The sequence below is a fragment of the Terracoccus sp. 273MFTsu3.1 genome (assembly GCF_000383675.1).
In the GTDB taxonomy this organism is placed as follows: Bacteria; Actinomycetota; Actinomycetes; order Actinomycetales; family Dermatophilaceae; genus Terrabacter.
On record NZ_KB911826.1, the window covers coordinates 169645 to 227315 of the forward strand.

51 protein-coding genes (1 of these 51 running past the window's edge) are annotated in these 57671 nt (G+C 72.3%); 29 read left to right on the top strand and 22 right to left on the bottom strand.

Features of this window, described 5'->3' with window-relative positions; translation table 11 throughout:
• The first annotated feature begins 140 nt into the window (after positions 1–140).
• Entirely contained in the window at positions 141–671 is a 531-nt protein-coding gene (locus tag H283_RS0119265; RefSeq protein WP_020145163.1) for a gluconokinase, read from the top strand.
• Positions 668–2065 carry a GntP family permease gene (locus H283_RS0119270; protein ID WP_020145164.1) on the top strand — a complete coding sequence of 466 codons (1398 nt, stop codon included), beginning with the start codon at positions 668–670 and terminating at the stop codon, positions 2063–2065. Before H283_RS0119265 ends, H283_RS0119270 begins: the two co-directional genes overlap by 4 nt.
• A gap of 102 nt (positions 2066–2167) precedes the next feature.
• On the opposite strand, the gene H283_RS25770 is transcribed toward H283_RS0119270, so the two are convergent.
• The 5 genes from H283_RS25770 to topA all read right to left on the bottom strand — a co-directional run bounded on the left by H283_RS25770 (position 2168) and on the right by topA (position 8169).
• Complete coding sequence (locus H283_RS25770) at positions 2168–3328, bottom strand: acyl-CoA dehydrogenase family protein (RefSeq protein ID WP_020145165.1); 1161 nt, start codon at positions 3326–3328, stop codon at positions 2168–2170.
• Between the two features lie 61 nt (positions 3329–3389).
• Positions 3390–3857, bottom strand: a complete 468-nt coding sequence (locus tag H283_RS0119280) for an SCP2 sterol-binding domain-containing protein (protein WP_020145166.1) — start codon at positions 3855–3857, stop codon at positions 3390–3392.
• 54 nt (positions 3858–3911) lie between these two features.
• The gene (locus H283_RS0119285; protein WP_020145167.1) at positions 3912–4703 is read right to left on the bottom strand and encodes a PIG-L deacetylase family protein; all 792 of its coding nucleotides are present in this window, start codon (positions 4701–4703) and stop codon (positions 3912–3914) included.
• A 12-nt stretch (positions 4704–4715) separates the two neighbouring features.
• The gene (locus H283_RS0119290; protein ID WP_020145168.1) at positions 4716–5189 is read right to left on the bottom strand and encodes a GNAT family N-acetyltransferase; all 474 of its coding nucleotides are present in this window, start codon (positions 5187–5189) and stop codon (positions 4716–4718) included.
• A 205-nt stretch (positions 5190–5394) separates the two neighbouring features.
• Positions 5395–8169, bottom strand: a complete 2775-nt coding sequence (gene topA / locus H283_RS0119295; protein ID WP_020145169.1) for a type I DNA topoisomerase — start codon at positions 8167–8169, stop codon at positions 5395–5397.
• A 292-nt stretch (positions 8170–8461) separates the two neighbouring features.
• Here topA and H283_RS0119300 point away from each other — a divergent pair, with 292 nt between their 5' ends.
• The 14 genes from H283_RS0119300 (at position 8462) to H283_RS25785 (ending at position 24713) form a co-directional block, all read left to right on the top strand.
• Positions 8462–9241: a dioxygenase gene (locus H283_RS0119300; RefSeq protein WP_020145170.1), complete on the top strand. Its 780-nt coding sequence runs from the start codon at positions 8462–8464 to the stop codon at positions 9239–9241.
• Positions 9242–9563: 322 nt separating this feature from the next.
• Entirely contained in the window at positions 9564–10823 is a 1260-nt protein-coding gene (locus H283_RS0119305; RefSeq protein ID WP_043650217.1) for a toxic anion resistance protein, read from the top strand.
• Positions 10824–11026: 203 nt separating this feature from the next.
• Positions 11027–11611, top strand: a complete 585-nt coding sequence (locus H283_RS25775) for a hypothetical protein (RefSeq protein ID WP_020145172.1) — start codon at positions 11027–11029, stop codon at positions 11609–11611.
• Between the two features lie 65 nt (positions 11612–11676).
• Positions 11677–13389, top strand: coding sequence for an AAA family ATPase (locus H283_RS0119315; RefSeq protein ID WP_043650220.1), 1713 nt, complete (start codon positions 11677–11679; stop codon positions 13387–13389).
• Positions 13386–14723, top strand: a complete 1338-nt coding sequence (locus H283_RS0119320; RefSeq protein ID WP_020145174.1) for a hypothetical protein — start codon at positions 13386–13388, stop codon at positions 14721–14723. The genes H283_RS0119315 and H283_RS0119320 overlap by 4 nt, the downstream gene beginning before the upstream one ends.
• Positions 14720–15706 carry a glutamate ABC transporter substrate-binding protein gene (locus tag H283_RS0119325; RefSeq protein ID WP_020145175.1) on the top strand — a complete coding sequence of 329 codons (987 nt, stop codon included), beginning with the start codon at positions 14720–14722 and terminating at the stop codon, positions 15704–15706. Before H283_RS0119320 ends, H283_RS0119325 begins: the two co-directional genes overlap by 4 nt.
• A gap of 5 nt (positions 15707–15711) precedes the next feature.
• On the top strand, positions 15712–16941 hold the full coding sequence (locus H283_RS25780) for a hypothetical protein (protein ID WP_020145176.1): 1230 nt from the start codon (positions 15712–15714) through the stop codon (positions 16939–16941).
• A complete protein-coding gene (locus H283_RS0119335; protein WP_020145177.1) occupies positions 16938–19346 on the top strand; it encodes a serine/threonine-protein kinase in 2409 nt (802 codons plus the stop codon). The genes H283_RS25780 and H283_RS0119335 overlap by 4 nt, the downstream gene beginning before the upstream one ends.
• Positions 19343–20659 (top strand): protein phosphatase 2C domain-containing protein, encoded by a 1317-nt coding sequence (locus H283_RS0119340; protein ID WP_020145178.1) that lies wholly within the window; start codon positions 19343–19345, stop codon positions 20657–20659. Before H283_RS0119335 ends, H283_RS0119340 begins: the two co-directional genes overlap by 4 nt.
• Positions 20652–21950: a VWA domain-containing protein gene (locus H283_RS0119345; protein WP_020145179.1), complete on the top strand. Its 1299-nt coding sequence runs from the start codon at positions 20652–20654 to the stop codon at positions 21948–21950. Before H283_RS0119340 ends, H283_RS0119345 begins: the two co-directional genes overlap by 8 nt.
• Positions 21947–22849 (top strand): FHA domain-containing protein, encoded by a 903-nt coding sequence (locus H283_RS0119350; protein WP_020145180.1) that lies wholly within the window; start codon positions 21947–21949, stop codon positions 22847–22849. The genes H283_RS0119345 and H283_RS0119350 overlap by 4 nt, the downstream gene beginning before the upstream one ends.
• A gap of 72 nt (positions 22850–22921) precedes the next feature.
• Entirely contained in the window at positions 22922–23485 is a 564-nt protein-coding gene (locus H283_RS0119355) for an AAA family ATPase (protein WP_020145181.1), read from the top strand.
• Positions 23486–23917, top strand: coding sequence for a redox-sensitive transcriptional activator SoxR (soxR, locus tag H283_RS0119360; RefSeq protein WP_020145182.1), 432 nt, complete (start codon positions 23486–23488; stop codon positions 23915–23917).
• Between the two features lie 133 nt (positions 23918–24050).
• Entirely contained in the window at positions 24051–24713 is a 663-nt protein-coding gene (locus tag H283_RS25785; RefSeq protein WP_020145183.1) for an N-acetylmuramoyl-L-alanine amidase, read from the top strand.
• A gap of 119 nt (positions 24714–24832) precedes the next feature.
• Here H283_RS25785 and H283_RS0119370 read toward each other — a convergent pair whose 3' ends face one another.
• A complete protein-coding gene (locus H283_RS0119370; RefSeq protein ID WP_020145184.1) occupies positions 24833–25369 on the bottom strand; it encodes a C40 family peptidase in 537 nt (178 codons plus the stop codon).
• 262 nt (positions 25370–25631) lie between these two features.
• On the opposite strand from H283_RS0119370, the gene H283_RS0119375 reads away from it, so the two are divergent.
• Positions 25632–28844 (top strand): BTAD domain-containing putative transcriptional regulator, encoded by a 3213-nt coding sequence (locus H283_RS0119375; protein WP_020145185.1) that lies wholly within the window; start codon positions 25632–25634, stop codon positions 28842–28844.
• Positions 28845–28926: 82 nt separating this feature from the next.
• Complete coding sequence (locus tag H283_RS27875; protein ID WP_020145186.1) at positions 28927–29085, top strand: hypothetical protein; 159 nt, start codon at positions 28927–28929, stop codon at positions 29083–29085.
• Positions 29086–29239: 154 nt separating this feature from the next.
• On the opposite strand, the gene H283_RS0119385 is transcribed toward H283_RS27875, so the two are convergent.
• The 4 genes from H283_RS0119385 to H283_RS0119400 all read right to left on the bottom strand — a co-directional run bounded on the left by H283_RS0119385 (position 29240) and on the right by H283_RS0119400 (position 34661).
• Entirely contained in the window at positions 29240–29728 is a 489-nt protein-coding gene (locus tag H283_RS0119385; RefSeq protein ID WP_020145187.1) for a CHAP domain-containing protein, read from the bottom strand.
• Between the two features lie 250 nt (positions 29729–29978).
• The gene (locus H283_RS0119390) at positions 29979–32102 is read right to left on the bottom strand and encodes an ABC transporter ATP-binding protein (RefSeq protein WP_020145188.1); all 2124 of its coding nucleotides are present in this window, start codon (positions 32100–32102) and stop codon (positions 29979–29981) included.
• Positions 32102–33832, bottom strand: a complete 1731-nt coding sequence (locus tag H283_RS0119395; RefSeq protein ID WP_020145189.1) for an ABC transporter ATP-binding protein — start codon at positions 33830–33832, stop codon at positions 32102–32104. Before H283_RS0119395 ends, H283_RS0119390 begins: the two co-directional genes overlap by 1 nt.
• A gap of 85 nt (positions 33833–33917) precedes the next feature.
• Positions 33918–34661 carry a TetR/AcrR family transcriptional regulator gene (locus tag H283_RS0119400; protein WP_231372327.1) on the bottom strand — a complete coding sequence of 248 codons (744 nt, stop codon included), beginning with the start codon at positions 34659–34661 and terminating at the stop codon, positions 33918–33920.
• Between the two features lie 167 nt (positions 34662–34828).
• Between H283_RS0119400 and H283_RS0119405 the strand changes: the two genes are divergently transcribed.
• Positions 34829–36394, top strand: coding sequence for an OFA family MFS transporter (locus tag H283_RS0119405; protein WP_020145191.1), 1566 nt, complete (start codon positions 34829–34831; stop codon positions 36392–36394).
• A gap of 51 nt (positions 36395–36445) precedes the next feature.
• Here H283_RS0119405 and H283_RS0119410 read toward each other — a convergent pair whose 3' ends face one another.
• Entirely contained in the window at positions 36446–37855 is a 1410-nt protein-coding gene (locus tag H283_RS0119410) for a methyltransferase (RefSeq protein WP_020145192.1), read from the bottom strand.
• Positions 37856–38028: 173 nt separating this feature from the next.
• Positions 38029–38400, bottom strand: a complete 372-nt coding sequence (locus H283_RS0119415; protein ID WP_020145193.1) for an anti-sigma factor antagonist — start codon at positions 38398–38400, stop codon at positions 38029–38031.
• Between the two features lie 175 nt (positions 38401–38575).
• On the opposite strand from H283_RS0119415, the gene H283_RS0119420 reads away from it, so the two are divergent.
• From H283_RS0119420 to H283_RS0119450, 7 genes are all read left to right on the top strand, one after another.
• Positions 38576–40903 carry a DEAD/DEAH box helicase gene (locus H283_RS0119420; RefSeq protein ID WP_051103689.1) on the top strand — a complete coding sequence of 776 codons (2328 nt, stop codon included), beginning with the start codon at positions 38576–38578 and terminating at the stop codon, positions 40901–40903.
• Between the two features lie 209 nt (positions 40904–41112).
• Positions 41113–41331, top strand: a complete 219-nt coding sequence (locus H283_RS0119425; RefSeq protein WP_020145195.1) for a DUF5818 domain-containing protein — start codon at positions 41113–41115, stop codon at positions 41329–41331.
• 280 nt (positions 41332–41611) lie between these two features.
• Positions 41612–42649 (top strand): sulfate ABC transporter substrate-binding protein, encoded by a 1038-nt coding sequence (locus H283_RS0119430; protein ID WP_020145196.1) that lies wholly within the window; start codon positions 41612–41614, stop codon positions 42647–42649.
• Positions 42646–43617 carry a sulfate ABC transporter permease subunit CysT gene (gene cysT, locus H283_RS0119435; protein WP_020145197.1) on the top strand — a complete coding sequence of 324 codons (972 nt, stop codon included), beginning with the start codon at positions 42646–42648 and terminating at the stop codon, positions 43615–43617. The genes H283_RS0119430 and cysT overlap by 4 nt, the downstream gene beginning before the upstream one ends.
• Positions 43614–44420, top strand: coding sequence for a sulfate ABC transporter permease subunit CysW (cysW, locus tag H283_RS0119440; RefSeq protein ID WP_020145198.1), 807 nt, complete (start codon positions 43614–43616; stop codon positions 44418–44420). The genes cysT and cysW overlap by 4 nt, the downstream gene beginning before the upstream one ends.
• Positions 44417–45427: a sulfate/molybdate ABC transporter ATP-binding protein gene (locus H283_RS0119445; protein WP_020145199.1), complete on the top strand. Its 1011-nt coding sequence runs from the start codon at positions 44417–44419 to the stop codon at positions 45425–45427. Before cysW ends, H283_RS0119445 begins: the two co-directional genes overlap by 4 nt.
• A 412-nt stretch (positions 45428–45839) precedes the next feature.
• Positions 45840–46304, top strand: a complete 465-nt coding sequence (locus tag H283_RS0119450) for an Rrf2 family transcriptional regulator (RefSeq protein ID WP_028785748.1) — start codon at positions 45840–45842, stop codon at positions 46302–46304.
• Positions 46305–46426: 122 nt separating this feature from the next.
• Here H283_RS0119450 and H283_RS0119455 read toward each other — a convergent pair whose 3' ends face one another.
• The 8 genes from H283_RS0119455 to H283_RS0119490 form a co-directional block, all read right to left on the bottom strand.
• A complete protein-coding gene (locus H283_RS0119455) occupies positions 46427–46921 on the bottom strand; it encodes an Rv3654c family TadE-like protein (RefSeq protein WP_020145201.1) in 495 nt (164 codons plus the stop codon).
• Entirely contained in the window at positions 46918–47241 is a 324-nt protein-coding gene (locus H283_RS0119460; protein ID WP_020145202.1) for a TadE family type IV pilus minor pilin, read from the bottom strand. The genes H283_RS0119455 and H283_RS0119460 overlap by 4 nt, the downstream gene beginning before the upstream one ends.
• Positions 47242–47282: 41 nt before the next feature.
• Complete coding sequence (locus H283_RS0119465; protein ID WP_020145203.1) at positions 47283–47486, bottom strand: DUF4244 domain-containing protein; 204 nt, start codon at positions 47484–47486, stop codon at positions 47283–47285.
• 74 nt (positions 47487–47560) lie between these two features.
• Entirely contained in the window at positions 47561–48268 is a 708-nt protein-coding gene (locus H283_RS26890; RefSeq protein WP_156023317.1) for a type II secretion system F family protein, read from the bottom strand.
• Complete coding sequence (locus H283_RS27880) at positions 48265–49269, bottom strand: type II secretion system F family protein (protein WP_020145205.1); 1005 nt, start codon at positions 49267–49269, stop codon at positions 48265–48267. The genes H283_RS26890 and H283_RS27880 overlap by 4 nt, the downstream gene beginning before the upstream one ends.
• Entirely contained in the window at positions 49266–50684 is a 1419-nt protein-coding gene (locus tag H283_RS0119480) for a TadA family conjugal transfer-associated ATPase (RefSeq protein WP_020145206.1), read from the bottom strand. Before H283_RS0119480 ends, H283_RS27880 begins: the two co-directional genes overlap by 4 nt.
• Complete coding sequence (locus H283_RS26900) at positions 50681–51469, bottom strand: hypothetical protein (RefSeq protein ID WP_020145207.1); 789 nt, start codon at positions 51467–51469, stop codon at positions 50681–50683. Before H283_RS26900 ends, H283_RS0119480 begins: the two co-directional genes overlap by 4 nt.
• Before the next feature lie 700 nt (positions 51470–52169).
• The gene (locus H283_RS0119490; protein WP_020145208.1) at positions 52170–53168 is read right to left on the bottom strand and encodes a Fic family protein; all 999 of its coding nucleotides are present in this window, start codon (positions 53166–53168) and stop codon (positions 52170–52172) included.
• A 53-nt stretch (positions 53169–53221) separates the two neighbouring features.
• Here H283_RS0119490 and H283_RS0119495 point away from each other — a divergent pair, with 53 nt between their 5' ends.
• The 3 genes from H283_RS0119495 (at position 53222) to H283_RS25805 (ending at position 56077) form a co-directional block, all read left to right on the top strand.
• Positions 53222–54151 carry a hypothetical protein gene (locus H283_RS0119495; protein WP_020145209.1) on the top strand — a complete coding sequence of 310 codons (930 nt, stop codon included), beginning with the start codon at positions 53222–53224 and terminating at the stop codon, positions 54149–54151.
• Between the two features lie 161 nt (positions 54152–54312).
• Complete coding sequence (gene trpS / locus H283_RS0119500; protein ID WP_020145210.1) at positions 54313–55479, top strand: tryptophan--tRNA ligase; 1167 nt, start codon at positions 54313–54315, stop codon at positions 55477–55479.
• A gap of 52 nt (positions 55480–55531) precedes the next feature.
• Positions 55532–56077, top strand: coding sequence for a nucleotidyltransferase domain-containing protein (locus H283_RS25805; protein WP_020145211.1), 546 nt, complete (start codon positions 55532–55534; stop codon positions 56075–56077).
• Here the strand turns inward: H283_RS25805 and H283_RS25810 are convergent.
• Together H283_RS25810 and H283_RS0119515 are read right to left on the bottom strand one after the other, a co-directional pair.
• A complete protein-coding gene (locus H283_RS25810; protein ID WP_020145212.1) occupies positions 56038–56904 on the bottom strand; it encodes a 1-acyl-sn-glycerol-3-phosphate acyltransferase in 867 nt (288 codons plus the stop codon). The two genes, H283_RS25805 and H283_RS25810, sit on opposite strands and share 40 nt — an antisense overlap.
• A 145-nt stretch (positions 56905–57049) precedes the next feature.
• Positions 57050–57671: the end of an alkaline phosphatase gene (locus H283_RS0119515; RefSeq protein ID WP_020145213.1), read on the bottom strand. It continues 1043 nt past the right edge of the window; the window shows 622 of its 1665 coding nt (coding positions 1044–1665); the start codon falls outside the window, past its right edge; its stop codon occupies positions 57050–57052.

The following is a 57671-nucleotide window of genomic DNA, read 5'->3' on the forward strand; positions in this document are numbered from 1 at the left end:
GGCAGTCGTCATCGAGCCGACCCACACTTAAAACAGTTTTATTAACGGTCAGGTCTTGATAAGACGTTCTTGTTGTTGCACCCTAGTGCGAGCGACTCGACGAAGACGTCGTTCGAGCCGGACGAAGGAGTCACGGAGACATGCAGCACAACCCACCTCCCCTGGTCGTCGTCATGGGGGTGTCCGGCTCGGGCAAGACCACCGTCGGCGCGGCCCTCGCACAGCGCCTGCGCGTCCCCTTCGCGGACGCCGACGACTTCCACCCCCAGGCCAACATCGACAAGATGTCGGCCGGCATGCCGCTGACGGACGACGACCGCGGCCCGTGGCTCGCCACCATCGCCGTCTGGCTCGGCGAGCACGCGCAGAGCGGTGGGGTGGCCAGCTGCTCGGCCCTGAAGCGCGCCTACCGCGACGTCCTCGCGGCCGCGGCGCCCCACGTCGTCTTCGTCCACCTGCACGGGGACCCCGACGTCATCGCCGCCCGCGTCGCCGGCCGGCCCGGACACTTCATGCCCACGGCGCTCGTCGAGTCGCAGTTCGCGACCCTCGAGCCGCTCGAGCCGGGCGAGCGCGGAGCCGTCCTCGACGTCGACCAGCCGGTCGACGACCTCGTCACCCAGTCCCTCACCCTCATCGACTCTCGCGACCCGGAAGCGACCCGCCCATGACCGCCGACCTGCTCTCCCTGCTCCCCCTCTCGGCCCTGACCGCCGACACGCCGCCGCCCGACATCCCGGCCGGACGCCTCGTGCCCGCCGCGCTGCTCGGCATCGCCGTGCTCGTCGTCCTCATCGTGCGCTTCAAGCTGCACCCCTTCCTCTCGCTGACCCTGGGAGCGCTCACCGTCGGCGCCGTCGCCGGCGTCCCGATGGCGGACGTGGTCGACAGCTACTCGAAGGGCTTCGGCAGCACGGCTGCCGGCGTGGGCATCCTCATCGCGCTCGGCGCGATGTTCGGCAAGCTGCTCGCCGACTCGGGTGGCGCCGACGAGATCGTCGACACGATCATCGGCCGCAGCGGCACACGGTCGCTGCCCTGGGCGATGGCCGCGGTCGGCGCCATCATCGGCCTGCCGATGTTCTTCGAGATCGGCCTCGTCCTGCTGATGCCGGTCATCTTCCTCGTCGCACGCCGCTCCCAGCAGTCCGTGGTCCGCGTCGGCATCCCCGCCCTCGCCGGCCTCTCGGCCATGCACGGACTCGTGCCGCCCCACCCCGGCCCGCTGGTGGCCATCGACGCCCTCAAGGCCAACCTCGGCGTGACGCTCGGCTTCGGCATCCTCGTCGCCATCCCGACCATCGCGATCGCCGGCCCGTGGTTCGCGCGTCTCGCAGGTCGTTGGGTCGACGTCCCCGCGCCGGACCTGTTCGAGGCGCGGGAGTCGGACAACGGCCCTCGCCCGTCGTTCGGCATCACGATGCTCACCGTCCTGACGCCCGTCGTCCTCATGATGGGCAAGGCCCTGGCCGACATCCTCGCCGACAAGGGCACCGCCGCCCGCACCGTCCTCGACTTCCTCGGAACGCCGCTCGTCGCGCTGCTCATCGCCGTCATCCTCGCGATGTTCACCCTGGGCCGCGGCGCCGGGATGGGCGTCAAGCAGGTCAGCTCCTCCCTCGAGTCCTCGCTCGGCCCGATCGCCGGCATCATCCTCATCGTGGCGGCCGGTGGCGGGTTCAAGCAGACCCTCGTCGACACCGGCATCGGCCAGCTCGTCGCCGACTGGATCGCGGGCAGCGGCCTGTCGGTGCTCCTGCTCGCCTGGCTCGTCGCGGTGCTCATCCGTCTGGCCACCGGCTCGGCCACGGTGGCCACGGTCACCGCCTCGGGAATCCTCGCGCCGCTCGCAGCGGGCATGTCCACCAACGGGGTCTCGCTCATGGTCCTCGCCATCGGCGCCGGCTCGGTGTTCTTCTCTCACGTCAACGACGCCGGCTTCTGGCTCGTCAAGGAGTACTTCGGCCTCAAGGTCGGCCAGACCATCAAGACCTGGTCGGTGATGGAGACGATCCTGTCGGTGACCGGGCTCGTCCTCGTGCTCCTGCTCAACCTCGTCGTCTAGCCTCGTCGTTCGGCCGAAGGCCGCGGCAAACACAGCACCCGACACCGTCGAGAGGCCGGTTCTCGTTCACGAGAGCCGGCCTTTCGACGTGACGTGAGCTGGTCAGTGGATGCGGACCCCGCTGATGGCACGGGCGATGACGAGGCGCTGGATCTCGGACGTGCCCTCGAAGATCGTGTAGATCTTCGCGTCGCGCGACCACCGCTCCACGGGGTGGTCGGTGACGTATCCGGCCCCGCCGAGGATCTGCACCGCCTTGTCGGTCACGGCGACCGCGACCTCGCCGGCCTTGAGCTTGCTCATCGAGCCCTCGGCCGCGGTGAACGGCTGGTTCGTGCGCCCCATCCAGGACGCCCGCCAGACGAGCAGACGTGCGGCGTCGATCTCGGTGCGCATGTCGGCGAGGGCGAAGGCGATCGCCTGGTTCTCGATGATCGGCCGCCCGAACGCGACGCGGTCCTTGGCGTAGTCGAGGGCGTACTCGTAGGCCGCCCTGGCGATCCCGAGCGCCTGCGCGCCGACCGTGGGCCGTGAGATCTCGAACGTCCGCATCGCCGCCTGCCCGGTCGAGGACGCGCCCTCGCGGGCGCGGGCGAGGCGCTCGTCGAGCTTGTCCTTGCCGCCCAGCAGGCACGACCCCGGCACGCGCACGTCGTCGAGGAAGACGTCGGCGGTGTGCGAGGCGCGCAGACCGAGCTTGCGCAGCTTCTTGGCGCCCTGCAGACCCGGGGTGCCGGGCGGGACGATGAAGGCGGCCTGCCCGCGAGAGCCGAGGTCGGGGTCGACGACGGCCGTCACGACGTGGACGTTGGCGATGCCGCCGTTGGTGATGTAGGCCTTCTGCCCGCCCAGGACCCACTCGTCGGTGGCCTCGTCGTAGCGGGCCCTCGTGCGCATGGCGCCGACGTCGGAGCCGGCCTGCGGCTCGGTCGTCGCGAAGGCCCCGAGCTTCGGGTCGTCGGCGTCGCCGTAGCACTGGGGCAGCCACTCGACCATCTGGTCGGGGGTGCCCGAGCCGTAGATCGCGGCCACCGCGAGGGTCGTGCCGAAGATCGACATGCCGATGCCCGCGTCACCCCAGAAGAGCTCCTCGTTGGCGAGGTTGATCGAGATGCCGGTCGGGTCGGACCAGCACTGGGCCAGGAACTCGAAGCCGTAGAGGCCGTTCTTCGCGGCCTCCTGGATGACCGGCCAGGGCGTCTCCTCCCTCGCGTCCCACTCGGAGGCGGCGGGGCGCACGACGTCGGCGGCGAAGCCGTGCACCCAGTCCGCAGCTCGGTCTGGTCGTCGTTCAGGGCGAGCGAGAACTCCACCACGACGAGCCTCAGGCCTTGGGGATGTCGAAGAAGTTCGCGATGTTGGCGGCGAGCCCGAGGTCGCCCTTGGCCTTGATCTTGCCGGTCATGAACATCATGACCGGGTTGCCGCTCTTGGTGATGACCTTGGTGAAGTCGACGGGCGACATGGCGAGGGACAGTGTCGAGTCGCCGTCGTGGCCGGGCACCGAGGTGCACGTGCCGTCGGCGAAGCGCACGGTCCACTCGTCGGCGCCACCGTCGGGGCGGCCGGTGATGCTCCAGTGCGTCGTCGCGGTCGTCGAGCCCGCCCGGTCGGGGCGGAAGAGCTCGGGCATGCGACGGAAGATCGCGTCGACGATCGGGCCGCGGTTGGCGCTCTCCATGACCTCCCTGACGTCCTTGTCGGACATCTCCTTGACGATGCGGATGAACTCGCCGGGCTCGACGGCGGCGAGCTCGTCGGCGGTGGCGGTCGTGAAGTCGATCTCGGGCATCGGGGGTCCCTCCGGAGGAAACGGCATTGTTACCGCGAGTAGGTTACCGGACGGTCACCCGTCGAGGAACCAACCGGCCACCATCCCGTCGGGGCGCCCGGGCTCGATGTAGTGCTCCCACGCGAAGGCCACGGCGAACATCTCGACGGGCATCTGGAGCATCCCCTGCGCGTCGGACTGGCTCGCGTGCGCCTTGAGCGCCGAGCGCTTGACCTCGAGGAACTCGCTGACGTCGCACGCCCAGTGCAGCTCGCTCTCGAGGCTGCCGAGCGGGTTGCCGTCGTCCATGGGCTGGCTGGGGTCCCACTCCCCCACGTCGAGGCCCGCCGCCATCGCGGCCTGGTGCGACCGGATCATCGCGTCGCGGTTCATCGAGCCCTCGAGGTAGCGGGGCGTACCCGCGAGCTCGGCGGCCCGCTTCGTCACGGCGTGCACCTTGACGTGGTCGGGGTGGCCGTAGCCCCCGTGCCAGTCGTAGCCGACGACGACGTCGGCCTCCTCCTCGCGCAGGACCGCCGCGAGGCGCTGCGCCGCCTCCTCCGTGTCGGCCCGGGCGAAGCTCTCCTCGTGGTCGTTCTGCGCCCACCCGGTCATGCCGGAGTCGCCGTAGCCGAGGAACTCGACGCGGTGGGTGCCGATGACCGCGTTGGAGGCGGCCGCCTCGGCCCGACGCCGCTCGACGACGGTCTCGCCGTCGGCGAGGTCGTCAGGGGCGTCGCCGTGGTCACCGTTGGTGGCGACGACGAGCACGACGCGGTGGCCCTCGCTGACGGCCCGCGCCATCGATCCGGCGGACTGCGAGGCCTCGTCGTCGGGGTGGGCGTGGACGAAGACAACGGTTGACATGGGATCAGCCTCTCACCGCGGGCCGACGTTCCCGTCACCAGAGCCACGGGGCGCGACCGGCAGCGTGTAGACGACGTAGCCCTCGAACGTCGCGACCTCGTCGTAGAGCCGCCGCGCGACGGCGTTCGACTCGTGGGTCTGCCAGTAGACGCTGCCGCAGCCGTGCTCGCGTGCCCAGTCACGCACGGCCGCGATGAGGGCGCTCGCCGCACCCCGACCACGCGTCGCCGGGTCGGTGAAGAGGTCCTCGAGGTAGCAGAGGTCTGGCTCGCTCGAGCTGGGGTGCACGAGGAAGTGGGTGATCCCGACGAGCTCGCCGTCGAGCCACGCTCCGATCCCGTGCAGCCTTGTGTCAGAGGCGATCTCGTGCCACGCCCTGTCGTATGCCGCGTGGCCGAGCTCGCGCTCGTAGAAGCGGATGTACGCGCGGAAGAGCACCTCCCACCGGTCCCGGTCGGCGGGTCCCAGACGTCGGGTCTCGATCACGACCCGACGCTAGCGCGACGACGCCGTGCGCGGCAGGACCACCACACGGCATACCGAATGGGCCACTCGAATGGGCCACTCGAACGGGCCACTCGAACGGGCCACTCGAGTGAGCGCTCGGCCACAGACGAGTGAGCGCCCCGTCCCAGACGTGTGGGACGGAGCGCTCACTCGAGTGGGACGGAGCGCTCACTCGACGGGTGGGTCAGGCCTTCTTGGCGGTGGCCTTCTTCGTCGTGCGCGTCGTCGCCTTCTTCGCGGTCTTCTTCGCCGTCTTCTTCACGGCCCGCTTGCGGGTCGTCGGGCCCTTGGCGCGCTTCTCGGCGAGCAGCTCGAAGCCCCGCTCCGGCGTGATCGCCTCCGGGTCGTCGTCCTTGCGCAGCGTCGCGTTGGTCTCGCCGTCGGTGACGTACGGACCGAAGCGGCCGTCCTTGACCACGACCGGCTTGCCGCTGACGGGGTCGGCGCCGAGCTCCTTGAGGGGCGGGGCGGCCGCGGCCCGGCCGCGCTGCTTGGGCTGGGCGTAGATGGCGAGCGCCTCGTCGAGGGTGATGTCGAAGAGCTGCTGCTCCGTCGTCAGCGACCGCGAGTCGGTGCCCTTCTTGAGGTACGGACCGTAACGACCGTTCTGCGCCGTGATCTCGACGCCCTCGGCATCGGCGCCGAGGACGCGCGGCAGCGAGAGCAGCTTGAGCGCGTCGTCGATCGTCAGGGTCGCGAGCTCCATGTCCTTGAAGAGCGAGGCCGTGCGCGGCTTGACCTTCGCGGCCTTCTTGGCCTTCGGCTTGTCGGCACCGTTCGCACCGTCGTCGTCCTCGATGACCTCGGTGACGTAGGGCCCGTAGCGGCCGGCGCGGGCGATGATCTCGCGACCGGTCTCGGGGTCCTTGCCGAGCACCTTGCCGTCGTCGGCGGCGACCTCGAGCAGCTCGCGCGCCTTCTCGGGCGTCATCTCGTCGGGGGCGATGTCGTCGGTGATCGTCGCGCGGCGCGGCGTGGCCGACACCTCGGCGCCGTCGGCGACCTCGCCCGTCGCGAGGTCGACGCCCGCGGGCACGATCTCTTCGACGTAGGGGCCGTAGCGGCCGACGCGCACGACCATGCCGTCACCGATGGGGATCGTGCTGATCTCCTTGGCGTCGATCTCGCCGAGGTCCTCGACGAGGCTGCGCAGCCCTGCGGCCGACGTGGCTTCCTCGCCGAAGTAGAAGCGCTTCAGCCACTCGACGCGACCCTCCTCGCCGTTGGCGATGCGGTCGAGGTCCTCCTCCATCGAGGCGGTGAACTCGTAGTCGACGAGGTTGCCGAAGTGCTCCTCGAGCAGGCGCGTCACGGCGAACGCGAGCCACGTCGGCACGAGCGCCTGGCCCTTGGTGAAGACGTAGCCGCGGTCCTGGATGGTGCCGATCGTCGAGGCGTACGTCGAGGGGCGGCCGATGCCGCGCTCCTCCATGGCCTTGACGAGGGTCGCCTCGGTGAAGCGGGCGGGCGGGCTCGTCTCGTGGCCGTCGGCCTCGGCGCGCACGACCTCGAGGGCCACCCCGGCCGAGAGCTTCGGAAGACGGCGCTCCTCGGCGGCGGCATCGGCGCGGGCGGCGGACTCGTCGTCCCGGCCCTCCTCGTAGGCCGCGAGGAAGCCCTTGAAGGTGATGACGGTGCCGCTCGCGCTGAACTCGACGGACTGCGCACCCTCGAGCGCCGTGTCGACGGCGAGCTTGACGGTGGCGGTCGAGCCGCGGGCGTCGGCCATCTGCGAGGCCACGGTGCGCTTCCAGATCAGCTCGTAGAGCGCGAACTCCTCACCGCGCAGGGAGCCGGCGACCTGGGCCGGCGAGCGGAAGCGGTCACCGGCGGGGCGGATGGCCTCGTGGGCCTCCTGCGCGTTCTTGACCTTCTTCTCGTAGCGGCGCGGGCTGTCGGGGACGTACTCGGCGCCGTACATGTCGCGGGCCTGGCTGCGCGCGGCGGTCATCGCGGCGTCCGACAGCGTCGTGCTGTCGGTACGCATGTAGGTGATGTAGCCGTTCTCGTAGAGCCGCTGCGCCACGCGCATCGCGTTCTTGGACGACATCCGCAGCTTGCGCGAGGCCTCCTGCTGGAGCGTCGAGGTCGTGAACGGCGCCGACGGGCGGCGGGTGTAGGGCTTCTCCTGGACGTCGGTGACCCGCGCCGTCAGCGGCAGGCACGCCTCGGCGATCCGCGTCGCGAGCGCCTCGTCGAGGTGGACGACACCCTTGCCGGTGAGGCGACCGTCGTCGGCGAAGTCGCGACCGGAGGCCACGCGCACACCGTCGACGGACGAGAGCCGCGCCGTGAACTGCTGGCTGGCGGAGTCGGGCGTGAAGTCGCCCTCGACGTCCCAGTAGGAGGAGCGGACGAACGCCATGCGCTCGCGCTCGCGCTCGACGACCATGCGGGTCGCGACGGACTGGACGCGGCCGGCCGACAGCCCCTGGCGGACCTTGCGCCACAGGACCGGGCTGACCTCGTAGCCGTAGAGGCGGTCGAGGATGCGGCGGGTCTCCTGGGCGTCGACCATCGCGGTGTCGATCTCGCGGGTGTCGTTGACGGCCCGCTGGATCGCCTCGCGGGTGATCTCGTGGAACACCATGCGCTTGACCGGGACCCGCGGCTTGAGCGCCTCGAGCAGGTGCCACGCGATGGCCTCGCCCTCGCGGTCCTCATCGGTGGCGAGGTAGAGCTCGCTGGCGTCCTTGAGGAGCCGCTTGAGCTCGGCGACCTTCTTCTTCTTGTCCGGGTCGACGACGTAGTACGGCTCGAAGCCGTTGTCGACGTCGACGGCGAACTTGCCGAACGGGCCCTTCTTCATGTCGGCCGGCAGCTCGGACGGGTTGGGCAGGTCACGGATGTGACCGACGGACGCCTCGACCTCGAAGTCGCCTCCGAGGTAGCCGGCGATGGTCTTCGCCTTGGCGGGCGACTCGACGATGACGAGCTTGCGGCCCTTGCCTGCGGCCATGGTGCACCTTCAACTTCCCGCATCTCACGTGCAGCGGATTCGTCGCTGCCCCGACGTGGACGCGGACCGACCGTAACAGCCCGCGCCGAGTGCGGTCTCACGACATCCACCGGACAGGGCGTATGCCGCCCGCCGCGGGCCGAGTCCCCGGCTCGCTCGCGTGAGTGGCGGGGTCACCTGCCGCGGGTGCGTCGAAAAGGCGCCCCACGGCATACGCCCTCGGGGAATGATGGCGAGTCAGCGCTCGTTCCCCATGGTAGTTTAGACTTCAACAACTTCGGAAGGAACCGCCATGTCCGCCCCCGTCCTCTACCTGAGCCACGGCGCCCCGCCGCTCGCCGACGACGAGCGCTGGACGGCCGAGCTCGCCGGATGGTCCGCGGACCTGCCGAAGCCCACGAACGTCCTCATGGTGTCCGCGCACTGGGAGGACGCGCCGACGACCCTCGGCTCGACGACCGGCGCACCGCTGACCTACGACTTCTGGGGCTTCCCGCAGAGGTACTACGAGGTGACCTACGACGCCCCCGCCGCCCCCGGGCTCGCCGACGACGTGACGCGGCTGCTGACGTGGCCGGGTCACCAGGTGCACCGCGACGAGGCGCGCGGCCTCGACCACGGCGCGTACGTCCCGCTCAAGGAGATGTTCCCCGACGCCGACGTGCCGGTGCTGCAGATGTCGATGCCGACGCTCGACCCGCGAGGGCTCTTCGAGATCGGCCGCCGCCTCGCACCGCTGCGCGACCAGGGCACGATGATCGTCGGCTCGGGCTTCACGACCCACAACCTGCGCTGGTTCAACCCGCACGCCGGCGCCGACGGCCTGCCCCCGCGCGCCAGCGCCGAGTTCGACCACTGGGCCCAGGAGGCCATGAAGGCCCAGGACGTCGACAGCCTGCTCGACTTCCTCGACAAGGCCCCGGCCGCCCACGAGGCCCACCCCCGGACGGAGCACTTCGCCCCGCTCTTCGTGACCCTCGGCGCCGCCTACGAGTCCGGCGGTCTCGACAACAAGAGCGTCATCGACGGGTTCTGGTTCGGGCTGAGCAAGCGCTCCTGGCAGTTCGACTGAGCCGCCCGATGCCCCGGCCCTAGGGCTGGGAACCGGCGGGTAACCCCATCCGTTCTCCGAGTGTGGGTGCCCCACGCACGCGGCCGCGGCTCGTAACCTCCCCTGACTCCGAGCCGCGGCCGCTCCCTCCCCGGAGGGGGCCGTCCGGGGAGGGGAACCCACGCGTTCGCCCACCCGTCGCAGGCGCACGGCACGTAGAGTGGCCGTACGCCCGACGAGCGCGCCGCAGGCGTGATTCGTGCGCCGTCCGCGGTGCCGACGGGCGAGGGACTTCGGTCGCGTCGCCGACGTGGCCGGCACGCGAGGGAAGGACCCGCTCCACATGACTGACCAGCCCGCCGCCCAGGCAGCCGCGCCCGCCCAGGTCGCTCCCCTCGAGCCGCCGCCCGGCGACGCGTTCATCCTCACCGCTCCCGCGCCGACGGCCGCCGTCGCCGAGACCGCCGCCCCGAAGATGGCACCGGCCGTCCCCGAGGCGGCGCTGCCCGGCCTCGACGCCAAGGTCGACACCTACCTCGACTCCCTGACGAAGGCGGCGGCGCGTTCGCCCGAGTGGGAGACCAAGGCCGCCGACGTGCGCAGCATGGGCAACGACGAGGTCAGGTTCGCCGCCGAGTCGTCCAACCGGATGCTCCAGATGCCGGTCAAGGCGCTCAACGAGGGCGGCCTCTCGGGCAACTCGAAGGTCGGCAAGACCCTGCTCGACCTGCGGCGCACCGTCGAGGACCTCGACCCGGGGCAGGCCACGGGCGCCAAGAAGTTCCTCGGCATGATCCCCTTCGGCGACAAGGTCACCGACTACTTCCGCAAGTACCAGTCGGCCCAGAGCCACCTCAACGGCATCCTCCACTCGCTCCAGTCGGGGCAGGACGAGCTCGTCAAGGACAACGTCGCCCTCAACCTCGAGAAGAAGAACCTCTGGGAGTCGATGGGCCGGCTCAACCAGTACGTCTACGTCGCCGAGCGGCTCGACGCCAAGCTCGCCGCCCAGGTCGCGACCCTCGAGGCGACCGACCCCGAGCGGGCCAAGGCGCTGCGCGAGGACGTCCTCTTCTACGTGCGCCAGAAGCACCAGGACCTGCTGACCCAGCTCGCGGTCTCGATCCAGAACTACCTCGCGATCGACATCATCATCAAGAACAACATCGAGCTCATCAAGGGCGTCGACCGCGCGACCACGACGACCGTCTCGGCCCTGCGCACCGCCGTCATCGTGGCCCAGGCGCTCAACAACCAGCAGCTCGTCCTCGACCAGATCACGGCCCTCAACGCGACGACCTCGGGCATCATCGAGCGCACGTCGGAGGCGCTCAAGCAGAACTCCGCCCGGATCCAGGAGCAGTCGGCGAGCGCGACGCTGTCGATCGAGTCTCTGCAGAAGGCCTTCGCCAACATCTACGAGACGATGGACACCATCGACCAGTTCAAGGTGCGGGCCCTCGACAACATGGCCGCGACGATCGGCACGCTCGAGACCGAGGTCGCCAAGTCGCGCAGCTACCTCGACCGCGTGTCCAAGCAGGACGCCCGCCGCGCCGAGAACGCCGCTCCCGGGCTGCTCGACCTCGGCTCCGGCCGATGAGGGTGGCTGGGCATGGGAGCCCGACCGGGAGCCGGTGACGGGCCCGCGGCGCGGGTGAGGTGAGGCGGGATCGCCGTGGCGCGACCCGTGGAGCAGGATGTGCGTGGCCGGCCGACGGTCGGCGCGCGTGACACACCAGAGGGGACAACGCAGTGGGAATCCGGTCGTGGTTCGGGTTGGACAGGCCCGAGGCACCCGAGCCCGTGCGCTCGGGGCCACCGACCACCGAGCAGCTCCTCGGGGCGCTCGACGCCATCGAGGCCCAGGCCCGCGAGGGCAAGGTGCCCGGCGTCGTGCTCTCGCGCCTGCTGCGTGTCACCCGGATCGTGCGCCAGACCCTGCCGCGCCTGTCCAACCTCGGCCTCGGCAGCAGCCAGGGCTTCAGCGTGATGGCCACCGCCACCGACTACCTGCCGGTCGCCATCGGCAACTACCTGCGCCTGCCGCGCGACTGGGCCGACACGCGTCCCATCGCGGCGGGCAAGAGCTCCGTCATGCTCCTCGTCGACCAGCTCGACCTGCTCGGCACGACGATGGACAAGGTCTACGACGCCGTATGCCGTGCCGACGCCGAGGCGATCATCGTGCACGGGGCGTTCCTCGAGCAGAAGTTCGGCCAGGCGTCGGAAGGCGGCGTGCTCGGGCTCGGTCCGGACCCCGTGCAGGTCGCGCCACCGCCCGGCTCGGGGTCGGGCTCGTCGGGAGCCGCGGGCTCGTCGGGAACCGCGGACCCGCCCGGCGCCGTCAGCACGTCACCGTCCCCCCACCCGCTGGCCCCGCCGGAGTGATGCATGAACGCCGACCGTGAACGCCGACCCTCAGTGCCGACCTGGGTGCTGACTGGGTGCGGATCATGACCACCGACGAGTCACGCCTCGCCGAGAGCCTGGAGCAGCTGAGCGACGTCGCCGCGGAGGCCGGCCTCGACCCGGCCGCCGCCCGTGACGAGGGGCTGCGTGTCGCGGCCGCGCTGGCCGAGTCCGTGCCCGGTGCGGCCCCCGCCTGGGCCGAGGTCGCGCACCCCGGTCTCACCGACGTCGCCCGGATCAACGAGGCGTTCTTCGACGCCGCCTCGTCGGGGCGTCGCTGGCGCGGCGCCCCGACCGACCTCCTCGACGCCCTCGTCGCCTCCCGACACACCCTCGCCGCCGAGTACGCCGAGGCGTTGACCGAGGTGGCCTCGTCCGCCGTCATGCTCGGCACGGCGCCCATCTGGGTCATCGCCAACGCGTCCGCCGCCTCCGGCGCCTACCTCGCCGCAGCACGCCTCCCCTCGGCCGGCCTGCCCGGCCTGCCCGGAGGCCCTCTCGGCGGCTCACCGGGGATGGGCTCCGGCTCCCCCGACACGATGCGACCGAACGTCCCCGGTCCGATCGACCCCCGCCTCCTCGAGCTGGTCCGCCCCGGCAGCCCTGCGCCTCAGGGCGACCCGGCGGGAGTACCCGCACCCGGTGCGACGGCCACGTCCGCCCCCACGGACCCTCCGACCGAGCCGGAGAAGCCCGCCGAGCCCGAGAAGTCGGTCGAGGAGCTCCTCGCCGAGCTCGACACGATGATCGGCCTCGAGCGGGTCAAGAAGGAGATCCACCGCCAGGTGGCCCTGCTCTCCGTCGAGAAGATGCGCACGCACGCCGGCCTCAAGGCGCCGAAGATGAGCCGACACCTCATCTTCGTCGGCAACCCCGGCACTGGGAAGACGACCGTCGCGCGACTCGTCGGTGGCATCTACAAGGCGCTCGGGCTGCTCCCCACCGGCCAGCTCGTCGAGGTCGACCGCAGTGAGCTCGTCGCCGGCTACGTCGGGCAGACCGCGATGAAGACCGCAGAGGTCTGCGCCAAGGCCACCGGCGGAGTGCTCTTCATCGACGAGGCCTACGCCCTGACCGGCGACCAGTACGCCGAAGAGGCGGTCAACACCCTCGTCAAGGAGATGGAGGACCATCGCGAGGACCTCGTCGTCATCGTCGCCGGCTACCCCGACCCGATGGTCCGCTTCATCGCCCAGAACCCGGGCCTGGCCAGCCGGTTCACGACGACCATCGAGTTCGACGACTACTCCGACGACGAGCTGCTCGCCATCCTCGACTCCATCGCGGGTGGCAGCGACTACGAGCTGACCACCGAGGCCCGCACCCGCGTGCGCCACATCCTGCAGGCCACGCCGCGCACCTCCGCCTTCGGCAACGGCCGCTTCTCTCGCAACCTCTTCGAGCAGGCGGTCGGGCGGCACGCCTGGCGGCTCAAGGACGCGACGGAGCCGACCCGCGACGACCTGCGTCTACTCACTGCAGACGACGTCACCGACCAGCCCGACGCACCCGACGACCAACTCACTGACGAACTCACCGACGAATCCGACGACAAGCCCACCGACGAGCCCGCCGGCGCACCGGCCGAGCCGACGAGCCAGGCACCGGGTGGACCGGAGGCGACGCCCGAGGATCCGGCGGCCGTCAGGGCAGACCCTGATGGTCCGGCGGGCACCGATGAGGCAGTCTCGAACGAGCACGACGAGCACGACAAGCAGGACGACACGAGCGCGACCGAGCACGAGGACACCGCATGAGCGCACCGACGACGAACATCCCCGTCGCCATCCCGGCGGGTGCGTCGTCCGGCGCGCCCGCGGGCCAGCAGCCGCGCACCATCGCCGGCAGCCTGTCCGGCGGCATCCCCGGCGCCCGGGGCGTGGCCAGCCGGCTGCTGCACGGCACTCCCGGCCGGATGCGCCTCTTCGGCCTCCTCGGTGTCCTCGCGGCGCTCCTGCTCGGCGCGATCAGCGTCAACGCGCTGCTCGCGTCGCAGTCGGCGGTCGAGCGCGCCGCTAACAACAGCGCCCAGGTGGTCCGCGCCCAGTCGATCCACGTCGACCTGCTGCGTGCCGACGCGGTCGCCACCAACGCCTTCCTCGTCGGCGGTCTCGAGTCGCCCGAGTCACGCGCCAAGTACGAAGGCGCGATGGGACGCGTCGCCGCAGGCATCGCCGAGGCGGCCGCCGCCCAGCCCGCCGACGGCCGCGCCCTCGGAGTGCTGTCCCAGCGCGTGCAGACCTATGCCGCCCTCGTCGAGCAGGCCCGCTCCAACAACCGACTCGGCCTGCCCGTCGGCGCGCAGTACCTCACCCAGGCGAGCACCGGGCTCCGAGCCGACGCGATCCCCATCATCGAGCAGGTGGTCGCGGCCAACGAGGAGCGGGCGACGATGGAGTTCGAGCGCAGCAACTCGAGCGTCCAGCTCCTCGTCGGCGTCGTCTCGCTCATCGGTCTCGTGGCCCTCGCCGTGTGGCTCGCCAAGCGCACGCACCGCTACCTCAACCCGTCGCTCACCAGCGCGATCGCGCTGCTGCTCGTGGCCCTCTTCGTCACCGCCACCGTCATCACCGGCATCAGCACGGCGACCCGTGACGTGTCCGCCGGCGACTACGAGCGGGCCGTGGCCCTGGCGAACGTGACGACGGCAGCCAACGACGCCCGCGCCAACGAGAGCCTGACCCTCATCAAGCGCGGGTCCGGCGCGGCGAACGAGGCCGCGTGGAAGACCAACCGCACGGCCGTCGACGCCGGCCTCGCGAAGACCGACGAGTCCGCCGAGCTGACGCGGTCATGGCAAGCCTACGTGGACGCCCACGTCAAGGTGCGGTCCCTCGACAACGGGGGCCGGTGGGACGACGCGGTCGAGCTCGCGACGAGCACGGCCGCCGGCGGCGCTGCCAACACCTTCGACACCTTCGACGTCGCCGTGACGCAGGCGCGCGACAGCGCCAGCAAGGCCACGGTCACGACGCTTGAGGGCCTCGGCGGCAGCGCGCCGCTCGTCGCCGTCGTCGTCGCCCTCGTGGCCCTCGTCGCGTCGTGGCTCATCGTCCGAGGAGTCGGCCAGCGGACCGAGGAGTACCGATGAGCACGCTCACGACGACGCTGCGGCGTCGCCTCTCCACCCTCGTCGCCGTGGCCGGGCTGGGCGCCCTCGCCGGCTGCTCCGGCGTCACGTACGCCGAGACCCAGCTGCCGACGACCCCGGCACCGAAGCCGTCGAGCAGCGCGCCCGCCGTGCCCGCGCCGACGTGCACCAACGCGACTCAGTCCTACGACCCGCTGCCGAGCCTTCCCAGCCGGGGCGACATCACTGACAGCACAATGCGCAAGATCCTCGACAAGGGCTTCATCACCGTCGGGGTCTCGGCCGACACCTACCTCTTCGGGGCCCGCAACGCCTTCACCGGCGGCATCGAGGGCTTCGACATCGACATGGCACGCGCCGTCGCCAAGGCCATCTTCGGCGACCCGAGCAAGGTCCAGCTGCGCGTCATCACGGCCTCCGACCGCATCCCACTGCTCAAGGACCGCGAGATCGACATGGTCGCCCGCAACATGTCGATGACGTGCGGGCGCTGGAACGACATCGGCTTCTCGGCCGAGTACTACCGCTCCGGCCAGAAGGTCCTCGTCAGCAAGGCCCTGCCCGGCGCCAAGGACCTCAGCCTCGCCGACCTCAAGGGCAAGCGGGTGTGCGCCCCGACCGCCACGACCTCACTGACCAAGCTCCAGCAGGTGCCGGGGCCGGTCGTCGTGACGGCGGGCACCCACACGGGGTGCCTCGTGCTGCTCCAGCAGGGCAAGGCCGACGCCATCACCGGTGACGACACGGTGCTCGCGGGTCTCGCCGCGCAGGACCCCAACACCGTCGTCACGAGCGCCAAGGCCATCACCGTCGAGCCCTACGGCCTGGGCGTCAACAAGGCCGACGTCTACCTCGCCCGCTACGTCAACAGGGTCATCGCCGATCTCGAGGCCGACGGCGAGTGGAAGACGATCTACAACCGCTGGCTCGCCGAGCCGCTCGGCCCCGCGCCCGCACCCCCGACGCCGGTCTACGGACGATGAGCGCAATGCCGCAGAGCCACCCCGACCCGGGCACCGTCGCACCGACGGCACCCGGGCGGCTCGGCGTGCCCGTGCAGGCCGGCGAGGCCCAGACCTACCTCAACGCGTTGCGCGAGTGGGTCGCCCAGCGCCGCGCCGACCTCGGCGAGGTCGACCGTGCGGTCCTCAAGCTCTCGCAGGCCGAGCAGGTCGCGATCACCACCGACCTCACCGTGGCGCTCACCTTCTGGAAGGCCGTCAGCGACCGCCTGACCCTCCTCGAGACGACCTTCGACGGCGGCCGCGTCGGTCCCGTCGAGGCCGAGCGCCTCTCGACCCTCATCCACGGACGGCTTGACTCCAACACGACCGAGCACCTCGCGCTGCCGTCGAGCGGCTCGCTCGCGGTGAGCCTCCCGGAGGCGTGCCGGCTGCTCGACTCGTTGACCCGCACCCTCCAGGCGCGGGCCTCCCTCGCCCCCGGGGCGGCGGAGGCGACGCAGCGGATCACCATGGTGCGGGCCGGGATCGAGCGCACCCGCGACCAGATCCCGCTGGTCCCGGCCGGCACGCAGCGTGACGACGCCACCGAGAAGCTCGCGCGGCTCGACCGCCGGATGGACGACCTCGTGGAACGCGCCCGTCGTGGCGCCGACGTCGGCGGGATCATCGGCCCCCTCGAGATCGACGTGGCCGTGCTCGAGCGCGACCTCATCGTCGCCGCCGCCGAGCGCGCCTCCGCCGCGCGCAGCCGGGTGCGCACCCAGCAGCAGGTCGAGGAGCTCGACGCGCGCGCCGCCGCCATCCGGGCCCTCGAACGCGCCTGCCTCGAGGCGATCACGCCGGCACCCCACCTCGCGATCCCCAACGTCCGAGCGCTGGGACCCGTGCCGCAGGCGGCAGCCGAGCTCACGGCATACCGCGACAAGCTCGAGCGGGTCTCCCGGGCGCTCGACCTCGCCCACGAGACGTATGCCGCCGGGCTGGCCGAGCGGGACGAGGTCGTCGGGCTCGTGGGTGCCGTCGGCGCCATGGCCGCCGCCGCGACGCTGACTCCCGAGGCGGGAGCCGACGTGGCCGAGCTGCGCCGCCGCCTCGACGAGACGCTCGCCGCCCGCCCGCTGCCGATCTCCCGTGCCCGCGCCCTCGCCGCGGCCTTCTCGGCCTACGTCGACGCGGCCACCCGCCCGCAGCCCCGTGCCGCTCGAGCCACTCCCCGTCCCAACGCACCCCGACCCCAGAGGCCCCGCCCATGAACTGCACGCAGCCGGGCTGCACCGGAACGATCGTCGACGGCTACTGCGACGTGTGCGGCATGGCCGCCGGCTCCACCCCCGCCACCGCCGTCAGGGCACCGGCCCCGGCCGCGGCCGCCGTCCCCGGTCCGTCCATCCCTGAAGGTGGCGCCTGCCAGCAGCCCGGATGCACGGGCACGATCGATGCTGGCTACTGCAACGTCTGTGGCACGCCGGCCGACCAGCTCGGTGTCGCCGGGTATGCCGCCCCCTCCGCGCCGTCCGTCGCTGCCACCACGGGCGCCGCCGCGGCCACAGGGGCCACCGGAGGTGTCGGCCCCGAGATCTCCACGCGCTCGGCCGCCTCGAGCAACCTCGCGTCGGCAGCATTGGGCTCCAAGCGTGCCCGCGAGGCCGGGTCCATCGCCACGCGTCGCACGGGGGGCTCGCAGCGCCTGCGCTCGGCCCGCCTCGGTGGCGGCATCACCTCGGTGCGCCCGGCACCCGAGATCGACGCCGAGAAGGCCCTGCTCACCAACCCGTCCGTGCCCGAGAACAAGCGCTTCTGCCCGAAGTGCGGCGAGCCGGTCGGTCGCGGCCGCGACGGCAAGCCGGGTCGGACGACCGGCTTCTGCGCCAACTGCCGCCACCCGTTCTCCTTCGACCCCAAGCTCAAGGCGGGCGACCTCGTCGCGGGCCAGTACGAGGTCGCCGGCTGCCTCGCCCACGGCGGCCTCGGCTGGATCTACCTGGCACGCGACAAGAACGTCTCGGACCGGTGGGTCGTGCTCAAGGGCCTGCTCAACTCGGCCGACCCCGACGCCCTCGCGGCGGCCATCGCCGAACAGCGCTTCCTCGCGCAGGTGTCGCACCCGAGCATCGTCGAGATCTACAACTTCGTCACGCACGACGACGCCGGCTACATCGTCATGGAGTACGTCGGCGGCACCTCGCTCAAGTCGATCCTCAAGCAGCGCCTCCAGGCCGCCGGGAAGTACGACCCGCTGCCCGTCGACCAGGCCCTCGCCTACATCCTCGAGATCCTGCCGTCGTTCCAGTACCTGCACGACCTCGGGCTCGTCTACTGCGACTTCAAGCCCGACAACATCATCCAGGTCGGCGACGAGGTCAAGCTCATCGACCTCGGTGGCGTGCGCCGCGCCGACGACGACGACTCGGCGATCTTCGGCACCGTCGGCTACCAGGCCCCCGAGGTGGCCGAGCTCGGCGTCTCCGCCGCCTCTGACATCTACACCATCGGGCGCACCCTCGTCGTGCTGACGATGGAGTTCCGTGGCTACCAGACGACCTTCCTCAACACCCTCCCGGCCCAGGACACCGTGCCGGTCTTCCAGCGCTACGACTCGTTCTACCGGCTCGTCGCGAAGGCGTGCGCGCCCAACCGGGACGACCGATTCGTCTCGGCCGACGAGCTGCGCTCCCAGATGGTCGGCGTGCTCCGTGAGGTCGTCGCCCTCGACCGGGGGTCCGGGGCCGCGACGACCACGGTCAGCTCGCTGCTCTTCGACGTGCCGACGCCGGGCGTCGAGCCCGACGACTGGCGCAACCTGCCGGCCATGCGCCGCGACCCGCACGACCCGCAGACCGGCTGGCTGACGACGGTCTCCGGCTCACCGGAGGAGCGCCTCGCGACGCTCAAGCGGGCCGCCGTGCGCACGACGGAGGTGCTCCTCGAGCAGGCCCGCACCGCGCTCGACGCCGGCCAGCCCGACGTCGCCGAGTCGACGGCGGGCGAGCTGCTGAGCGCCGACCCGTGGGAGTGGCGGGCCGTGTGGATCCAGGGCCTGGCCGCGCTCGAGCGGGGCGACTCACGAGCCGCACAGGCCGCGTTCAACGCCGTCTACGGCCAGGTGCCCGGGGAGCTCGCGCCCAAGCTCGCGCTCGCGCAGGCGTCGGAGCAAGCGGGTGACGACGCCGTCGCCGAGAACCTCTACGTCGCGTGCGCGCGCACCGACGCCACCTACGTCCCCATGTCGGCCTTCGGCCTCGCCCGCATCCGGGCCGCGCGCTCCGACGTCGAGGGGGCCGTGGCGGCATACCGGCTCGTCCCGGTCCAGTCGAGCGCCTACCGCACGGCGCGCGCGGGCCTCGCTGAGCTGTTGACGAAGGCGAACCGGGGACTGCCCGACCTCGCCGAGGCGCTGCGCACGCTCGACGACACGTCCCTGTCGGCGCGGCGCCGGGCCGAGCTCACGACGCTGATCTACCGTGAGGCGCTCGTCACCGTGGAGAAGAGCGGCAACAAGGCCGACGTCCGCCTCGGCGAGCACAAGGGCACCCCCAACGGCCTGCGTCTCGGGCTCGAGGAGGCCCTGCGCGAGCTGGCCAAGCGCACCCCCGACCTGTCCGAGCGCGTCCCCCTCGTCGACGAGGCAAACGCCATCCGACCCTGGAGCCTCTGGTGACCGACATCCCGACCACGGGAGCAGCTGGGCCCGCTCCGCTGCCTGCGGCCTCGTCCGCTGCCTCGGCCGCCGCCTCGTCGGCGACCTCGTCCGCCGCCACCGCCTCGCGGGACTGTCCCGTCTGCGGCACGGCCAACCAGGCCGACTCGACCTTCTGCGAGGCGTGCGGCGCCGACCTCGTCGTCGCGGCCCGCGCCTCGAACGGGGCCCAGCCGCCGGTCGACGTCTCGGACGGCACCGTGCTCGCCTCGGCGACACCGCAGACCGCGCCCGCCGGCGAGGAGTCCCCGCTCGACGTCGGCTGGACCGGGGCCGTCCCGTCGGCGGCCGTGGTCCCCGTGGCGGACGACCTGACCTGCCACGCCTGCGGCGAGGGGCACATCGTCGACGGCTACTGCGACCACTGCGGCACGCCACCGCCCAACCCGCGCGACCACCTCGTCGAGTCCCCGACCGCCTGGGTCGGCGGCGTCTGCGACATCGGCAGGCGCCACGCCCGCAACGAGGACGCCATGTCGCTCAGCGCCGGCGAGCCGGCGGGGTCGCGCGCGGTCCTCGTCGTCTGCGACGGCGTCTCGATGGCCACCGACTCGCACATCGCCTCGCTCGCGGCCGCGACGGCGGCCCGGGCGGTCCTCGACCAACCCTTCCCCAAGGGCGTCGGCACCCCGGACGCGTGGGCGGCCGGCGCCGGGCGCGCCCTGACGAGCGCCGTGACCCGCGCCAACGAAGCCGTCGCGGCCTCCGTCGTCGAGGACGTCCCCAACCCGCCGTCGTGCACCTTTGCGGCTGCGGTGGTCGAGGACGACGTCATCGTCGCGGGCAACGTCGGAGACAGTCGCGTCTACTGGCTGCCCGACGACACCGCGGAGCCCGCGCGCCAGCTCGGCCGCGACGACTCCTTCGCCCAGGAGCAGATGGCGGCGGGCGTCCCGAGGCTCGCGGCCGAGACCGGACCGCACGCGCACTCGATCACGCGCTGGCTCGGCAAGGACGCCCCCGACGACCTCACGCCCCACCTGACGACGCTGACGGCGACGCCCGGCTGGCTCATGGTCTGCTCCGACGGGCTGTGGAACTACTGCTCCGAGGCCGAGGCGCTGCGCACCCTGCTGACCGACGCCGCAGCACGACTCGACGACGCCACGCCCACGACGGTGGCCCAGGCCCTCGTCGACTTCGCCAACGAGCAGGGTGGACGAGACAACATCACGGTTGCCCTCGCCAGACTGGCTGGGCGAGGATCGAGCACGACGACGACCGAGGCGACCGCAGCGGCGGCGCCGGTGGAAGGGGACCCGACCGATGGCTGACTTCACGGCAGAGGTGTTCCAGAACGAGTTCCTGCCCGACGGGGGCACCGACGTGCACGCGATCGTCCGCGTCACCTCGACCGGTGCCTCGGCAGGTGCGTCGGCCGGCGCCTCGGCCGGGCTCGCCGACCCGGGCTCGGCGGCGGAGGTCATCCTCATCGACACCTCCGGCTCGATGGGCCGCCGCGGCGTCCAGGCCGCCGGCGAGGCCGCGAAGGCAGCCCTCGCCGAGATCGTCGACGGCACGCTCTTCTCGATCGTGTCCGGCAACGGCACGGCGCAGATCGTCTACCCCTACAGCCACCAGGGCGCGCTCGTGCCGATGTCGGCGCACACCCGCGGCGAGGCCAACCGGGCCATCGAGGGCCTGCGCGCCAACGGCGGCACGGCGATGGGCACGTGGCTCACCCTCGCCCGGCAGATCTTCGAGACCGTGCCGCACGTGACCAAGCGCCACGCGATCCTGCTCACCGACGGCGTCAACGAGGGCGAGACGCCCCAGTCGCTGCAGGCCGCGGTCCGCAGCTGCGTCGGCGCCTTCCAGTGCGACTGCCGCGGCGTCGGCGACCAGTGGCGCGTCGACGAGGTGCGTGGCATCGCCTCGGCGCTGCTCGGCACCGTCGACCTCATCCCGGCGCCCGAGGAGATGGCCGCGGAGTTCGAGGCCATGATGCGTGCCTCGATGTCTCGCGGCGTCGCCAACTCCGAGCTGCGCGTGTGGGTGCCGCAGGGTGCCGAGCTGCTCTTCGTCAAGCAGGTGTCACCGACGCTCGAGGACCTCACGTCGCGACGCACGGTCGTCAACCCGCTCACCGGCGCCTACCCGACCGGGGCGTGGTCCGACGAGAGCCGCGACTACCACGTGGCCGTCCGCCTCCCGGCCCGCACGCTCGGCCAGGAGCAGCTCGCGGCGCGGGTGCAGTTCTCGCTCGGTGGCGACCCTGTCGCCCAGGCCCTCGTCAAGGCCAAGTGGAGCAACGACGACTCGCTCACGACCCGCATCGACCCTGCGGTCGCCGCCTACACGGGACAGGCCGAGCTCGCCACCGTCATCCAGGAGGGACTCGCGGCCAAGGCCGCCGGTCAGGACGACGTCGCGACCTCGAAGCTCGGTCGGGCCGTCCAGCTCGCCGACCAGACCGGCAACGAGGAGATGACCTCGCGCCTGCGCAAGGTCGTCGAGATCGACGACGCCGACACCGGGACCGTCCGGCTCAAGAAGGGGGCCTCGAAGATCGACGAGATGTCGCTCGACACGGCGTCGACGAAGACGAGCCGGGTGCGCCGGTGAGCGCTGTCTGCCCCAACGGGCACACGTCCGAGGCCGAGGACTACTGCGACACCTGCGGCTCACCCATCGACGCCAGCGCCCAGCCGGCCGCCGGCGGCGGTGTCGGAGCGAGCGCCGACCCGACGGGCGGCCCGGCCCAGGCGGCGAACGGCGCGGGGACGTCCGGCTCCTCGCTCGACCTCGACCCTCCGGCCGCGGCAGCCCCCGCGACCCCGGCTCCCGCTGACCCGGCTGCACCGGCGGGCCTCGTGTGCCCCAACTGCCAGACGGAGAACCCCGACGGCGCACTCTTCTGCGAGGCCTGCGGCTACGACTTCACGACCGGCGCGATGCCGCGTGACCCGTCGGCGGGTCCGGACGACCTCGAGGACACCGCGCCCGACGGTGAGGCCGTCGACCCCGCGGCAGCCGGCTCTGCCGGCGCCCCCGCTGTCACCGGGGCCGGGGCCGGCGCCGGCGCCGGCGAGGAGCAGGCGTCCACGTCCTTCGAGTGGCTGGCCGAGGTCTGGGTCGACCCGGACTGGTACCAGACCCAGGAGGCCGAGGACCCCTGTCCCTCGCCCGGCCTGCCGACGATCATGCCGCTGCGCCACCGCAGCGTCCTGCTCGGTCGCGTGTCCACGAGCAAGAACACCAACCCCGAGATCGACCTGTCGTCCGACCCGGGCGTCAGCCGTCGACACGCCCAGCTGACGACCGACGGCTCGCGCTGGTTCGTCGAGGACCTCGGCAGCTCCAACGGCACCTTCGTCGGCCCCGCGTCGGGACCACTCCCCCTGCGCTCCATCGCGGTCGGCCCGAAGACCGAGCTCGGCGACGACGACCGGCTCTACGTCGGCGCGTGGACCCGCGTCGTCGTGCGTCGTGCCACGCCCGACGAGGTCGAGGCGTACGCCTGACCCCTGCCCGCTACTTGAACGTCACATGAACTCTGACGACTTTTCGCCCGGCGGCGCCTAGGGTGGTGCGGTGTGAGCGACCGGCCCCTCCACACCGCCGTCGACATCCCGCAGGTCATCGTCGTCACCGGCGTCATGGCAGCGGGCAAGTCGACCGTCTCCCAGCTCCTCGCGGAGCGCTTCACGCGCGCGGTGCACCTGCGCGGTGACGAGTTCCGCCGCGTCGTCGTACGCGGCCGCGTCGACATGTCGCCGCACGGCGACCCCGAGGCCGAGCGGCAGCTGGCGCTGCGGCACGCCATCGCGGCCCACTCCGCCAACGAGTACGCCGCGGCCGGCTTCACCGTCGTCGTCCAGGACCTCTTCGTCGGCACGACCCTCCAGCCCTTCCTCGACCGACTGACCGCGCGACCGCTCAGCCTCGTCATGCTCGCACCTGACGTGGGCACCGTGATGCAGCGCGAGTCCGAGCGCGTCAAGGTCGGCTACGGCGACCTCTGGTCGATCCGCGACTTCGACCACAAGGTGCGCACCGAGACACCGCACATCGGCCTCTGGCTCGACAGCTCGCAGCAGACACCGGACGAGACGGTCGAGGAGATCCTCGCCCGCCTGGCCGAGGCGAGGATCTCCTAGATGTCGGGCCTGACGATCGGGCAGGTCGCCGAGCGCACCGGTGCGGCCACCTCCGCGCTGCGCTACTGGGAGGACCTCGGGCTCATCACGTCGGAGCGCACCACCGGCAACCAGCGCCGCTACGAGCGGGCCACGATCCGCCGGGTGTCGTTCATCCGGGCGGCCCAGCGGGTCGGGCTGTCGCTCGACGAGATCGGAGCCGCACTGGCGACCCTCCCCGACGCGCGCACCCCCACGGCGACGGACTGGGCCCGCCTCTCGCGCGCCTGGCGCGGCAGGCTCGACGAGCAGATCCGCCGCATCGAGAAGCTGCGCGACCAGCTCGACTCCTGCATCGGCTGCGGATGCCTCAGCCTGCGCACCTGCGCGCTCAACAACCCGTCCGACGTGCTGGCGGACCACGGCCCGGGGGCCGTCCTGCTCGAGCCCTGAGCCGGGCCGCCGGCTCAGAGGCTCGGGTCGGTTCGCATCGCGCAGCGTCGCACGACGATTAGGGCGTTGTTACTGACGGTCGGAAGGCTTGGATCGTCGCCGGAGAGTCCGGCCTCGATCGAAGGAGGCCCTCATGCACACTGCGCCGCGAGCCGGCGGAGCTCCGGCCGCATCGCCGTCACCCGAGACGGACCGACCGTCGGCCCTGCCGGCGCCGCGGCCCTCGGCCCTGGGCTGGCTGGCCGAGGCGCTCACCGGCGCTGGACTCACGGTCCACGAGACGGACGGCTGGCGCACTCGCGCGCGTCCCGGCGACTTCGCCCCGGTGGGCGTGCTGCTCCACCACACGGGGGCCGCGGCGTCCCCGGAGGCTCCGGCCCCGTCACTGGCCACCCTGCGAGGCGACGCCCCAGACACGCCGTCACCCGGCCCGAGGTGTCACGTCCTCGTCGACCGGAACGCCGAGTGCTGGATCGTGGCTGCGGGTCGTGCCGACCACGCCGGCCGGGCGCGGGCGAGCGGCCCGGTGCCCGAGGGCGACGCAAACGCCCTCTACGTCGGCCTCGAGATCGAGTATGCCGCGACGGCCGCCGATCCCACCCAGTACGCCACGAGCGCCCAGAAGTCGGCCGCGGTGCTGGCTGCCGCCCGGATCGTCGGCGCCCTGGGCGGGGACCACACCTTCGTCCGTGCGCACAAGGAGACGAGCACGACGGGACGCACCGACCCCTTCAACTGGGACATGGTGTCCATCCGGGACTCCATCCGCCAGACGCTGGAGAGAACGGGCTGGTAGCCGCCAACGCCGCCCGCCCCGACCGGCCCCACGACCACCGGCGGCACGACGACGGCGCCCACCCCGGGAGGATCGGGGTGGGCGCCGTCGGGCTGTCCCGCTGCTTCGTCCCGGAGGGGTCAGTCGCGGATGTTGTCGGCGCGGCGGGCCAGGTAGCCGGAGTACGTGCTCAGGCTGGCGATCCGGTGCTCCATGTCGGTGGTCGGGTTCGACTCCTCGTAGAGCCAGAACTGCGTGTGCGCCGTGTTGGCCCACTTCTCGAAGAGGACCGCGTGGTTGCCCGCGTCGACGAGGTAGTCGCCGGGCTTGAGGTTCGCCTTGCTGATGCCCGAGCTGTAGGTGGAGCCGGCGAGGGCGGTGGTGTTGGGCGCACTGAGGCCGGTGGGGCCGAGCTTGAGGGCCATCGAGATGAACCCGGAGCAGTCGCGGCGCCAGCTGTAGACACCGTCGGGACCTGTGGCCGTGCCCGTCTGGCTGTACTGGATGTTGCGGTCGAACCAGTTCTTGGCGCGCGCGATGACGTCGGCACGGCTGATCGGGTCGTTGGGGGCGGCCTGCGCCGTCACGGCGGGGCCGGCCGTGAGGACGGCGGTCGAGAGCACGGCCGTCGCGAGCGCCGAGCGCAGGACGGCCCGGCGGGTGGGCTGGGACTTCATGGGTGTCTCCTTGTCGCTACCGGGTCGGCCGACCCGGTCGGTCGGTCGGTGTGAGCAGCCGTATGCCGCTCGCAGCCGGAAGTGCTTGACCCCGGACACGATTCGGCGCCTCCCTAACATTCGGCTAACCGCGGCAGGACGTCCCCGCCCGACCCTCTGCGCTCCGGGATCGTCCGGCACGCCCGGACCCGCCAATGCCGGCGGCCGCTCCTCTTGCCCTCCCACGCTCGGCGTCCGGTATCAATGACCCGTGGAGTTTGGGGTGCTGGGGCCTGTCGAGGTGCTCTCCGACGCCGGGGCGCAGGTGCCGCTGGGCAGCGGTCGCGAGCGCCTCGTCCTCGCGATGATGCTGCTCGGCGCGGATCGGCTCGTGCCCACGGAGCGGCTCATCGACGCCCTGTGGACCGAGCCTCCCCCGACGGCCAAGCAACAGCTGCAGAACCTCATCGCCGGGCTCCGGCGCCGGTTGTCCGCGCACGACCGGGACCTCGTGGCGACGCGGCCGTTCGGCTACCAGCTGCGGATGGCCCGGCACCGCCTCGACGTCGTCGAGTTCCGGCGACTCGTCGCCGACGCGCGATTCTCCGCCGAGGCCGGCGCGCCCGACGCCGCCGCCCGGACGCTGACGGGCGCTCTCGACCTGTGGCGAGGCACGCCCCTCAGCGATGCGGCTCCGGCGAGTCCCGACACCGAGGTCGCCACCCTCGTGCAGTCGCTGCACGACGAGCGGGTGGCCGCCATCGACCTGCTCGTGGAGTCTCTCGCCGCCACCGGGCAGCACGACCAGGTGCTGGCGGCCACGGCGAGCCAGCTGCACCTCGACCCCTGGAACGAGCGCCTCCACGCCCACCGGCTCCGCGCCCTCGCCGCGACCGGTCGGCGGAGCGAGGCCGGCGAGGAGTACCGCCGGCTGAGGCGCCAGTTCATCGACGAGCTCGGAGTCGGCCCCGGCGCCGAGCTCGCCGTCCTCAACGTGGCGATCCTCGAGGGACGCGCGCTCGCGACGCCGCGGAGCACCGGCGCGGTGACCGCGCTGACCCGACCGGTCCCGCGCGAGCTGCCCGCCCTGGCCTGGACGCTCGTCGGCCGGGACGAGCTGCTGTCGACCATCGTCGAGCGCCTCGGGGCTCTGCCCGGCAGCGACGGCGCCCCGGCGGGGACGGAAGGCGGCACCGCCGCGGCCCCCGGCGCCGGGCGACCGACCGTCGTCGTGCTCGTCGGAGTCGGTGGCGTGGGGAAGACCGCCCTCGCCCTCGCTGCCGGGCACGCCCTCGGCGGCTCGTACCCCGACGGCACGCTCCACGCCGCCCTCGGGCACGGGCCGCGGGGCACCGCTGACGTGCACGACATCGCCGCCCGCTTCCTCCGGACACTGGGGGTCGACCCGGCGGCGATCCCGGCCGACCCCGACGAGCGGATCTCTCTGTACCGCAGCACGATCGATCGCAAGCGGCTGCTCGTCGTGCTCGACGACGCCGTGAGCGAGGCCCAGGTCCTGCGCCTGCTGCCCACCGGACCCGGATCGGGGGCCATCGTCACGTCGCGCAGCAAGCTGGCCGGGCTCGTCGGCGTCCGTCGGCACACGGTGCCGCCGCTCGCGCCCCACGACGCCGCCGGCCTCATCGTCGCGCTGGCCGGCCCCGACCGTCCGTCCGGCCCTCCCACCGGGGACGACGCGGTCGTCGCGGAGATCAGCGCCCTCTGCGGCCACCTTCCCCTCGCCCTCTGCGTCGCCGGCGCCAAGCTCGCGACGAACGCCGACCTGGAGCTCGGTGAGCTGCGCAACCGGCTGTCGGGCGAGCACGCACGGCTCGACGAGCTCTCGGTGGGCGACATCGACGTGCGGGCCAGCATCGGCGCCTCGGTCGGTGACCTCGCCGCCCCGGCCGCGCGCCTCTTCGCCCGGCTCGGCGTCACGTCGGGAGAGTGGCCCGAGTGGGTGCCACGCCTGCTCATGGGCGAGGGAGAGTCGCGGGCAGGGGCTCGTCAGGCGCTCGACCAGCTCATCGACCGCCACCTCGTCGAGCCGAGCGGTCGCGATGCCGCCGGTCAGGCCCGCTTCCGGGTGCACAGCCTCGTCGTCGAGCTGTCCCGCGAGCGACTGGCCGCCTCGGAGGGAGCCGAGCGCGATGCCCTCGCCCTGCGCCTCTACCGCGCGTGGCTCGAGCTCGCGAGCGCCGCGGAGGCGGAGCTGACCTCCGACGGCGCTGGGTCCCCGACGCCGGACGGTTCGACGGCGGGCACCACGTCCGGCGCGACCGCGACCTCGGACGCGCCGCTCACCTCGGCCCCGGTCCGGGCACCGAGCGACTGGTTCGAGGCCGAGCGGATCAACCTCACGGCAGTCGTGCTCGGGGCCGTCGCCCTCGAGGAGCGAGAGCTCGCCGCCCGCCTCGCCCTCGCGCTGCGCACCTTCCTCACGATCCGTGCCTACGACGACGAACGCGAGCGGGTGCTGCGCCTCGCCCTCGACGACTATCCCGAGACGCGCGACCAGGGGCTGCTCGCGCAGCTGCTCGGGGCGCTCTTCGGCGTGCTCGCGCAGGAGCGGCGCTACGCGGAGCTGCCCGAGGTCGCCGCGCGTCGGCTCGCCACGGCCCAGAGCCTCGGTGACCCGGCGCTCGAACAGGCCGCCATGGCGCAGGCCGGCTGGGCGGCCATGGTGCTCAATCACTTCGACGAGGCGCTCGAGGCGTATGCCGCGTTGGCCACCGTCGCCGAGCAGCGCGGTGACGAGCCGGGCCGGGCCTCGGCCCTCGGCCAGCGTGGTGTGGTGCTGCGCAACATGGGTCGTCCTGCCGAGGGCGACCCCCTTCTCGCAGCCACCGTCGAGGCCGCGCGTCACGGCGGGTCCGCGCGCCGCACGTGCATCTGGCTCGTGACGCGGTCCGAGGGCCTGCTCGACCTCGGCCGCACCGACGAGGCGGAGGCCCTTCTCACGGAGGCCCTCGCGATCGCCGACGGCCTGCGGGACGAGCTCGGCGCGGCGCACTGCCGGCTCGCGCTCGCCCGGGCGCACCTGCTCCGGGGCGACCTCGACCGCGCCCGCGAGCAGCTGGGAGCCGCCCGTCCCCAGCTCGACGCCCACACCCCCGACGGAGAGGACCTCGACTGCCTCCGTCTGGCCGTCGACCTCGACGTCGCCTCCGGTGACCTGACGTCGGCGACGCGGCGCGGTCGACGGCTCGTCGAGGCCCGTCGGGAGGTCGGCGACGAGCTGCAGCTCGCCTGCGACCTGGCACGCCTCGCGCGCCTCCATAGCCCGGGCGACCGGGCGGGCGGATCTGGCCACCGGCCTGCCGACGAGCAGGACAACGCCGGGGCTCACGACGAGGGCCACGACGAGGGCCACGACGAGCACGAGGACGCCGACGCCGCGGACGAGGCCGACGCCATCCTGACCCGTCTCGGGCTCGGCACCGCGGCGCTGCGGCTCCCACCCCTCGCCCACGAGAACTCGTCGCTGCGTTGTTAGTGATTTGTTGGCGCGACCCACTTGAATGGCGATCATCAGCAGGGCACCCATCAAGCCCTGGACGAGCCAAGGGGACTGTCTCATGAAGAACGCCATCCGCATCGCCGCCGCGGTCACTGCCGCGGTCATCCTCGGCCTCACGGCCGGCTCTTCGAGCCACGCCGGCTCCGCCCCGGCCGACGCCTGGTGCCGACGCGCCCCTTCCGCCAACGGTCCGTGCGAGTACGTCGCGGGGCTCTGAGACCCGGCTCGCCCGACGACGCAGGAGGGCTACGACGCATCGCGTCGTGGCCCTCCTGCATGCCCGGGCACACACGGACGACGAGATCACGGTGGTGCCGCGGAGACGCTCCGTCTCCGCGGCACCACCGGGTCCACCGGTCGCTCGTCGGGTGTCAGCCCTTGTGCCAGTAGTACGCGACGCCACCGTGCGACTCCGCGTGCGTCGTCGGGTTGTAGGTGTGCTCGCCGACCTTGTTCGGTGCGACGAAGTTCGAGTCGATGACGCGGATCTCGGCGCCGGCGGGGTCACCGGAGACGATGGCTGTGTGGATGCCGGTCGTGTGCGAGCCGGAGTCGGTCTCCTGGATGATGTCGCCGGGCACGACGTCGGCCTTGGCGACGCGGTGGTAGCCGGCGTTGATGTAGGCCTGGTAGTAGCCGGTGCCGAGGGTGTTGGGGTAGACCTCGGCGTAGATCTTCTGGACGAAGACCTTGCACTGACCCTGGTAGGTCCCGACGTAGTTGCGGGCGTGCGTGACCATGGCGCTCGCGGCGTCGGCCGACGAGACGGCACCGACCGGGACGACGCCGGCGGTCGCGGCCGCGACGGCGAAGGTGGTGACGAGGGCGCGGAGGGTGGTCTTTCGGGCTCGGGTGTTCATCGTCGATCTCCTTGTGGTGGCGTGTGATCGGGCCGGTCGACCGGATCGGACCGGCCCGCCCGGTGAGGGCGTGCCGCAACGATCCATGCCGCCCCTAACCAGCCGCTAACAAGCCACCGGCCACACCGACGCAGGCCGTCCCTCCACCCCCGGACCGCGCGGCGCGCGAGAGGCCCCGCCGTCCAGCGGGACGGCGGGGCCTCTCGGTCGCACGGTTGGTGCACGTCGTGCCGGTCGGGTCACGCCGGGGTCAGTCGCCCCTCGGGTCGGCGGGCACGGCGGAGTCGGGCGCCGGGACGCCGGGTCCGCCGGCCGGGCCGGGAGCACCGGCCCCGACACCCGCCATCTCGGGTATGCCGTCCGGCGCGCCGGGTGCCCCCGCCGTCTCGTCGAGGTCGGCCGCAGCACCCGCGAACTGGGCGGCATACAACGTCGCGTAGGCGCCGCCGGTCGCGAGCAGCTCGGCGTGCGTGCCCTTCTCGACGATGCGCCCGTCCTCCATGACGAGGATGAGGTCGGCGTCGCGGATCGTCGACAGACGGTGCGCGATGACGAAGCTCGTCCGGTCGGACCGCAGCGCCGCCATGGCGTGCTGGACGAGCAGCTCGGTGCGCGTGTCGACCGAGCTCGTGGCCTCGTCGAGGATGAGCAGCGCCGGGTCGGAGAGGAACGCGCGGGCGATGGTGACGAGCTGCTTCTCGCCGGCCGAGATGTTGGACGCCTCGTCGTCGAGCACGGTGTCGTAGCCGTCGGGCAGCGAGTGCACGAAGCGGTCGACGTAGGTCGCCTTGGCAGCCGCGACGACCTCCTCGTCGGTGGCACCCGGGCGGCCGTACGCGATGTTGTCGCGGATCGTGCCGCCGAAGAGCCACGTGTCCTGGAGCACCATGCCGATGCGCGCGCGCAGGTCGTGACGGGTCAGGTCGCGGATGTCGACGCCGTCGAGGGTGATGCGTCCGCCGTCGAGCTCGTAGAACCGCATGATGAGGTTGACGAGGGTCGTCTTGCCGGCGCCGGTCGGGCCGACGATGGCGACCGTCTGGCCGGGCTGCACCGAGAGGTCGAGGTCCTCGATGAGCGGCTTGTCGGGCGTGTACGAGAAGGCGACCGACTCGAAGGCGACGGCTCCGTGCGGGTCGTCGATGCGCGCCGGGGTGGCGGCATCGGCCTCCTGCTCGTCGGCGTCGAGCACCTCGAAGACGCGTTCGGCCGAGGCGACACCCGACTGGAGCACGTTGGCCATCGACGCGACCTGCGTCAGCGGCTGCGTGAACTGCCGGGAGTACTGGATGAAGGCCTGGACGTCACCGAGGCTCATCGTGCCCGACGCGACGCGGAGGCCACCGACGACGGCGATCGCGACGTAGTTGAGGTTCCCGACGAACATCATGACCGGCATGATGATGCCGCTGATGAACTGGGCGCCGAAGGCTGCCTCGAAGAGCTCGTCGTTCTTCTGCTTGAAGTTGGCCTGGGTCTCCTTCTGGCGGCCGTAGACCTTGACGAGCCCGTGGCCGGTGAAGGTCTCCTCGACGATGCCGTTGAGCTCACCGGTGTTGCGCCACTGCTGGATGAAGAGCTTCTGCGAGCGCTTGGCGATGAGGCTCGTCACGACGATCGAGATCGGGATGGAGACGAGCGCGATGAGCGCGAGCTCCCACGAGATCCAGAACATGATGCCCAGCACGGCGATGACCGTGAGCAGCGAGGTGAGCAGCTGCGACATCGTCTGCTGCAGGGACTGGCCGACGTTGTCGATGTCGTTGGTGACGCGGCTCAGCAGCTCACCGCGGGGCTGGTTGTCGAAGTAGGGCAGGGGCAGCCGGTTGAGCTTGGCCTCGACCTCCTGGCGCAGGTCGTACATCGTGCGCTGGAGGACGCCCTGGAGGATCCATCCCTGGATCCACATGAGCAGCGACGCGGCGACGAAGAGCGCGACGACGACCAGCAGCACGCGGGCGACGGCGTCGAAGTCGATGCCCACGCCCGGGGTGAAGTCGACGTTGCTCAGCAGGTCGGCATACGTCGTCTGGCCCTGCGCACGCAGGCTGTCGACGACCTGCTCCTTGGTGGTGCCGGGCGGCGCCTGGATCGTGCCGCCGATGGCACCGGCGAAGATGAGGTCGGTCGCGCGCCCGAGGATCTTCGGGCCGATCGAGCTGAGCGCGACGCTCACGACGGCCAGCACGAGGACGACGACGACCTTGACGCGGTGCGGCCGCAGCCGGCCGAGCAGGCGCTTGGCCGACGGTCCGAAGTTGAGCGACTTCTCGCCCGGCTGGCCCATCTGCATGTGGGGTGGGCCGCCCCGGCGTGCGGGTCCGCGGCGGACCTCTGCGGCCTTCTCCTCGGCCGTCTTGACTCCCTCGGCCATCAGGCCGCCTCCTCCGCGCTGCGCTGGGACTCGACGATCTCCTGGTAGGTGACGCAGGAGTCGAGGAGCTGGTCGTGGGTGCCCTGGCCGACGACGCGGCCGTCCTCGAGCACGATGATGTGGTCGGCGTCGACGATGGTCGAGACGCGCTGGGCCACGATGACGACGGTGCTGCCCAACGTGGCCGGTCGCAGGGCCCGGCGCAGGCGCGCGTCGGTCGACAGGTCGAGGGCCGAGAACGAGTCGTCGAACAGGTAGATGTCGGGGCGCTTGACGATGGCCCGGGCGATGGCGAGACGCTGGCGCTGACCGCCGGAGACGTTGGTGCCGCCCTGCGCGATGGCCGAGTCGAGCCCGCCCATCGCCTCGACGAAGTCCTGGCCCTGGGCGATGCGCAGGGCGTCCCACAGCTCCTCGTCGGTGGCGTCGGGGTTGCCGTAGCGCAGGTTGGTCGCGACGGTGCCGCTGAAGAGGTAGGGCTTCTGCGGGACGAGACCGATCTTGCTCCACAGGTCGTCGAGCTCGAGGTCGCGCACGTCGACTCCGCCGACCCGGACGCGGCCTGCGGACGCGTCGAAGAGGCGGGGGATCAGCCCGAGCAGCGTCGTCTTGCCGGCACCCGTCGAGCCGATGATGGCCGTCGTGCGACCCGGGTCGGCCCGGAAGCTGACGTCGTGCAGGACGGCCGCCTCGGCCCCCGGGTAGTGGAAGTCGACACCGACGAGCTCGAGGCCCGCGGCGTCGGGCGCCATCCTCAGCGGCTGCACGGACTCGACGACGGACGAGTCGGTGTCGAGGATCTCCTGGATGCGGCCGGACGAGACCGCGGCACGCGGGATCATCGTCGCCATGAAGGTCGCCATCATGACGGCCATGAGGATCTGGACGAGGTAGGACAGGAAGGCCGTCAGCTCGCCGATCTGCATGTCGCCGGACGCGATGCGGTGCCCGCCGAACCACATGACGGCCACGGTCGAGAGGTTGAAGATGACCATGACGATCGGGAAGACGAGCGCCATGAGGCGCCCGACCTGGAGGCCGGCGTTGGTCAGCAGGCCGTTGGCCTCGGCGAAGCGGGCCTCCTCGTGCTCCTCGCGGACGAAGGCACGCACGACGCGGATGCCGGTGATCTGCTCGCGCATGACGCGGTTGACGCCGTCGAGGGAGGTCTGCATCCGCCCGAACCACGGCACCATCCGGGAGATGACGAGGCCGACGACGAGGCCGAGCAGGGGCACCGCGACGGCGACGAGCCAGGACAGCCCGACGTCCTCGCGCAGGGCCATGATGATGCCGCCGACCATCATGATGGGCGTCGTCACGAGCAGGGCGAAGCCCATGAAGACGACCATCTGGACCTGGGTCACGTCGTTGGTGCTGCGCGAGATGAGCGTCGGGGCCCCGAAGCGCGTCACCTCCTGCGCCGAGAAGTCGACGACCGTGCCGAAGACGTTGCCGCGGATGTCACGGCCCATCCCCATCGCGACGCGGGCCGCGAGGAAGGTGGCGGCGATCGACGCGGCGATCTGCACGAGGCTGACGGCGAGCATGATGCCGCCGTGGCTGATGATGAAGGCGGTGTCACCCTTGGCGACGCCCTGGTCGATGATCTCGCCGTTGAGGCTCGGCAGGTAGAGCGAGGCCATGGTGCTGACGAGCTGGGCCAGGCAGATGAGCACGATCTGGCCCGAGTAGGGGCGCAGGTGACTGCGGAGCAGTCGGATCAGCATGTCGGTGCCTTTCGGTGCGCGACGGGTCGTGTGGTGTCGCTCGGGAACGCTAGGGACTCACGCGGGGTGAGGGTCAACTGGTTTGTCACGGCAGCGATCCCTCGTCGGCCGCGAGCAACCGGGGGTCGCCGCCGAGCTGCGCGTGGAGCTCGGCGATCGACAGGCCGCTCTCGGTCGTGCTCGGACGCCGCAACAGACCGAAGAGGACGGTGTCGACGATCTCCTCGGGGGTCAGGACCTGCCCGTCGGCGATGCCGGGGTGGCTGCCGGAGAAGGTGAGCAGCCGGATCCGGTGCACGAGGTCGGCGGCCGGGACGGCGAGCTGGTCGTCGTCGTGGACCAGCTGGTGGATGGTCTCGAGGAGCGGCTGGTGCGCGGCGACGTGCTCCTCCTCGTCGGCGTGCCCACGCAGGTGCCGCCCCGCCTCGTAGCAGGCCTGGTGCGGTCCGCGGTTGGGCGGCTGGGTCAGGCCCAGGGCACCCATGAGGCCGAAGACCTCGGTGAAGCGCAGCTGCATGATGCGGGTGAAGTCGACGAGCCGGTCGCGCAGCGACCCCTCGGGGTCGATGGCCGAGATGCGACGCCGGACGGGGGCGGGGCAGAACGCCGCCTGCACGGCCTCCTTCTCGAGGATCTCCTTCGTCGGGAAGACCCGGAAGATCGTGCCCTCGGCGACGCCGGCCTCCTGGGCGATCTCGCTCGTCGTCGGCTTGCGCCCCTCGCGGTGGGCGAGCCGGACGAAGACCTCGATGAGGGCGTCCCGGCGGTCGTCGGGGTTCATCGGGGCCGCCCGTTGACCGGGTCGCTGGCCCTCCACGCGTGTCGACACGGTGTCCATCATGAATGAGTGAGCGCTCACTCACAAGTGGTTTCGGGAACATCACGGCACATTTCGCCCCGAACCCGGGTATGCACCCCTCCGGACCCCTCGACCGCCGCGGCTCTCCTCCGCGCGTCCCACGCCCACCCGTCCCTCTCCTCCGATCCGAGGTCCGCATGACTGCAACGACGCAGCGCACCGCCACGACCACCAGCACCCCGGGATTCCTCGACCGTCGCCGCACGGTCGCCCCCCTCGGCTTCAACCGCTGGCTCATCCCACCGGCCGCCCTGGCCGTGCACCTGTGCATCGGCCAGGTCTACGCGACGAGCGTCTACAAGACCTCGCTCGTCGCGCACTTCGACACCTCGCAGACGGCGATCGGCATCATCTTCTCGATCGCCATCGTCATGCTCGGCCTCTCGGCCGCGGTCTTCGGCACGTGGGTCGACCGCAACGGGCCGCGCAAGGCGATGTTCGTCGCGACGGTCTGCTGGGGCACCGGCTTCCTCGTCGGCGCGGCCGGCATCGCCACGAGCCAGCTGTGGCTGCTCTACCTCGGCTACGGCGTCATCGGCGGCATCGGTCTCGGCATCGGCTACATCTCCCCGGTCTCGACGCTCATCAAGTGGTTCCCGGACCGTCCGGGCCTCGCCACCGGTCTGGCCATCATGGGCTTCGGCGGCGGCGCGATGGTCGCGAGCCCGCTCTCGCGCCAGCTGCTCAGCGCCTACGACCCCGGCTACACGCCGTCCGACTCGACGTCGACGGCCGACGGGCACGCCCTGACGCTCCTGTTCGTGACCCTCGGGATCGTCTACGCCCTCGTCATGCTCATCGGCGTCTTCAACATCCGCGTCCCGCACCCCGACTGGAAGCCCGAGGGATGGACCCCGCCGGGCGAGGCCCGCGACACCGCCACGCTCGTCACGACGAAGTCGGTCTCCGCTGCGAGCTCGATCCGGACCCCGCAGTTCTGGTTGCTCTGGGTCGTCCTCTTCTGCAACGTCACCGCCGGCATCGGCATCCTCGAGCAGGCCAGCCCGATGATCCAGGACTTCTTCCGCGAGAACGGGTCCTCGGCCGTGACCGTCGCTGCCGCAGGCGGGTTCGTCGGCCTGCTCTCCCTCTTCAACATGGCCGGCCGCTTCGTCTGGAGCTCGACGAGTGACGTCATCGGCCGCAAGCCGATGTACATGGTCTACCTCGGCGTCGGCATCCTCGCCTACATCGGTCTCGCGCTCGCCGGCCACGTCGCCATCGCACTCTTCGTCCTCATCGCCGCGGTGCTCATCTCGTTCTACGGCGGTGGGTTCGCGACCGCCCCCGCCTACCTCCGCGACCTCTTCGGCACCTTCCAGGTCGGCGCGATCCACGGCCGGCTGCTCACCGCCTGGTCGGCGGCCGGCGTCGCGGGACCGCTCATCATCAACGGCTTCCTCGACGCGCAGGGCAAGCCGGGCACCCTGACGGCCGACGCCTACACCCCGGCCCTGCTGACGATGGTCGGCGTGCTCGCCGTCGGCTTCGTCGCCAACCTCCTCGTGCGTCCGGTCGCCGACCGCTTCCACGAGTCGGACGACGTCGTCGAGGCGGCCAAGCCGGCTCCGGTCGAGGCGGGCGAGGGCTCCTCGCGCCTGCCGGGGACGGCGCGCGTCGTCGCCCTGTGGGCCGTCATCGCCGTCATCCTCGCCTACGGCGTCTTCCAGACGGTCACGACGGCGGCCAAGCTCTTCGCCTGACCGGCACCACCTCCCGCAGCGCGGGGGCTCCGGTGGCGGCGGCCTGCTCGTTCAGACGAGCAGGCCGTCCGCCACGAGGTCGCGCACCTGCGGGAGCACCTCCGCACGCACCTCGGCGGCGTCGAGACCGAGCACCGTCGCGATGGCGTCGAGAGCCGCCCTCGCCGTCAGCTCGCCGTCGGCCACGCCGAGGTATGCCGCGAGCAACGTCCCCGCACGGACGACGCGTCCCAGCCCGCCGCCCTGCCGGACGAGGATGACGCTCGGGTCCTCGGCGCCCGGGACCCCGTGCCGCTCCTCCGTCACATCAGGGGCGCACGACCACGCGACGTCGAGGACGTCGTCGTCGGAGTGCTCGGCGAGCCACGTGCGGGCTCGCAGCCCCGCGTCGACGGCCGGTCCCATCGGCGCCGCGACCGGACCGTGTGCCTCGTCGAGGGAACGCCAGGTCGCACGGTCGGTCGCCGGCCGCTGCAGGGTGACGACCCCGAACCCGACCTGCTCGACACCGCGCGAGGCGAAGTCGCGCAGCCACGCGGCATACATGAGGGAGTGGGCCTCGCTGCCGGGCTGCGCACCGCCGTCGCGGGCCCACAGCTCGGCGTACTCGGCAGGGTCCTGCGACTCTCGCTGGATGACCCACGCGTCGAGGGCGACGCCGTCGCGGGCCTGCTCGTCGAGCCAGTCGGCCCAGACGTCGCGCCACGTGCGGCCGGCCGGGATCTCCCAGTTGCCGAGGAACTGCGCGACGCCGCCGGGCTCGAGCACCGAGCCGACCTGACGCACGAGGGATCGGACGAGGGTGTCACCGGCGCGACCGCCGTCGCGGTACTCGTAGAGCGGCACACCCTCGTCACGGGGTGTGATGACGAACGGCGGGTTGCTGACGACGAGCGAGAACGCCTGCCCCGCAACCGGATCGAGCAGGTCACCCGAGAGCAGCTGGACGTCGGGGACCGCACCCGCGCCTTCGGAGGCAGCGAGCGCGAGGTTGAAGCCGGCATACGCCAGCGCTCGCTCCGAGATGTCGGTGGCGACGATCGCGCCGGCGTGGCCGGTCAGGTGCAGGGCCTGCACGCCACAGCCGGTGCCGAGGTCGAGCGCGCGGTCGGCGGGACGTCGGACGGTCCACGACGCGAGGGTGGTCGAGGCACCCCCGATGCCGAGCACGTGGTCGGGACGCAGCGGCCCACCGACGGCGAGCTCGGAGAGGTCGGAGGCGACCCACCAGTCGTGGGCGTCGTCGCCGTAGGGGCGCAGGTCGCACGTCGCGACGACGTCGCGCTCGGGCGGCGCCCACCGGTCGGCGGCGAAGCCGGCGCGGCCGCCCTCGAGGCGCACGAGTCCGAGGCGCACGGCCCCGTCGACCCCGAGCGAGGGCAGCGCGGCGCCCAGGGCCGACGCGCGGACGGGTCGACCGAGGGTGAAGAGACGCACGAGGACGCCGCACGCGTCGTCCACCGACGTGGCAGAGGACTCCGTCGCGAGGAGGGCCGGCAGCGGCTGCTCGCGGTGCAGGGCGCCCGAGACGACCGGACCGAGCCGGTCCGCGACGCCGTCGACGGTGAAACCTGCCGCCGAGAGGTCCGCGCGCAGCAGCGCGACGAGCGACCGGTCGACGACGGGGGTGTCGTTCAGGACCCCTCACCCGGCGCGCTCGCCCCGGCCACGCTCGCGGCGAGCGCCGCGTCGAGGGTCGGGTGGATCTCGAAGACCTTGTCGAGACCGGTGATGGAGAAGACCTTGAGGACGCGGTCGTCGGTGCCGACGAGGCGCATCGAACCGCCCCGCGTGCGGGTCAGCTTGAGCCGACCGACGAGCACCCCGAGCCCCGTCGAGTCGAGGAAGGTCACGTCCGTGAGGTCGACCACGAGCTGCGTGCGCCCGCTCTGGATCTGTTCGTCGAGCTTCTCGCGCACGAGTGGCGCGGTGTAGACGTCGATCTCGCCGCCGAGGTGCACCACGGTCTGTTCGCCGTGGTCGGCTCGAGTGATCGAGAGATCCACCTGTGCCCCTTCCTTGTGCCCACACGTGCACAGCTGCTGGTCGCGGTTGCGCGGGTCCGGTCCTGACGTCGTGCTGACCGTTCCGCATCCGTCACGTTCCCCCCGCGTGACCGACCGCGCAGTAACATGCCCCGCTCGTCGGTTACCGTACCCCGACGGCATACGGTTGCTCCACATGAACGGGGAGTCAGCGCCCGCGGGACCCGTGCCGGAGGACCTCCTGCGCACGCTCGTCGGCGACCATCCCGAGCGTCTCGTGCACGTGCACGAGGTGCCCGCTCGCCGCGCCGTGCTCGGAACGTGGCCCGAATGGGTCGACCCGACGCTCCTCGGCTCACTGCTCGCCTCCGGCATCGAGGCGCCCTGGTCGCACCAGGTCGAGGTGGCGGAGGCCGCCCACGCCGGCCGTCACGTCGTCGTCAGCACGGGGACGGCCTCCGGCAAGAGCCTCGGCTACCACCTGCCGATGCTCAGCGACATCGTCGCCGGGGCCGGCGCACCCAACGGCCGCGGCGCCACCGCGCTCTACCTCTCCCCCACCAAGGCTCTCGCCGCCGACCAGCTGAGCCGCATCGACCGGCTCGCGCTGCCCGCGGTGCGCCCCGCGACGTACGACGGCGACACCCCCACCGACGAGCGGCGCTGGATCCGCGACCACGCCAACCTCGTGCTCACCAACCCCGACCTGCTCCACCACTCCCTCCTGCCCGGGCACGAGCGGTGGAGCTCGTTCCTGCGGGCGCTGCGCTACGTCGTCGTCGACGAGTGCCACGTCTACAAGGGCGTCTTCGGCGCCCACATGGCCGCGGTGCTGCGCCGGCTGCGGCGGGTCGCCGCGCGATACCGCTCCGAGCCCACCTTCGTCTTCGCGTCCGCCACCGTGGCCGACCCGGAGGAGCACGCCTCCCGACTCCTCGGTATGCCGGTGACCCCGGTGACGCGGGACGGCTCGCCTCGCGCCTCGATGACCTTCGCCCTCTGGGAGCCCCCGCTCCTCGTCGACGAGACCGGGCAGCCGTCACGGGTCAGCACCATCACCGAGACGGGCGAGCTGCTCGCCGGGTGCGTGCGCGAGCGCGTGCAGACGGTGGCCTTCGCCAGGTCGCGCGCCGGGGTCGAGGTGGTGGCCCGCATCGCCAAGGAGCGCGTGTCCGCCACGGACGAGCACCGGGTCGCCGCCTACCGCGGCGGCTACCTCCCCGAGGAGCGCCGCGAGCTCGAGCGGTCGCTGCGAGCCAAGGAGCTGCTCGGTCTCGCGGCCACCAACGCCCTCGAGCTCGGCGTCGACGTCAGTGGCCTCGACGCCGTGCTCCTCGCGGGATGGCCCGGCACCCTGTCGTCGCTGTGGCAGCAGGCCGGGCGAGCCGGGCGGTCCGGGGAACGGTCGCTGGCCGTGCTCGTCGCGGCCGACGACCCGCTCGACACGTTCGTCGTGCACCACCCCGAGGCGATCTTCGGCCGCGGCATCGAGGCCACCGTCGTCGACCCCGACAACCCGCACGTGCTCGCTCCGCACCTGGCCGCCGCGGCCGCCGAGCTGCCGGTGACCGAGGCCGACCTCGAGATCTTCGGGCCCCAGACCCGCACGCTCCTCGACGCCCTCGTGGCCCGCGGCATCCTCAAGAAGCGACCGCGGGGCTGGTTCTGGGGGCGTGAGGACCGGCCCGCCGACCACCTGTCGCTGCGCGGAGCCGGCGAGCCCGTACGCGTCGTCGAGACCCGCACCGGACGCGTCGTCGGCACCGTCGACGACTCGAGCGCCCACTCACAGGTGCATACGGGCGCCGTGCACCTCCACCAGGGCCAGACGTGGGTCGTCACCGAGCTCGACCTCGACGACCACGCGGCCTTCGCGGTGCGCGGCGACCCCGGCTGGACCACGCAGGCCCAGTCGGTCAGCGACTTCCAGATCGTCCACGAGACCGAGCACGAGGAGTGGGGGCCGCTCCGGTGCTCGTTCGGCCACGTCACGGTGCGTCACCAGGTCACCTCGTTCCTGCGCCGCCTGCCCGGCGGAGAGGTGCTCGGCGAGCACCCCCTCGACCTGCCGCCCCGGTCGCTCGCGACGAAGGCCGTCTGGTGGACGATGCCCGTCGAGGACCTCGCGGCAGCCGGGGTGGCGGAGGACGGCATACCCGGCGCCGCACACGCGGCCGAGCACGCCGCCATCGGGATGCTGCCCCTCTTCGCGACGGCCGACCGCTGGGACATCGGTGGCGTGTCGACGGCGCTGCACCCGGACACCGGCCTGCCGACGATCCTCATCTACGACGGGCACCCCGGTGGGGCGGGCTTCGCCGAGCGCGGCTACCGACGGATCCGCCCGTGGCTCAACGCCACTCGCGATGCCATCGACTCGTGCGAGTGCCCCGAGGGCTGCCCGTCGTGCATCCAGTCGCCCAAGTGCGGCAACGGCAACGAGCCGCTCGACAAGCGTGGCGCCGTGGCCCTGCTCGACCTCGTGCTGCGTCACGCGAGCCCGGGGGCCGGGGGCGCGCCGTGACCCGGCCACCGAGCGGACCCGGGCGATCAGGGCGTCCCGGCCCGTCGCGGTCCTCGCGGTCCTCGCGGCCGTCGGGGCCGTCCGGGCCGTCCGGGCCAGCCGGGCCGTCCCAGCCGGCCGACTCGCAGGGTCCTCCGGCGGAGACCGGCACCGGTCCGTGGGTCGCGATCACGAGGGGTGCCGCCGGCCGGGCCGCCCCCTCGGTCGTCGTGCGCGGGACGCTCCGCCGGGCCGAGGTCGAGACGCAGCCCCTCGTGCTCGACGCCGACGACGGGACGACATGGGAGCTGCTGCTCCCGCCCGGGTGGGCCCTCGACGCCGAGCCCGGGGCCCGGGTGACCGTGAGCGGGGACGCCGCCACCGACGTCGCCACGGTGTCGATGGTGGGACCGGTGCTGCGCGTGCGCTCCCTGTCGCGAGGCGACTGAGCTCTGCGACGCGGCTCGGCGACGCGGCTCGGCGACGCGGCTCTCCGGCGCGGCTCGGCAAAGCGGCTCGGCGGACGCGCCCGGCGACCGGCGGACCCGAGCGCGGGGTCCGGACCACACTCTGAGACATAATGCCGAGTTATTTGACCGGTAACGCATCGCTATTCGAAACTCCCATGCAACGGATAGGAAAGCAGCCACCCGCCGGCTGCCGACCGACCCGGCCCGCCGCACCCCGCGGCGCGTCCCCGATCCGGACCGCACCCCTCAGGAGCCCGACATGCGCCGCCCCTCGATCGCCCTCGCCGCCATCGCCGTCACCGCGACCCTGGGCCTGACCGCGTGTGCCGGTGGCGGGGCCAGCGACACCGCCGCGGGGCCGGGCACCGCCGCCGCCGACGGCGCCGCGACGAGCACCATCAACCTCTACGCGTATGCCGTCCCGAAGGTGGGCTACGACGTCGTCATCCCGGCCTTCCAGAAGACGAAGGCCGGCCAGGGAGTGCAGTTCCAGCAGAGCTACGGGGCGTCGGGCGACCAGAGCCGCAAGGTCGCCGCCGGAGCCGAGGCCGACTTCGTCAACTTCTCGGTCGAGCCCGACATCACGCGACTCGTCGACGCCGGTCTCGTCGACCCGAACTGGAATGCCAACGAGCACAAGGGAATTCCCTTCGGTTCGGTGGTGACGATCGTCGTGCGCAAGGGCAACCCCAAGGGCATCAAGGACTGGGACGACCTGCTCAAGCCGGGCATCGAGGTCGTCACGCCGAACCCGTTCTCGTCGGGCTCGGCCAAGTGGAACCTCCTCGCCCCCTACGCCGCCAAGAGCAACGGTGGCGCCGACAAGGCCGCCGGGCTCGCCTACGTCTCGGCGCTCGTCAAGGACCACGTCAAGGTCCAGCCGAAGTCGGGCCGCGAGGCCACCGAGACCTTCCTCCAGGGCAGCGGCGACGTGCTCCTCAGCTACGAGAACGAGGCTCTCTTCGTCGAGAAGAACGGCGACCCCGTCGAGCACGTGACCCCGCCCACGACCTTCAAGATCGAGAACCCGGCCGCCGTGCTCAAGGGCAGTAAGAACCTCGCCACGGCCACCGCGTTCAACGACTACCTCTACACGCCGGAGGCGCAGAAGCTCCTCGCCGAGGCCGGCTTCCGGCCGGTCGACACCACCGTGGCCCAGGAGTACGCCTCGAAGTTCCCGGCGCCGACGAAGCTCTGGACGATCGCCGACCTCGGTGGTTGGAAGACGGTCGACAGCACGCTCTTCAAGAAGGACGTCGGTGACATAGCCAAGATCTACGACCAGGCGACCCAGTGACGTCTGACACCGACCAGCAGCGCAGGGGCCCGCGTCCGGAGACGGACGCGGCGCCCCTGCCGCCGCGTCCGGACGCGACCGCGCCGGACGGCATACGCCCTCGTGGCGGCGACGCCGCCCCCCGGGGTGAAGCGTCCGGTGGCGCCGCGCGAGGCGCGCGCCACGGCAAGGGCCTTCGAGGGCTCCGCCGACCGCTCGGCATCGGCATCGTCACCCTGTGGCTCAGCGTCATCGTCCTGCTGCCGCTCGCGGCGCTGACCGTCGCGGCGTTCGACGAGGGCCTCGCCGGGTTCTGGGAGGCCGTCACCGCGCCCGCCGCGCTCGCGTCCCTCTGGGTGACCGTGCTCGTCTCGGCCGTCGTGGCGCTCGTCAACGCCGTGCTCGGGACGCTCGTCGCGTGGGTGCTGGTGCGTGACGAGTTCCGCGGCAAGCGCTTCGTCAACGCCGTCATCGACCTCCCGTTCGCGCTGCCGACGATCGTCGCGAGCATCGTGCTGCTCTCCCTCTACGGGCCCAACAGCCCCATCGGCGTCGAGCTCAACGCCACGCGCTGGGGGCTCGTCGTCGCGCTGCTCTTCGTCACCCTGCCGTTCGTCGTCCGCTCGGTGCAGCCCGTCCTCATCGAGGCCGACCGCGAGGTCGAGGAGGCCGCTGCCTCGCTCGGAGCCACGACCTGGACGACGTTCCGCCGCATCGTGCTGCCCACCCTGGGGCCGGCGATCCTCAGCGGCACCGGACTCGCCTTCGCCCGGGCCATCGGCGAGTACGGCTCGGTCGTGCTCATCGGCGGCAACATCCCGCGCGAGACCCAGGTGGCCTCGCAGTACATCCAGCAGCAGATCGAGATCGACCGCCCGCTCAACGCGGCCGCGGTCTCGGTCGCGCTGCTCGCCATCGCGTTCGTCACGCTCCTGCTCCTGCGCGTCGTGTCGAGCCGCAGCCAGCGGCGCGAGGAGCGGGACGCATGAGGGTCTCCCGGGGAACTCGCCTCTCGCTGCGCGTCGTCGCGCTCGGCTACCTCTTCGTCCTGCTCGCCGTGCCGATCGGCGTCATCCTCTGGCGCACGTTCGAGCCGGGGCTCTCGGAGTTCATCGCCTCCATCTCGACACCCGCGGCGAAGTCGGCGCTCAACCTGTCGCTGCTCATCGTCGCGATCACCGTGCCCGTCAACGTCGTCTTCGGGGTCGCGACCGCCCTGGCGCTCGTGCGCGGACGCTTCCGCGGACGAGGGCTGCTGCAGGCCGTCGTCGACCTGCCGTTCGCCGTCTCGCCGATCGTCGTCGGCGTCTCCCTCATCATGCTGTGGGGCGTCAACGGGTGGTTCGGTGCGCTCGACCGGGCCGGCTTCCAGGTCATCTTCGGCATCCCGGGGATGGTGCTCGCGACGATCTTCGTGACACTGCCGTTCGTCGTGCGCGAGGTCGAACCGGTGCTGCACGAGATCGGCCAGGAGCAGGAGCAGGCCGCCTCGACGCTCGGGGCCAACGGGTGGCAGACGTTCTGGCGCATCACCCTCCCCGCCATCCGGTGGGGCCTGACCTACGGCGTCGTGCTGACGGTCGCACGGGCCCTCGGCGAGTTCGGCGCGGTCATCATGGTGAGCTCCGGCTTCCCCGGGGTCTCGCAGACGCTGACCCTGCTCGTGCACTCCCGCTACATCGACGACCACAACACCTACGGCGCGTACGCCGCCGCCACCCTGCTCATGGGCATCGCGCTCGTCGTGCTGCTGCTCATGACCCTGCTCGACCGCAAGAGGAGCGACCGATGATCACCGTGACCAGCGCCCGGAAGCAGTACGGCGCGTTCGCCGCTCTCGACGACGTCAGTCTCGACATCCCCAGCGGCTCGCTCACCGCGTTGCTCGGGCCGAGCGGCTCCGGCAAGTCGACCCTGCTGCGCTCGATCGCGGGTCTCGAGGAGCTCGACTCCGGCACGGTGACGATCGAGGGGCGTGACGTCACGGACGAGCCCCCGCAGCGCCGCGGCATCGGCTTCGTCTTCCAGCACTACGCCGCCTTCAAGCACATGACGGTCCGCGACAACGTCGCCTTCGGACTGACGATCCGCAAGCGGCCCAAGGCCGAGACGGCCAAGAAGGTCGACGAGCTGCTCGAGATCGTCGGGCTCGACGGCTTCCAGCACCGCTACCCGGCGCAGCTCTCCGGCGGGCAGCGCCAGCGGATGGCGCTCGCCCGGGCCCTCGCGGTCGACCCTCAGGTGCTGCTGCTCGACGAGCCGTTCGGCGCCCTCGACGCGAAGGTGCGCACCGACCTGCGCCAGTGGCTGCGCCGGCTGCACGACGAGGTGCACGTGACGACGGTGCTCGTGACGCACGACCAGGAGGAGGCGCTCGACGTCGCCGACCGCATCGCCGTGCTCAACAAGGGACGCATCGAGCAGGTCGGCGACCCCGTCACGCTCTACGAGCGCCCCGCCAACGACTTCGTCATGGGCTTCCTCGGCTCGGTGGCGCACCTCGGCGGCCAGCTCGTGCGACCCCACGACATCGCGCTCGAGCGCGACCGCGCGACGGCTCTCGCCCTCGACGCCAAGGTGCCCGACTCCCCCGGCGTCATCGACGCCGTCGTCGAGCGCGTCGTGCCCCTCGGCTTCGAGGTCAGGGTCGACCTGCGCGCCGACTCGGGCGAACGGTTCGCCGCGCAGATCACCCGCCGCGACGCCGCCGAGCTGCAGCTGCGCGAGGGAGAGACGATCCACGCACGCGCCGTCGGGCGCTCGAGCGTCGTCGACCACGATCCGGCCCTCGCGATCTGACGTCCGGACGTCCAGCCCCGCTGGCCAACCTGGGACAGATCTCGCACGGCCGCGGACGACGGCATACCGTATGCCGTGAAGCCCCTCGCGTCGCCGAGCGACGTGGGCGGGCGGCTCGGGTCACCGAGTGAACTGAGGCGGCGAGGGGACGACACCTCGCCGCCTCAGTCACACCCGCCGCGTCGCCACCCACCGAGTGGCCACGTCGTCACACCCGCACCATCGAGTGGGCACATCGTCACCCGCACCGGTGAGCGGCCACCTCGCCACACCCTCCGTCGTGTGGGCACGTCGCCACACCCTCACCATCGAGTGGGCACGTCGTCCGGATTGCCGTGGCCCGGACACCGACGCCACGTCGCAGGTGGGTCCGATGGGCGCGGAGTCCACCCCGGTGCGGCAGACTGCATGGGTGGACATCTCGGCACGAGTCGACTACGCGGTCCGCGCGATGCTCATCCTCGCCGAGTCGGACGCGGAGGGCTCGGGCCCGATCAGCATCGACAGCCTCTCGACCCGGCAGGAGCTGCCGCGCAAGTTCCTCGAGGCGATCTTCGCCGACCTGCGCCGCGGCAACCTCGTCCTCAGCCGTCGGGGTGCCCGCGGCGGCTACGTGCTCGGGCGACCGCGTGGGGAGATCAGCGTCGGAGACATCTTCCGCGCCGTCGACGGTCCGCTCGCCGAGGTGCGCGGACTGCGACCGCACGAGACGGAGTACCAAGGGGTCGCCACGCACCTGCCGAGCCTCTGGGTGGCCGTCCGGGCGAGCCTGCGCGAAGTGCTCGACGACACCTCCCTCGAAGACCTCCGCACCGGCGACCTGCCGGACCGGGTGCGACAGCTGCTCACCGCCCCGGACGCCTGGCAGAACCGCTGACGTCTGACCGCCGGCGTCTGACCGCCAGCGTCTGACCGCCAGCGTCTGACCGCCAGCGTCTGACCGTCGGCGTTCGCCGTCAGGGTCTGCCGTGACCGTGCCGCACGTCGACTGTCCGACCTTCAGCGTCGGGGACCCGCTCGTGCGCGAGCCGTTGCCGGCTCAGGCCACAACCGGGCCCGGACGGTGACCGCCAGCTCGACGTCTGCTCCCATCGACGAACACGACTGTGTCGCAGCACCGTTCGCACGAGCCACCTGTTGCGCCACCGCACACGCCTTGGCCGAGTCCGCACCGTCCTGCATCGCCGATGCGGCGGCCAGGGAGCCGAGGTCGGCGGCAACCCGAGCGCGGTGGCTGGCGACCACCACGGAGGCCAGCACGAGAGCGCCCATGGTGAGGACCAGCACCATGGCCACGACCGACAGGGCGAGGATGCTCGCCGCGCCACGCTCGCCCTTCGGACGTGTCGGCCCGACCGGCACGCGCGGCGCGAAGGGACCGGTCGGGACGCTCGGCCGCGCGTGCGTTGTCCGCCATGTCTGGGTCAGCTGGGTGTGCAGCACCTCGAACGGTGGGACCGGTCGCCGGGACGGACGGTCGTGGCGAGTCGTCATGACGGCGACTCGACGGGCGTCACGGCCGAGGCGCTGAGCTCCCAGCCGGGCAGCAGCCCCCAGCCGCCGGTGTGGACCGAGACGACGACCCGGACTCCCCCACCGACGCCGGAGACCTGCACACGAGCGCCCGTCGGCGCCGTCTCGGCGGCAAGAGCACGGACCCGCCCCGAGTCGTCGCCACGAGCTGCCGCCCGTGCGGCGACCCGGGCCGCGTCGACGCACCGGATCTGGTCGACGGCGGCGTTGACCGCGACGAGGCAGAAGCCGAGGAGGAGCACGACCGACGGGATGGCGACGGCGAGCTCCGCCGTCACCATCCCGCGCTCCCGACCCGGTGCGGGTCGAGGGCGTCGCGACGTCACCCCGCGATCCCCAAGGCGCTCTGCACGATGCCGGCCAGGGCTCCGCGCACCGCGTCGGACTTGACCACTCCGAGCAGCACGAGCGCGAAGGTGCAGGCCGCCATGATGCCGACGGCGTACTCCGCAGTCGTCATCCCGCGGTCGCGGCGCCCCGAGGTCACCCGGCGACGCGTGAGTCGTCGGATCAGCTGTTGGGTCATGGGTTCTCCTCTCCTCGCCCGGGCGAGGTGCCCGGGACGCTGTGTCCCCTGGTGGAGGGATGGTCTGAGCCACGTCAGGCAGCGATCAGGTCGCTCGCGAGAGCGATGACGAGCGGCGCCACCGTGGTCAGGCAGAACGCCGGGAGCAGCACGAGACCGAGCGGCGCGACGAGGCGGACGCCGACCTTGGCCGCCGAGACCTCGAGGCGTTCGAGCTCAGCGGAGTGCAGGTCGTCCGAGGCGGCGAGCAGCATCGCTCCGGGCGGCACGCCTGCCTGGTGGGCGATGGCCACCGCGCGTATGGCCGGCGACCACGTCTGCCCGACGGAGGCCCAGGCATCAGCCTCGGTCGCTCCCCACCTCAGGGCCGCCGCGACCTGCCGCAGGTCCGTGGACGCGCGCCCGGTCAGCCCCGTGGCCACGGCCTCGAGCACGTCCCACGTGGGCAAACCCGACCGATAGGCCAGGGCCAGCAGGGCGAGGGCAGAGGACACCTCGGCGTCGGTGACCCGCCTCCCTATCGAGTCGATCGAGGGGGTCGGGCCGGTCGAGGGTGGCGGGGCTGCCGGGCCCGAACCGACCGGGGCTCTCAATGTCTCGTGGCCAGGGGTGGCCGGGTCACCACGACCGCCGAGGAGGACGAGCACGGCCCCGGCAGCGAGGCCGGCGGCCAGGAGTCCGAGAACGGGCCCGTTGCGGACCACGTCGGTCAGGACGACGGCGTCGGCGATCGCCTCGGCGACGGCAGTCGCGACGGCAGGAGCAGCGACGAGTGCGGTCATGCTCGCACCGCGCGTCGCACCATCCGGGAGCACCAGACCCGACCGGCCCAGACGAGAAGCAGCCCGGCCACGACAGAGGCCGTCGCGATCGGCGAGCCGAGGTAGAGCGTCGCCGGGTCGATGCCACAGGCCAGCCCGAAGAGCGGGCCCGTCAGCGGCAGGAGGGTGAGGACGGTGACCGTGGCCCGGGGTCCTGCCACGGCGACCGCGACCTTGCCTCGGCGGGCGCGAGCGTCGAGGAGTCCACCCACCGCCCGGTCGACCGCGGAGGCGAGCGGGGCGCCGGTGGTCTCGGACAGGCGCCAGGCAGCCGCGACGAGCGCCAGCTCGGGAGATGCGCTGCGGGCGGCCCATTCGGCCCAGACCGGCGAGGTCGGCTCGGCGCGGTCGCTCGCATCGAGGAGGCTGCCGACGAGCCGGTCGATCTCGGCGGTCGGCCGGTCATCGCCGTTCGCGGTGCCGCCGGACGACCACGGCGGGCGAGGAACCGAGCGGGAGGCTGTGCGTCGGCGGCTGCGCGCGCGGGACCGTTGTGCCGTTCGGGAACGGGCCCGTCGGGCGTGGTCCCGTCGGGCGAGCTGGATCCGCTCTGCACCGAGCGTCGAGGTGGCCGCGAGCTCGATGGCGCGGCTCGGCGTCAGGCCGGCCCCGAGAGCGGGACCGATGCCGCGCAGCAGGTCGAGGACATCGTCGATCAGCGCTCCCGGTCGTCGGCGCAGGCGCCAGCGTCGGTAGAGGTCGACCGGGTCCTGCTGCCACAGGCTTGCTCCACCCTCGACCGGTGCGAACCCTTCGGCTGCCGAGCCGAGACCGGCACGCCGCCCCGGCCCACCACTGGGCCCGCCGGCCAGGCCGCCGTTGGGTGCGGCTCCCTCACCTCCGGGAGACTCACCTCCCCAGAGGTCCACGGTGGTCGCGTGGACCGACCGCCCGCTCGGCCACACGAGCACGGCCAGAGCGAGCAGGACCGCGGCGAGCGCCCCGACCGCACCGGCGTTCACGACGCCTCCGCGATCGAGGCCCCAGCCGCCGCGGTCGGCGGCCCCCAGGCGGTCGGTGGGGCAATAGCGGTCGGTGAGGCAGAAGCGGTCGGTGGAGCCGAGGCGCTCGGAGGAGCCGAGGCGCTCGGAGGAGCCGAGGCGCTCGGAGGAGCCGAGGCGCTCGGTGGAGCCGAGGCGCTCGTTGAGGCGGTGGCGGTTGGAGGGTCTGGGGTCAGAGCCCCTGCCGGGTCGTCCATCGAGGTCGGGCGAACGAGATCGGACTCCAACCCGAGCCGACCCGCGAGCGCCGGCCACGCCGGACCGTATCGGGGCTCGTGACCGGGGCCGTCCCACTCGAGCGCGGGCACGATGCAGGGGTTGCCGTCGCGGCGGAAGAGCGCCGCCACCGAGGCGACGCGCCGGCCTCCGCGGTCGCGCGTCACGTGCACGACGACGTCGATGGCGGCCGCCAGCTGGGCCCGGACGGCATCGGGCCCCAGGCCTGCCAAGGCACCGAGCGCCTCGAACCGGGCCACGACGTCGGCCGGGGCGTTGGCGTGGACCGTGCCGCAGCCGCCCTCATGGCCGGTGTTGAGCGCGGCCAGCAGCTCCCGCACCTCGGCCCCACGGACCTCGCCGACGACGATCCGGTCGGGGCGCATGCGCAGCGCCTGCCGCACGAGCGTCGTCAACGTGACCTCGCCGGCGCCCTCGACGTTGGCCGGTCGTGCCTCCAGCCGGACGAGGTGCGGGTGGTCGACCGTGAGCTCGCGCACGTCCTCGACGACGAGCAGCCGCTCGACCGGGTCGCTGCAGCCGAGCAGCGCCGAGAGGAGGGTGGTCTTGCCGGCCCCCGTGCCACCCGAGACGACGAACGCGACCCGCCGAGCGACCATGGCGCGCAGCACGGGCTCCCACTCCGGAGGCAGCATCGCGCGACTGCAGAGCTCGGTCAGGGAGACCGGCTCCCCGGGCGGCACCCGGATCGTGATGTGCGGGCCACCGTCGACGAGCGGGGGCAGCATCGCGTGGAGGCGAGCGCCGGACGGGAGCTGGCCGTCGACCCAGGGACTGGCCTCGTCGAGCCGGCGTCCCGCGATGCCGGCGAGGCGGACGGCGAGGCCTCGTGCGTCGTCGGCATCGAGCCGCTCGCCCACCCACTCCATGCCGTGACCACGGTCGACCCAGATGCGTCCGTCACCGTTGACGGCGATGTCGGTGACGCCCGGCTCGGCGAGCCACGGGTCGAGCGATCCGGCGCCGAGCACCCGAGAGGCCAGCGCCGACCGGGTCTCGGCGACGCGGTGTGCTCCGAGCGCCCCACGCTCCTGGCTCGCCACCTCGGCCACCGCCGCTCCGTCGGGACCGATGCCGTCGCGGACGCGCTGCCACACCGCCGGTGTCAGCGAGCCGCCGGGCCGCGGCTGGACGCTCATGCGGCGACCGCCTGTTCGGTGAGCCGCAGCAGCAGCTCGTCGGCGGCACGCACGACCTCGCCGCGACCCCGCGCCCCCGGCGGGAGCCCTTCGGCCACGTCGGCGACGAGGCGCCGGTCGTCGCCGACCGTGGCCACGAGCGGCACGTCGAGCCCGTCCATGACGAGGTCCTCGAGGTCAGGCTCGACGCGGCCTCCGCGCAGGACCACCCACGGCTCGATGGGCAGCAGCGGCTCGGTCTCCCACGCCCGCCCGGCGTCACGCAGACGGCGGAGCAGGCCGCGCACGCCGGACACGACAGCGGAGGTGGCCGCGAGCTGCGGCACCTGGGTGCCGGACACGACGACCACCGCGTCGACGAGGAGCCCGACGCGGGCCAGCACGGAGGGGTCCCGGGACAGGTCGAGGACCGTCAGGTCGTGCGCGTCGGCGAGGCCGGCCACGACGTCGGGCAGGCTCTGGACCCAGCCGTCGCCCGCGTCCTCGAGCGGACCGACCCAGCCCGAACCGCCGCTCCCCGAGAGCACGGGCACACCGCACGAGACCGGGAGCTCGTCGGCCAGCCCGAGCCCGTCCACGACGCCCGCGACGTCGGCCAGCTCCGGCCAGCGCCACCCCGGCTCCTGGTCGAGGCCGAAGACGACGTCGAGAGCCCCTGAGACGCGGTCGAGGTCGACGGCCACGACCGAGCGCCCGGCTGCGGCGGCGCGCACGGCGACGGCGGCCGCGAGGGTCGAGGACCCGACCCCACCAGAGGCCGGCACGAAGGCGATGACGTTTCCCATGCGCCCACCGTCACGCACAGGACGGAGGCGGCCCAGCGGCATAGGCCAGCCGGTGGATACCCGGGCCCACGCCCGAGGGGATGTGGACAAGCCGACCCAGCCGCACGCAAACGAACGCACCCGGCCGGAAATAGTGGTGGCCTTCGTCCGGGGGAAGACGAAGGCCACCTCACGAGACTGGCACCGGGGGGGAGGGGCCAGATCGCGTCGGTGCTCGACCCATGAGGGGAGCACCACCAACAATGCTGGACGCTAGTCCTTCGGATTGCAAACCGAGAAGTCACGACACGCGGTGATTTCTCGGGATTTGTCACGACACGACAGAAACTTTCAATTGCGTGAGCGACGACAGATCTTCCCACACAAGGCGGAGGCCCCCCGACCAATGGTCGGAGGGCCTCCAGAGAAGCTCCGGGCTACCAGGCGTGCATTCTCGATAGTGTCGCCCCGGTTGTGCGCCCGGGGGTGGACTGTTCCAAGGGAACTGCTCTCGCGTGGGTACTCGGCCTCTTCTCGAGACATCTGTTCTGCGTGGATCCGGATCTACGCCTCTCGGCGATGTGGTTCCTGAGTCCGTTCTACTCCACGACGTCGGCGTGGCGACACCCCCCTCGGCGCCGCCGAGGCAAGAAACTGTCCACCCCGGTGGACATCCCGCACGAATCGCCGCTCTCGGGCGGTCAGCCAGGGCTCAGGCGGCTCAGCTGAGTCGTCCCGCCCGCACCGCGTCGCTGATCCGCTCCCCCTCAGCGGCGCCGCGGACCATCGCCTCCCCCGCCTGGGCGAGCCAGAGGCCGACGCCTGCGGCGCCACCCTGGGCGTATGCCGTGAGCGCGCCGAGGTAGGCCGGCCCCCCGTTCGCCACGTGGCCGGCTTCGGGGACGGCGACTCCGGTCGGGTCGAGCCCGAGCGCCTGGACGAGCGCGCGCTCCATGGCCCGGGCCACGAGCCCGTTGCCGTGGACGAACGGGCGGATCGCGGCGATCTCTGCGTGCACGAGCGCGGCGACCACGGACGCCGGGACGCGGTTGCTGCCGGCCGCGGCGACGATGACGTCGGAGAGGGACGCGAGGCGGGCGGCGACGACGGTCGGTGCCGGGGCCGGGCCGAGGTCGACGAGCTCGGTGCATCCCTCGTCACCGATGCGCGGACGGCCGAGAGCGTCACCGCTGACGACGGGCGACGCGGCGGCGACGTGGAGCCGGGCCAGCGCCTGGAGCGGCGCGGTGCGCACGAGCCCGACGACGCGTTCGCTCTCTGCGGTGGCCGAGACGGCGCCCTTGAGGGTGCGAAGACCGGGGTCGAGGTCGTCGGGCCAGTCGCGCGCGCCGCTCATCAGCTCGCGCACGACGTCGACGGGGAACTCGGCACCGTCGAGGGCCGCGCTCGCCTGGGCACCTCGCACCCGGGACTCGGCCGACGCCTCGGGGATGCGCCGGCGCAGGGCCTCGTGGAAGCGGAGCGCCGTGCACGCCTCCCGGGCCGCGTCGGCGCGGTCGCGCACGTCGGGCAGGTCGGTCAGTGCGGCGAGCTGGTCGAGCAGCACGGTCTGCGGCGTCGGCGGGCGGACCGCGGCGTTCGACGCGGTCGAGCTCGGGGTCGTGCTCGGGGTCGTGCTCGGGGTCGTGCTCGGGGTCGTGCTCGGGGTCGTGCTCGGAGTCCTGCTCGGAGTCGGGCGGCTCGGGATGGGGTCTGGCACGCATGTCAGCCTAGGTCTGTCAGTGGGCCGTTCCCGCCTGTCACGATGAGACGGTGGCCACTTCCACGGTCGTCGACTGGCTGCTCGCAGGTGACGTGGCCGTCGCGTACCTCACGACGCGTGACCTGCTCGGGCGCGAGGACCCCGAGCTCCAGGCGCGCATCGCCACAGAGGGGGTGGGCGCCGCGCTGCTGGCCGCGCGGGGACCAGACGGTCACTGGGGCCGCGGCTTCTACCAGCCGAAGTGGACGTCCAGCCACTACACGCTGCTCCAGCTCAGCCAGATCGGTCTCTCCCCGCTCGACGGGGCGGCCCGAGAGACGGTGCGACTCATCCTCGATGGCTGCAAGGCCGACGACGGCGGCGTCAGTCCGTCCCCACCCGCCAAGCCGAGCGACGCCTGCATCAACGGGATGGCACTGGGCTACGCGAGCTGGTTCGGCGCCACCCCGGAGCAGCTGGGCAGCGTCGTCGACCTCCTGCTTCGCGAGGTCGTGGCCGACGGCGGCTTCAACTGCCGCCACAACCGTCCCGGAGCCCGGGTGACGCACTCGTCGGTGCACACGACCGTCTGCGTCATCGAGGGCATCACCGCCTACCTCCGGTCGCGTGCCTGCTATCGCGCCGACGAGCTGGACCGGGCCCGGTCCTCGGCCGCCGAGTTCCTCCTGCGCCACCGGCTCCTGCGGAGCGAGCGCACCGGCGAGGTCATCCGTGCCGAGTTCACCGGACTGCACCATCCCGCCCGGTGGCACTACGACATCCTGCGTGGTCTGGATTCCCTTGCAGCCGCACGTATCCCGCGCGACGAGCGCATGGACGAGGCGCTGTCCATCCTCCGTGCTCGCCGCCGCGCCGACGGCCGTTGGACACCCAACCGCGCCTACCCGGGCCAGACCCACGTGCCCAACGAGCGGGTGGGCGTGCCGAGCCCGTGGGTCACCCTGATCGCCGAGCGCGTGCTCCTCGCGTATCCTCGGTGACATGAGTCCGACCGACGCACCGACCCGCGCGTGGTGGCTGCCAAGCTGAGGCGGCCTGTCGAACCAACCCGAGATCCGGAGCCGCCCACGGGCGGCTCCTCGCATGTCCAGGACGTGTGGCGAGGTCTCTCCCGTGGGCACCCACGACACCAGGAGAGACCATGACCAGCAGCATGACCAGCAGCATCACCAGCGGCCCTGCCCACCCCGAAGCACCGCTCGCCTCCGGCGACACCGACGACAGCGCGACGTATGCCGTGGCGCTCGAGCGCAGCGCCGTCCTCGACGCGCTCATCGACCAGCACGCCGCCGGAGCCGACGGCGACAGCACCGAGGGCGCCGGCCGCCTCCGGATGCTGACGGGTGACCGTCCCACCGGCCCGCTCCACATCGGCCACTACCTCGCCAGCCTGCGCAACCGGGTCAGGCTGCAGGACAAGGGAGTCGAGACCTTCGTCGTCATCGCCGACTACCAGGTCATCACCGACCGCGACTCGATCGGCGAGATGGGCGCGAACGTCCAGAGCCTCGTCCTCGACTACCTCGCCGCCGGCCTCGACCCGGACCGGACGACGATCTTCACGCACAGCGCGGTGCCGGCCCTCAACCAGCTCATGCTGCCGTTCCTGTCCCTCGTCACGGATGCGGAGCTGCGCCGCAACCCCACGGTCAAGGACGAGCTCGCCCTGTCCGACGGGCGGCCGCTGTCCGGTCTGCTGCTCACCTACCCGGTGCACCAGGCGGCCGACATCCTCTTCTGCCACAGCAGGATCGTGCCGGTCGGCCGCGACCAGCTGCCGCACCTCGAGCAGACCCGCGCCATCGCGCGCCGCTTCAACCAGAGGTATGCCGCCGGGCAAAGCGTGTTCGCCGAGCCCGAGGCCCTGCTCAGCGAGGTGCCGCTGCTCCTCGGCACGGACGGCACGAAGATGAGCAAGAGCAAGGGCAACGTCATCAACCTGCGCGACACCGCCGACGAGACGGCCGCCCGGGTCCGGGCCGCACGGACGGACTCCGAGCGCCGGATCACCTTCGACCCCAAGGGTCGTCCCGCCGTGGCCAATCTGCTGACGATCGCTGGACTGTTTCTCGACGAGGCACCGGAGTCGGTGGCCGAGCGGGTCGGCGACGGCGGTGCCCAGGCACTGAAGCGCGTCGTCACCGATGCCGTCAACGAGTCCCTCGCCGGACACCGGGCACGCCGGGCCGACCTCGCCCGAGACCCTGCCTACCTCACGTCGGTCCTCCACGAGGGGAACGCCCGGGCCAACGCCGTGGCGGAGCGGACCCTGGCCACCGTGCGGGCGGTGATGGGGATGAGCTACTGAGACCCACAGACAATCCCGTCGCGTCCCCGACCCCACGCTCCTAGCCTGAGCCATGGACGCAGACCCGCAGGGAAGCGATGGACCCGCTGCGACACCGCAGGCACAGCTCGCCGCGATCGCCGACGCCGGCGCACTCCTGGACGGCGCCGGCATCGACCACTGGCTCTTCGGCGGCTGGGGTGTCGACTTCTGGGTGGGCCGCGTCACCCGTCCGCACGACGACGTCGACCTGGCTGTCCCGCGCGACGACCGACCCCGGCTGCACGCGGCCCTCACCGGAGACGGTTGGCAGCACACGCCTTTCGAGGACGAGGTCGTGGGCACGCGCTACGTGCGTGACCGCGTGCTGCTCGAGCTGACCTTCGTCGTCCTCGAGGGCGGACGGGTGCTCATCCCCTTCGAGCCGGAGGCTGCCGTGTGGTCCGAGCAGCCGTTCGGCACGACACGGCGAGCCCTCGACGGGGTCACGGCCCGGGTCCCCGCGCTAGAGATCATGCGCCGCGACAAGAGCCGGCCTCGCGTGGACGACGAGCAGGACGCGGCCAAGGACCGTGCGGACTACGAGGCGCTCTCGCGGATCGCCGACGGAGATGCCTGAGCCCGTCCCGTCACGATGCGACCGCGTCGACGGGGCGTGAAGCGGGCGCCCGTGCGGGATCGCTGGATCCGCGCCTCCGCCGCGAGGTCCGCCTGACGCATCCCCTCCTCGTCGAGGCGCAGGCCCTCCGCGCGACCGGGCGCGCTGCCCCCGCGGGAGGCGGGGAGCCACCAGCGGTCGGCGTCGTCGCGCGGGCGGTCGGGATAGGCGTCCATGGCCTCGGTGAGCACGGCCTGCAGGTGGTCCCGCAGCTGCTCGGACACGGCATACGGCTCGGCGTCAGGCGCGGGCGTCAGCGGCTCACCGACGACGATCGTGACGGCTGTGCCGCGTCGGAGGCTGAACCGGCCACCCACCGTGAGGATGCGCTGGCTGCCCCAGACGGCGACCGGGACGAGCGGCACCTGGCACCACGTCGCGACGGCGGCCGCACCGGGACGGAGCGGCCGCAGCTCCCACGAGTGCGAGATCGTCGCCTCGGGGAAGACCCCGACCACCTCGCCGGAGCGCGCCTTGGCGACCGCGTGGCGCAGCGCGACCTCACCGTGCGCGCGGTCAACGGCCAAGTGACCCATCGCCCGCATCGCCGGTCCGACGAGCGGTGGGGTGAAGACGCCCTGCTTGGCGAGGAACCGGACGAACCGTCCCCGCTGTCGTCCGACGAGACCGACGAAGAGGAAGTCGAGGAACCCCACGTGGTTGCCCGCGAGGACCGCGCCGCCCTCCCGCGGCAGGTGCTCCGCTCCCCGGACGTCGATGCGCAGCCCGAGCACTGCGAAGACCCCGAGGGCGGCGCGGATGACGAGGCGATAGGTCCATTCGGTCACACCTCATCTTCGTCACGGCCACCTGCTCCGGATGGCCCGACACACCCCACCCCCGAGTGGCCCCGCAACCCCGCGCACCACCACGCGCTGGCCGCGTACGGGACTCGTCGGACGACGAGGCCACTCGAGGGGATCCGGGGCGCGCTCAGGCGCTGCCGTGCGTCTCCTCGCGGATCGTGTCGGCGACGATCTGCTCGTCGCTCGGGGTCGAGCGGCGCAGCGTCGTCGTCGGCAGCGGGTGGTCGGCGGTCTGGCGCAGGCCGCGCACGCCGTCGTCGATGACGAACTCCGCACGCGTGAACGCCTCCGCCCCGGGTGTCGTCACGACGGGCACGCACCGGAAGCGCGCCGTCAGCTCGGACGGGGTGATCGTCGTGGAGACGTAGCCGCGCAGGTTGGTCCAGAAGCGCAGGTTGGGGTTCCACGCCGCCCACGGGTGCTGGCCGGTCGGGCTGTCGTAGCCGTTGCCGCCCGACGTGATGGAGCTCGTGATGAGCTCCGAGCCGACGACCTCGCCTGGCTGGTCCCAGTCGAGGTAGAGGTCCGAGGCCCAGTGGGCGTGGACGTCACCGGTCAGCACGACGGGGTTGCGCACTCCGGCATCGACCCAGCCCTGGGTGACCCGCCGACGCGACGCGCGGTAGCCGTCCCACGCGTCCATCGACACCGTCGTCCGGGCCGTGGCGTCGTTGTCACGCTGCCCGAAGAAGACCTGCTGGCCGAGCAGGTCCCAGCGCGCCTCCGACTGCCGGAAGCCGTCGAGCAGC

What these genes read in the sequence shown, in the direction of transcription:
- H283_RS0119335 (WP_020145177.1), top strand. Translation starts at nt 16,938, where the DNA reads ATGAACTGCACGCAGCCGGGCTGCACCGGAACGATCGTCGACGGCTAC.
- H283_RS0119420 (WP_051103689.1), top strand. Translation starts at nt 38,576, where the DNA reads ATGAACGGGGAGTCAGCGCCCGCGGGACCCGTGCCGGAGGACCTCCTG.
- H283_RS0119405 (WP_020145191.1), top strand. Translation starts at nt 34,829, where the DNA reads ATGACTGCAACGACGCAGCGCACCGCCACGACCACCAGCACCCCGGGA.
- H283_RS0119385 (WP_020145187.1), bottom strand. Translation starts at nt 29,728, where the DNA reads ATGAACACCCGAGCCCGAAAGACCACCCTCCGCGCCCTCGTCACCACC.
- H283_RS0119320 (WP_020145174.1), top strand. Translation starts at nt 13,386, where the DNA reads ATGAGCGCACCGACGACGAACATCCCCGTCGCCATCCCGGCGGGTGCG.
- H283_RS0119390 (WP_020145188.1), bottom strand. Translation starts at nt 32,102, where the DNA reads ATGGCCGAGGGAGTCAAGACGGCCGAGGAGAAGGCCGCAGAGGTCCGC.
- soxR (WP_020145182.1), top strand. Translation starts at nt 23,486, where the DNA reads ATGTCGGGCCTGACGATCGGGCAGGTCGCCGAGCGCACCGGTGCGGCC.
- H283_RS0119300 (WP_020145170.1), top strand. Translation starts at nt 8,462, where the DNA reads ATGTCCGCCCCCGTCCTCTACCTGAGCCACGGCGCCCCGCCGCTCGCC.
- topA (WP_020145169.1), bottom strand. Translation starts at nt 8,169, where the DNA reads ATGGCCGCAGGCAAGGGCCGCAAGCTCGTCATCGTCGAGTCGCCCGCC.
- H283_RS0119270 (WP_020145164.1), top strand. Translation starts at nt 668, where the DNA reads ATGACCGCCGACCTGCTCTCCCTGCTCCCCCTCTCGGCCCTGACCGCC.
- H283_RS0119480 (WP_020145206.1), bottom strand. Translation starts at nt 50,684, where the DNA reads ATGAGCGTCCAGCCGCGGCCCGGCGGCTCGCTGACACCGGCGGTGTGG.
- H283_RS0119430 (WP_020145196.1), top strand. Translation starts at nt 41,612, where the DNA reads ATGCGCCGCCCCTCGATCGCCCTCGCCGCCATCGCCGTCACCGCGACC.
- H283_RS25780 (WP_020145176.1), top strand. Translation starts at nt 15,712, where the DNA reads ATGCCGCAGAGCCACCCCGACCCGGGCACCGTCGCACCGACGGCACCC.
- H283_RS0119455 (WP_020145201.1), bottom strand. Translation starts at nt 46,921, where the DNA reads ATGACGACTCGCCACGACCGTCCGTCCCGGCGACCGGTCCCACCGTTC.
- trpS (WP_020145210.1), top strand. Translation starts at nt 54,313, where the DNA reads ATGACCAGCAGCATGACCAGCAGCATCACCAGCGGCCCTGCCCACCCC.
- H283_RS25785 (WP_020145183.1), top strand. Translation starts at nt 24,051, where the DNA reads ATGCACACTGCGCCGCGAGCCGGCGGAGCTCCGGCCGCATCGCCGTCA.
- H283_RS0119370 (WP_020145184.1), bottom strand. Translation starts at nt 25,369, where the DNA reads ATGAAGTCCCAGCCCACCCGCCGGGCCGTCCTGCGCTCGGCGCTCGCG.
- H283_RS0119305 (WP_043650217.1), top strand. Translation starts at nt 9,564, where the DNA reads ATGACTGACCAGCCCGCCGCCCAGGCAGCCGCGCCCGCCCAGGTCGCT.
- H283_RS26900 (WP_020145207.1), bottom strand. Translation starts at nt 51,469, where the DNA reads ATGGGAAACGTCATCGCCTTCGTGCCGGCCTCTGGTGGGGTCGGGTCC.
- H283_RS0119315 (WP_043650220.1), top strand. Translation starts at nt 11,677, where the DNA reads ATGACCACCGACGAGTCACGCCTCGCCGAGAGCCTGGAGCAGCTGAGC.
- cysW (WP_020145198.1), top strand. Translation starts at nt 43,614, where the DNA reads ATGAGGGTCTCCCGGGGAACTCGCCTCTCGCTGCGCGTCGTCGCGCTC.
- H283_RS0119325 (WP_020145175.1), top strand. Translation starts at nt 14,720, where the DNA reads ATGAGCACGCTCACGACGACGCTGCGGCGTCGCCTCTCCACCCTCGTC.
- H283_RS0119395 (WP_020145189.1), bottom strand. Translation starts at nt 33,832, where the DNA reads ATGCTGATCCGACTGCTCCGCAGTCACCTGCGCCCCTACTCGGGCCAG.
- H283_RS0119280 (WP_020145166.1), bottom strand. Translation starts at nt 3,857, where the DNA reads ATGCCCGAGATCGACTTCACGACCGCCACCGCCGACGAGCTCGCCGCC.
- H283_RS26890 (WP_156023317.1), bottom strand. Translation starts at nt 48,268, where the DNA reads ATGACCGCACTCGTCGCTGCTCCTGCCGTCGCGACTGCCGTCGCCGAG.
- H283_RS0119445 (WP_020145199.1), top strand. Translation starts at nt 44,417, where the DNA reads ATGATCACCGTGACCAGCGCCCGGAAGCAGTACGGCGCGTTCGCCGCT.
- H283_RS0119285 (WP_020145167.1), bottom strand. Translation starts at nt 4,703, where the DNA reads ATGTCAACCGTTGTCTTCGTCCACGCCCACCCCGACGACGAGGCCTCG.
- H283_RS0119460 (WP_020145202.1), bottom strand. Translation starts at nt 47,241, where the DNA reads ATGGTGACGGCGGAGCTCGCCGTCGCCATCCCGTCGGTCGTGCTCCTC.
- H283_RS0119265 (WP_020145163.1), top strand. Translation starts at nt 141, where the DNA reads ATGCAGCACAACCCACCTCCCCTGGTCGTCGTCATGGGGGTGTCCGGC.
- H283_RS0119345 (WP_020145179.1), top strand. Translation starts at nt 20,652, where the DNA reads ATGGCTGACTTCACGGCAGAGGTGTTCCAGAACGAGTTCCTGCCCGAC.
- H283_RS25805 (WP_020145211.1), top strand. Translation starts at nt 55,532, where the DNA reads ATGGACGCAGACCCGCAGGGAAGCGATGGACCCGCTGCGACACCGCAG.
- H283_RS0119465 (WP_020145203.1), bottom strand. Translation starts at nt 47,486, where the DNA reads ATGACCCAACAGCTGATCCGACGACTCACGCGTCGCCGGGTGACCTCG.
- H283_RS27875 (WP_020145186.1), top strand. Translation starts at nt 28,927, where the DNA reads ATGAAGAACGCCATCCGCATCGCCGCCGCGGTCACTGCCGCGGTCATC.